The sequence below is a fragment of the Pseudoalteromonas sp. S1727 genome, from assembly GCF_005886375.1.
Taxonomy (GTDB): domain Bacteria; phylum Pseudomonadota; class Gammaproteobacteria; order Enterobacterales; family Alteromonadaceae; genus Pseudoalteromonas; species Pseudoalteromonas haloplanktis.
On sequence record NZ_PNDT01000009.1, the window covers coordinates 1 to 57,671 of the forward strand.

The 57,671-nt window shown below is 41.3% G+C and carries 47 protein-coding genes (1 of these 47 running past the window's edge); 14 read left to right on the forward strand and 33 right to left on the reverse strand.

Features of this window, described 5'->3' with window-relative positions; all coding sequences use genetic code 11:
• Positions 1 to 550 precede the first annotated feature (550 nt).
• Positions 551 to 1,408: a tetratricopeptide repeat protein gene (locus CWB85_RS02225; RefSeq protein WP_016708064.1), complete on the reverse strand. Its 858-nt coding sequence runs from the start codon at positions 1,406 to 1,408 to the stop codon at positions 551 to 553.
• A 99-nt stretch (positions 1,409 to 1,507) separates the two neighbouring features.
• Here CWB85_RS02225 and CWB85_RS02230 point away from each other — a divergent pair, with 99 nt between their 5' ends.
• On the forward strand, positions 1,508 to 2,818 hold the full coding sequence (locus tag CWB85_RS02230) for a M20 metallopeptidase family protein (protein WP_138554000.1): 1,311 nt from the start codon (positions 1,508 to 1,510) through the stop codon (positions 2,816 to 2,818).
• A 5-nt stretch (positions 2,819 to 2,823) separates the two neighbouring features.
• Here the strand turns inward: CWB85_RS02230 and CWB85_RS02235 are convergent, their stop codons facing one another.
• From CWB85_RS02235 to pomA, 4 genes are all read right to left on the reverse strand, one after another.
• A complete protein-coding gene (locus CWB85_RS02235) occupies positions 2,824 to 4,728 on the reverse strand; it encodes a DNA topoisomerase III (protein ID WP_138554001.1) in 1,905 nt (634 codons plus the stop codon).
• 50 nt (positions 4,729 to 4,778) lie between these two features.
• Positions 4,779 to 5,276 carry a hypothetical protein gene (locus tag CWB85_RS02240; protein ID WP_016708067.1) on the reverse strand — a complete coding sequence of 166 codons (498 nt, stop codon included), beginning with the start codon at positions 5,274 to 5,276 and terminating at the stop codon, positions 4,779 to 4,781.
• A gap of 145 nt (positions 5,277 to 5,421) precedes the next feature.
• Positions 5,422 to 6,345, reverse strand: coding sequence for a flagellar motor protein MotB (locus tag CWB85_RS02245; RefSeq protein ID WP_016708068.1), 924 nt, complete (start codon positions 6,343 to 6,345; stop codon positions 5,422 to 5,424).
• Between the two features lie 2 nt (positions 6,346 to 6,347).
• Positions 6,348 to 7,115, reverse strand: coding sequence for a flagellar motor protein PomA (pomA, locus tag CWB85_RS02250; protein ID WP_016708069.1), 768 nt, complete (start codon positions 7,113 to 7,115; stop codon positions 6,348 to 6,350).
• 303 nt (positions 7,116 to 7,418) lie between these two features.
• Here pomA and CWB85_RS02255 point away from each other — a divergent pair, with 303 nt between their 5' ends.
• From CWB85_RS02255 to CWB85_RS02270, 4 genes are all read left to right on the forward strand, one after another.
• Positions 7,419 to 7,661, forward strand: a complete 243-nt coding sequence (locus tag CWB85_RS02255; protein ID WP_016708070.1) for an exodeoxyribonuclease VII small subunit — start codon at positions 7,419 to 7,421, stop codon at positions 7,659 to 7,661.
• Positions 7,662 to 7,664: 3 nt separating this feature from the next.
• A complete protein-coding gene (gene ispA / locus CWB85_RS02260) occupies positions 7,665 to 8,552 on the forward strand; it encodes a (2E,6E)-farnesyl diphosphate synthase (RefSeq protein WP_138554002.1) in 888 nt (295 codons plus the stop codon).
• Between the two features lie 107 nt (positions 8,553 to 8,659).
• Positions 8,660 to 10,525, forward strand: coding sequence for a 1-deoxy-D-xylulose-5-phosphate synthase (dxs, locus tag CWB85_RS02265; protein ID WP_138554031.1), 1,866 nt, complete (start codon positions 8,660 to 8,662; stop codon positions 10,523 to 10,525).
• A 418-nt stretch (positions 10,526 to 10,943) separates the two neighbouring features.
• Complete coding sequence (locus CWB85_RS02270) at positions 10,944 to 13,106, forward strand: YncE family protein (RefSeq protein WP_016708073.1); 2,163 nt, start codon at positions 10,944 to 10,946, stop codon at positions 13,104 to 13,106.
• A gap of 91 nt (positions 13,107 to 13,197) precedes the next feature.
• On the opposite strand, the gene CWB85_RS02275 is transcribed toward CWB85_RS02270, so the two are convergent.
• From CWB85_RS02275 to glyA, 10 genes are all read right to left on the reverse strand, one after another.
• Complete coding sequence (locus CWB85_RS02275) at positions 13,198 to 16,284, reverse strand: ligand-binding sensor domain-containing diguanylate cyclase (RefSeq protein ID WP_016708075.1); 3,087 nt, start codon at positions 16,282 to 16,284, stop codon at positions 13,198 to 13,200.
• A 29-nt stretch (positions 16,285 to 16,313) separates the two neighbouring features.
• Positions 16,314 to 16,799 carry a phosphatidylglycerophosphatase A family protein gene (locus CWB85_RS02280; protein ID WP_016708076.1) on the reverse strand — a complete coding sequence of 162 codons (486 nt, stop codon included), beginning with the start codon at positions 16,797 to 16,799 and terminating at the stop codon, positions 16,314 to 16,316.
• Positions 16,796 to 17,770 carry a thiamine-phosphate kinase gene (gene thiL / locus CWB85_RS02285; protein ID WP_029216092.1) on the reverse strand — a complete coding sequence of 325 codons (975 nt, stop codon included), beginning with the start codon at positions 17,768 to 17,770 and terminating at the stop codon, positions 16,796 to 16,798. Before thiL ends, CWB85_RS02280 begins: the two co-directional genes overlap by 4 nt.
• Positions 17,771 to 17,815: 45 nt before the next feature.
• A complete protein-coding gene (gene nusB, locus CWB85_RS02290; RefSeq protein ID WP_016708078.1) occupies positions 17,816 to 18,226 on the reverse strand; it encodes a transcription antitermination factor NusB in 411 nt (136 codons plus the stop codon).
• A gap of 15 nt (positions 18,227 to 18,241) precedes the next feature.
• Positions 18,242 to 18,706 (reverse strand): 6,7-dimethyl-8-ribityllumazine synthase, encoded by a 465-nt coding sequence (gene ribH / locus CWB85_RS02295; RefSeq protein ID WP_016708079.1) that lies wholly within the window; start codon positions 18,704 to 18,706, stop codon positions 18,242 to 18,244.
• A gap of 101 nt (positions 18,707 to 18,807) precedes the next feature.
• On the reverse strand, positions 18,808 to 19,920 hold the full coding sequence (gene ribBA, locus CWB85_RS02300; protein ID WP_016708080.1) for a bifunctional 3,4-dihydroxy-2-butanone-4-phosphate synthase/GTP cyclohydrolase II: 1,113 nt from the start codon (positions 19,918 to 19,920) through the stop codon (positions 18,808 to 18,810).
• 28 nt (positions 19,921 to 19,948) lie between these two features.
• On the reverse strand, positions 19,949 to 20,605 hold the full coding sequence (locus CWB85_RS02305) for a riboflavin synthase (RefSeq protein WP_016708081.1): 657 nt from the start codon (positions 20,603 to 20,605) through the stop codon (positions 19,949 to 19,951).
• A gap of 40 nt (positions 20,606 to 20,645) precedes the next feature.
• Positions 20,646 to 21,767 carry a bifunctional diaminohydroxyphosphoribosylaminopyrimidine deaminase/5-amino-6-(5-phosphoribosylamino)uracil reductase RibD gene (ribD, locus tag CWB85_RS02310; RefSeq protein ID WP_016708082.1) on the reverse strand — a complete coding sequence of 374 codons (1,122 nt, stop codon included), beginning with the start codon at positions 21,765 to 21,767 and terminating at the stop codon, positions 20,646 to 20,648.
• Position 21,768: 1 nt separating this feature from the next.
• Positions 21,769 to 22,218, reverse strand: a complete 450-nt coding sequence (nrdR, locus tag CWB85_RS02315; protein WP_016708083.1) for a transcriptional regulator NrdR — start codon at positions 22,216 to 22,218, stop codon at positions 21,769 to 21,771.
• 103 nt (positions 22,219 to 22,321) lie between these two features.
• Positions 22,322 to 23,578: a serine hydroxymethyltransferase gene (gene glyA, locus CWB85_RS02320; protein ID WP_016708084.1), complete on the reverse strand. Its 1,257-nt coding sequence runs from the start codon at positions 23,576 to 23,578 to the stop codon at positions 22,322 to 22,324.
• A gap of 275 nt (positions 23,579 to 23,853) precedes the next feature.
• On the opposite strand from glyA, the gene CWB85_RS02325 reads away from it, so the two are divergent.
• Positions 23,854 to 24,219, forward strand: coding sequence for a hypothetical protein (locus CWB85_RS02325; RefSeq protein WP_016708085.1), 366 nt, complete (start codon positions 23,854 to 23,856; stop codon positions 24,217 to 24,219).
• A gap of 100 nt (positions 24,220 to 24,319) precedes the next feature.
• Here the strand turns inward: CWB85_RS02325 and thrC are convergent, their stop codons facing one another.
• The 4 genes from thrC to CWB85_RS02345 form a co-directional block, all read right to left on the reverse strand.
• Positions 24,320 to 25,603: a threonine synthase gene (thrC, locus tag CWB85_RS02330; protein ID WP_138554003.1), complete on the reverse strand. Its 1,284-nt coding sequence runs from the start codon at positions 25,601 to 25,603 to the stop codon at positions 24,320 to 24,322.
• Between the two features lie 18 nt (positions 25,604 to 25,621).
• Positions 25,622 to 26,548: a homoserine kinase gene (thrB, locus tag CWB85_RS02335; RefSeq protein ID WP_016708087.1), complete on the reverse strand. Its 927-nt coding sequence runs from the start codon at positions 26,546 to 26,548 to the stop codon at positions 25,622 to 25,624.
• Positions 26,549 to 26,557: 9 nt separating this feature from the next.
• Positions 26,558 to 28,975 carry a bifunctional aspartate kinase/homoserine dehydrogenase I gene (thrA, locus tag CWB85_RS02340; RefSeq protein WP_138554004.1) on the reverse strand — a complete coding sequence of 806 codons (2,418 nt, stop codon included), beginning with the start codon at positions 28,973 to 28,975 and terminating at the stop codon, positions 26,558 to 26,560.
• A 230-nt stretch (positions 28,976 to 29,205) separates the two neighbouring features.
• A complete protein-coding gene (locus CWB85_RS02345) occupies positions 29,206 to 29,571 on the reverse strand; it encodes a response regulator (protein ID WP_016708089.1) in 366 nt (121 codons plus the stop codon).
• 282 nt (positions 29,572 to 29,853) lie between these two features.
• Between CWB85_RS02345 and CWB85_RS02350 the strand changes: the two genes are divergently transcribed.
• Positions 29,854 to 31,617: a sensor histidine kinase gene (locus tag CWB85_RS02350; RefSeq protein WP_016708090.1), complete on the forward strand. Its 1,764-nt coding sequence runs from the start codon at positions 29,854 to 29,856 to the stop codon at positions 31,615 to 31,617.
• 131 nt (positions 31,618 to 31,748) lie between these two features.
• Positions 31,749 to 32,660 (forward strand): recombination-associated protein RdgC, encoded by a 912-nt coding sequence (rdgC, locus tag CWB85_RS02355; protein ID WP_016708091.1) that lies wholly within the window; start codon positions 31,749 to 31,751, stop codon positions 32,658 to 32,660.
• Between the two features lie 87 nt (positions 32,661 to 32,747).
• On the opposite strand, the gene CWB85_RS02360 is transcribed toward rdgC, so the two are convergent.
• Entirely contained in the window at positions 32,748 to 33,587 is an 840-nt protein-coding gene (locus CWB85_RS02360) for an HDOD domain-containing protein (protein ID WP_016708092.1), read from the reverse strand.
• A 275-nt stretch (positions 33,588 to 33,862) separates the two neighbouring features.
• On the opposite strand from CWB85_RS02360, the gene CWB85_RS02365 reads away from it, so the two are divergent.
• Positions 33,863 to 35,563 (forward strand): DUF8614 domain-containing protein, encoded by a 1,701-nt coding sequence (locus CWB85_RS02365; protein WP_016708093.1) that lies wholly within the window; start codon positions 33,863 to 33,865, stop codon positions 35,561 to 35,563.
• A 111-nt stretch (positions 35,564 to 35,674) separates the two neighbouring features.
• Here the strand turns inward: CWB85_RS02365 and CWB85_RS02370 are convergent, their stop codons facing one another.
• Positions 35,675 to 36,073 (reverse strand): HIT domain-containing protein, encoded by a 399-nt coding sequence (locus CWB85_RS02370; RefSeq protein ID WP_016708094.1) that lies wholly within the window; start codon positions 36,071 to 36,073, stop codon positions 35,675 to 35,677.
• Positions 36,074 to 36,184: 111 nt separating this feature from the next.
• Between CWB85_RS02370 and CWB85_RS02375 the strand changes: the two genes are divergently transcribed.
• Positions 36,185 to 38,410, forward strand: a complete 2,226-nt coding sequence (locus tag CWB85_RS02375; protein WP_016708095.1) for a S9 family peptidase — start codon at positions 36,185 to 36,187, stop codon at positions 38,408 to 38,410.
• 153 nt (positions 38,411 to 38,563) lie between these two features.
• Entirely contained in the window at positions 38,564 to 40,201 is a 1,638-nt protein-coding gene (locus CWB85_RS02380) for a methyl-accepting chemotaxis protein (RefSeq protein ID WP_016708096.1), read from the forward strand.
• 131 nt (positions 40,202 to 40,332) lie between these two features.
• On the opposite strand, the gene cyoE is transcribed toward CWB85_RS02380, so the two are convergent.
• From cyoE to CWB85_RS02415, 7 genes are all read right to left on the reverse strand, one after another.
• Entirely contained in the window at positions 40,333 to 41,217 is an 885-nt protein-coding gene (gene cyoE / locus CWB85_RS02385) for a heme o synthase (protein WP_016708097.1), read from the reverse strand.
• 44 nt (positions 41,218 to 41,261) lie between these two features.
• Positions 41,262 to 41,621, reverse strand: a complete 360-nt coding sequence (gene cyoD / locus CWB85_RS02390) for a cytochrome o ubiquinol oxidase subunit IV (RefSeq protein ID WP_016708098.1) — start codon at positions 41,619 to 41,621, stop codon at positions 41,262 to 41,264.
• On the reverse strand, positions 41,621 to 42,241 hold the full coding sequence (gene cyoC, locus CWB85_RS02395; protein WP_016708099.1) for a cytochrome o ubiquinol oxidase subunit III: 621 nt from the start codon (positions 42,239 to 42,241) through the stop codon (positions 41,621 to 41,623). The genes cyoD and cyoC overlap by 1 nt, the downstream gene beginning before the upstream one ends.
• On the reverse strand, positions 42,238 to 44,241 hold the full coding sequence (cyoB, locus tag CWB85_RS02400; RefSeq protein ID WP_016708100.1) for a cytochrome o ubiquinol oxidase subunit I: 2,004 nt from the start codon (positions 44,239 to 44,241) through the stop codon (positions 42,238 to 42,240). The genes cyoC and cyoB overlap by 4 nt, the downstream gene beginning before the upstream one ends.
• Before the next feature lie 2 nt (positions 44,242 to 44,243).
• Positions 44,244 to 45,167, reverse strand: coding sequence for a ubiquinol oxidase subunit II (gene cyoA / locus CWB85_RS02405; protein ID WP_016708101.1), 924 nt, complete (start codon positions 45,165 to 45,167; stop codon positions 44,244 to 44,246).
• Positions 45,168 to 45,402: 235 nt separating this feature from the next.
• Positions 45,403 to 45,813 carry a hypothetical protein gene (locus tag CWB85_RS02410; RefSeq protein ID WP_016708102.1) on the reverse strand — a complete coding sequence of 137 codons (411 nt, stop codon included), beginning with the start codon at positions 45,811 to 45,813 and terminating at the stop codon, positions 45,403 to 45,405.
• Positions 45,814 to 46,182: 369 nt separating this feature from the next.
• Entirely contained in the window at positions 46,183 to 47,184 is a 1,002-nt protein-coding gene (locus CWB85_RS02415) for a family 43 glycosylhydrolase (RefSeq protein ID WP_016708103.1), read from the reverse strand.
• 493 nt (positions 47,185 to 47,677) lie between these two features.
• Between CWB85_RS02415 and CWB85_RS22740 the strand changes: the two genes are divergently transcribed.
• Positions 47,678 to 50,278, forward strand: a complete 2,601-nt coding sequence (locus CWB85_RS22740; protein ID WP_016708104.1) for a cellulose-binding domain-containing protein — start codon at positions 47,678 to 47,680, stop codon at positions 50,276 to 50,278.
• 144 nt (positions 50,279 to 50,422) lie between these two features.
• On the opposite strand, the gene CWB85_RS02425 is transcribed toward CWB85_RS22740, so the two are convergent.
• Positions 50,423 to 51,655, reverse strand: a complete 1,233-nt coding sequence (locus tag CWB85_RS02425; RefSeq protein ID WP_016708105.1) for a Vgb family protein — start codon at positions 51,653 to 51,655, stop codon at positions 50,423 to 50,425.
• Positions 51,656 to 51,965: 310 nt separating this feature from the next.
• Between CWB85_RS02425 and CWB85_RS02430 the strand changes: the two genes are divergently transcribed.
• On the forward strand, positions 51,966 to 52,346 hold the full coding sequence (locus CWB85_RS02430; RefSeq protein ID WP_016708106.1) for a hypothetical protein: 381 nt from the start codon (positions 51,966 to 51,968) through the stop codon (positions 52,344 to 52,346).
• A gap of 178 nt (positions 52,347 to 52,524) precedes the next feature.
• Here CWB85_RS02430 and CWB85_RS02435 read toward each other — a convergent pair whose 3' ends face one another.
• The 4 genes from CWB85_RS02435 to CWB85_RS02450 form a co-directional block, all read right to left on the reverse strand.
• Positions 52,525 to 54,048, reverse strand: a complete 1,524-nt coding sequence (locus CWB85_RS02435) for a M17 family metallopeptidase (protein WP_016708107.1) — start codon at positions 54,046 to 54,048, stop codon at positions 52,525 to 52,527.
• Positions 54,049 to 54,174: 126 nt separating this feature from the next.
• Entirely contained in the window at positions 54,175 to 55,857 is a 1,683-nt protein-coding gene (locus CWB85_RS02440) for a carbon starvation CstA family protein (protein ID WP_138554005.1), read from the reverse strand.
• A 189-nt stretch (positions 55,858 to 56,046) separates the two neighbouring features.
• Positions 56,047 to 57,099 (reverse strand): DNA polymerase IV, encoded by a 1,053-nt coding sequence (dinB, locus tag CWB85_RS02445; protein ID WP_016708109.1) that lies wholly within the window; start codon positions 57,097 to 57,099, stop codon positions 56,047 to 56,049.
• Between the two features lie 67 nt (positions 57,100 to 57,166).
• Positions 57,167 to 57,370, reverse strand: a complete 204-nt coding sequence (locus CWB85_RS02450) for a hypothetical protein (protein WP_016708110.1) — start codon at positions 57,368 to 57,370, stop codon at positions 57,167 to 57,169.
• Between the two features lie 163 nt (positions 57,371 to 57,533).
• On the opposite strand from CWB85_RS02450, the gene CWB85_RS02455 reads away from it, so the two are divergent.
• Positions 57,534 to 57,671, forward strand: partial view of an acyl-CoA thioesterase gene (locus CWB85_RS02455; protein ID WP_016708111.1) — the start only. It continues 291 nt past the right edge of the window; the window shows 138 of its 429 coding nt (coding positions 1-138); it begins with the start codon at positions 57,534 to 57,536; the stop codon falls past the right edge of the window.

The window sequence follows — 57,671 nt, forward strand, 5'->3', positions numbered from 1 at the left end:
GCAATAAATAAATTTATTGCTGTTGGTCACTCAGTTTCAATTGAGACTCTAAATTTGTTTGCGTTACTACCTAAGTAGCTTCGCTGTTAGAACTCAATCTGTACGAGTGCCCACACAGATGATTGCTTTATATTGTTAAAGAACGTTTGAGTTGCCTTGGCGACTCAAGGGAAGCGAATTTTACGCTTTCCTATTTTTTTGTCAACACTTAATTTTAAACTTTATTAAAAATCTAAACTCAAGTTTTACTCGACTTACTAAGTGACTTACTTGGCTCGCTATGCGTTGCCTGCTCTGCCGTCTCAGTGGGGTCCCATTATAGGGCGCCGCGAATTTTACGCAAGCGTTTTTTAATAGAAACATAAAAAAAAGCGAACTTCGCACAAAAAACGCACTAAGACACATAAAACATGTAGTTCACTGAATAAAAAACAGACAAACTTTTCTCGAGAGGATCTTAAGTATTACTTAGGTTTTGTATTTAGCAAGTTTTTAGTATAAAAAAACACCACAGTGGCGTGGTGCTTTTATTGTCTGCTACAAAACTTCCTTAATATAGTATGCTGTAGAGCTTTCTACGATATTTTGCGGCTAAGCTATCGCCATCAGGTAAAGACGCTATTACATCTAAAAAAGTAGGCTTTGCTTGAGCAAAATTTAAATCTTTTTTCAAAATGTTAAAAAGTAGCTCTAACGCTTCTTCTTTGCGACCAGCCTGATTTAATGCGTCAGCAAGCTCGGCTTTAATTTCTAAATCATTCGGGTATTTTTCAACCTGAACTTGCAATGCTTTTATTTCTGGTGATTCTTGTGCTAAAAGAGCCTGCTCGCATTTTGCTTGAATATTTGTAAAGTAAGCATCACGCTCATTTTCTGCTACAGATGCCAGTAGTGCTTGCGCATCATCAAGCTTATGTATTTGTATACAGATATCTGCCAACACCAATTTAATTCGTGCATTGGTAGTGTCTAATTCGTAAGCTTGCTTTGCATAATTGAAGGCACTATTAAGATCTTGTGCTATTAAAGCCTGTTTAGCTTGCTCTAGCAGTAATTCGTGTTGTGCTGGTAAATGCTTAGCTAACACATCGCGTATTTGTTGCTCAGACTGTGCCCCCGCTAACATATCAACTGGCGCAGAATCTTTCAAAAACACAAGAGTTGGCAGTGTTTGCAAACCAATTTGTTGTGCTAATTGCGCAGCTAATTGCTGTTCAATATCACAATCTAACGTTGCAACGAGTAAATGCTCACCGTATTGGCCGACAATTTTTTCTAAAATGGCTGCTTGCGATTGACACTCAGGGCTCTGTGCAGAGTAAAAGCTAAGTAGTACCAGTTTTTGCTGTGAAGTTTCACCTAGTACTTGTTGCAGGTTTTGCGGATTAACATTGACCATATTATTCATTACGATTGATTGCCATATCAGACTATTTAGGGTTTTATATGGTGGCAGATATAATAATTACAAGCCCCGCTCACAAGCCATAAATCAAAAAGGTCTTTTATGAAATTTCACAAACTTTACGCCGCCCTACTTTTTATAAGTCCACTGGTCAGCGCCACGACGTTAGATCTCAAGCTAGATAAAACCATGCCTGCAATTGAAAAGTTTTACTTAGATTTACACCAGTCCCCCGAACTTTCTTACCGCGAGCAACAAACAGGACAGAAAATAGCAAAACAACTCAAACAACTTGATTTTAAAGTCACTGACAATGTTGGTGGGTTTGGCGTAGTCGGAATTTATAAAAATGGTGATGGTCCAACAATTATGATCCGCACTGATACCGATGGTTTACCTATTATTGAGCAAACTGGCAAACCATATGCGTCTAAGGTCACTGTTACTAATGAGCATGGTGCGACTGTTGGTGTAATGCATGGCTGTGGCCACGATATTCATATGAGTTCATTCATTGGTACTGCTCAGCAGTTAGTGAAGCATAAAAATGCATGGCAAGGTACTTTAATGATGGTAGCACAACCTGCAGAGGAAGTGGGGGGTGGCGCTAAAGCAATGCTCAAAGAGGGGTTATTCTCTAAATTCCCCACTCCTGATCATGTTATTGCTCTGCATGTCAGTGCCAGCGTACCCGCAGGAAAAGTCAGTATGAAAAACGAGTACACCATGGCAAGTGTCGATTCTGTTGATATTACAGTCAAAGGAAAAAGCGGTCATGGTGCTTATCCACACACTACGATTGATCCTGTGGTCATTGCATCACGCATCGTATTAGCACTACAAACCATCACTAGCCGTGAGCTTTCACCGTTAGAGCCATCAGTAATAACTGTTGGCTCTATCCATGGTGGCTCTAAACATAATGTCATTTCTGATGAAGTGAAATTACAACTTACTTTACGCAGTTATAACCCTGAAGTGCGTTTACAACAAATTGCAGCAATCAAACGTATTTCACAAGGGATTGCATTAAGCGCTGGCTTAGAAGAATCGCTTATGCCAGAAGTGTTTGTGCATGAAGATGAATCAATTCCCTCAACTTATAATAACCCTGCACAAACAAATATTGTTCGTAGTGCAATTAGTGCTGCAATTGGTGCTAGTAATGTACTAGAAACAGAAGCGGTAATGGCTGGGGAAGATTTTGGCTTGTATGGTCGAACTGACAAAAATATTCCCATCACCTTATTTTGGTTAGGTGGAGTTGAACAAGCTCAATACGCTGCGGCACAAAAATCAGGGACCACTTTACCATCATTGCATTCAAGTAAATTTGCACCTGATTATAAAGTAGCACTGCCAACAGGAATAAAAGCGATGAGTAATGCTGCCGTTGCGTTATTTAATCAGTAAATCCGCTAAGCCGATTTAGATTTAGGCTTTCTTTTAAAACGTCGCTTTGGCGGCGTTTTTGGTAAGTGCGCAAAGGCTTGGCTATTACATTGCCCTGCTTGATCGATAAAATGCGATAAATCACTCAGTAGTGGTGTTAAAAACTGCTGATAACTCAGTCGTTGCTCGGCAATATCACCTAATGATGCTTCCCATTTTGCAGTTAAGTCGGGGCTAGCTAACCCCTCTGGTAGAACTGCAATTAACGCTTTACCAGTTTGTGTTGCCAAAATTGATTTACCTTGACGCTGTAAAAACCGTCGCCTAAACAATAGCTCTAATATACCAGCTCGGGTAGCCTCCGTTCCAAGGCCATCTGTTTCTTTTAAAATTTTCTTGATATCTGGGTTTTTGACATAACGGCTTATCCCTGTCATCGCGCTTAGTAAGGTGGCATCAGTGAAATGTGCCGGTGGCGTGGTCATTTTATCGATAATCTCACCATGGCTACAATGAAGTACTTGCCCTTTAACCAATGGCGGTAATCTTTGCTGATCTTTAAGCTCAGATCGACCCATCAGCACTTTAAAACCAAGTTCAACATCTTGTTTAGCATTAGCCTTAAATAAACCACCCGCGATGGTAACCTCAACTTTCGTTTCATTAAAAACATAATCAGGATAAAACTGAATGAGATAATGACGACAAATCAAGCCATACACTTTTGCTTCATCAGCATTCAAACTTACTGACTTTAACTGCTTAGCCGTGGGTATGATTGCATGATGCGCAGCAACTTTAGCATCATTAAAACATTTACTGCGAATAGCGGTATCAGCGCCTTGGCAAACTGCGTTACTTTGCCCGCCATTAGTCGCAATTGCTTTTATAATGCTTGCAGCTTCCCGGTGGTGATCTTTTGGAAGATAACGGTTATCTGAACGAGGGTAGGTGATAAGTTTATGGCGTTCATATAACACTTGGCAAATATCTAGTACCTTTTGCGCAGGCATTGTAAATGCCTTAGCAGCGTCTATTTGCAAAGCTGACAAGTTATAAGGTAAAGGCGCTTGTTGTTTTTTTTGCTTTTGCTCAAGTGCCGTCACTTTGCCAGGTTGATCTGTGATACGTGATGCAACATTTTCAGCAAGACCGCGATGCAGCACTCGCCCCTCTTCATCTTGATAAGGTTCACACGCTTTGCTTGGTTGCCACTTTGCAGTAAATGGCTCTTTATTTTCGGTGCTTAAATGGGCTAATACTTCATAAAAAGGTTTAGCGACAAAATTAGCAATTTCGTTATCACGCTGAACCACCAACCCTAATATTGGTGTTTGTACTCGCCCAACAGAAAGCACGTTGCCAAACCCTGCTTTTTGCCCAGCTAAGGTATAAGCACGCGTTAGATTCATGCCAAACAACCAATCAGCACGAGAGCGTGCCAGTGCAGAAACACTTAGAGGAATAAAATCACGATTGGTACGCATACTCGCTAATGCTTTTTTTACCGCACTGACGTTTAAATCACTGATCAATAACCGTTGAATACTGTGTTTTTTGGCCTGTGATAATTTGACTTGTTCAATGACTTCATCTACAAGCAATTGGCCTTCTCTATCCGGATCGCCAGCGTGAACAAGCTGTTCGGCTTGTTTGATTAACTTTTTAAGTACTGTAAGCTGTTTACGAGTTTTTGACTTTGCTTTTAACTGCCATTGCTGTGGCACTATAGGTAAATCATCAAAGCGCCATTTTTTATATTGCTCATTATAATCGTCAGGTTCGGCTTGCTCTAGCAGATGGCCAATACACCAAGAAACGCAATCACCATTGGCTACTTCAATATAGCCATCATGCTTTTTATGCGGCTTTGGGAGGGCATCGGCAATCGCACGACCAAGGGATGGTTTTTCAGCAATGTATAATTTCATAGCAAGCCACAACAACTGTTTATATAAACAGTAGTCTAGCACACATAAATTTACTGGGAAATATTAACCTTGTTTGACGTTTCCGATTTACGGGATAATAAGTAAATCAATGGTAGATAACACACCACCACTGTTGCAGTATTAATGATAGGTAGCAGTGTTTTATACATCATCGTGCTGTAGGAGAGATCCCACAAGTGACGATCAACCAAACGAAATAATTGTAATAAGGGTGCAGCTATAACTACAAGTTGGCCAATGACACTTTGCCAAAGGTACACCTTATCTTTAATTCCTAAGTAGGCAATCAAAGCCATCCACGCTAGATCGTTAAATGCCCAAACTACGTAACGCCAAATATAAGGGTCATCAAATTCTCTTAGGCTTGAATAAATCACGGCCCCATACGAAAAGAAAAAAGCTGTAATCAAGACGAATCGAAATGCCAGCCAATCCTTACGTAAATAAAATACAAAAATAGCTGGTAGTAAAAATAACACCCAGCTATATTCAAGCATAAAAATTACATTGTTCACCCAATTAGGCATTGGCGTTACTTAACATTCTTCTCTTCTTCATCGCCACCAGAACCATTGCCCGGCATATAGCTATATATATCAACCTTTTTCATACGTCACTCCGTTACACTTGTTAAAAAGTCACTTTAAGCTAAATTAGGTACTTTGCCAAGCATCATTGACGAACATCTATTGGATCAGATTCTTTTGCCTTCCCTTGCATGATTGATATTTCTACGCGGCGATTACGACGTCTATCTGCGTCAGTTTCATTAGGAACTAATGGCCGTGTTTCTGCATGGCCAACTACAACCATACGAGTTTTATCAAAGCCTTGTGCTTTTTGCATTTCGCTTGCTACCGCAACAGCTCGTTTTGATGACAAGTCCCAATTATTGGTATACAGCTCATTAGATACTTGAAAGTCATCAGTATGGCCCGAGACCGTAATTTCACCTGGCACATCTTTTAACAGCGTGGCTATATCACGAATAATAGGTTTGAATTTAGGCTGTAAAAAGGCACTGCCAGAAGGAAATGAACCATTTTCGCGAATACGAATAATAATTTGCTGACCTAACGATTCCAGTTCAATCGCCCCATCCATTATTTGCTGTTCTAATTGCTGCGCTATTTTTTTCACCAGCTCATTAACTTGCTCTTGATCGGCTGCAGCAATTGATTGCTCAGAGGCTTGTTGTTGCGCAGTACTTTGCGACTCACCACCGCGCTTGTTACCACGTTGTTCTTGACGCCCACCCGCAGAGCTTTCATCACCCGCCTGAAATTCTAACATTTGCTGGGTCATTTCCACAGTTTGCTGTTGAATGGTTTCTATCGGAGTAGGTTCAGGTTTACCTGGGGTGAATTCCATGGCAATCACCGATGTCCCTTTGGGGATATCTTTTACTTCTATTTTATTTTGCACACCAAAAGCAAACTTCATCGAGCCCGCGATTTGTTTAAATTTCAGCACATCCATTTCTGAAAACGCGAGCAAAAGCACAAAAAAGCACATCAACAATGACATTAAATCCGCAAACGTCCCCATCCAAGCAGGAAGTCCTGGTGGTGGGCACTTGCACTCTTGCTCAGACATGCTTACTCCTCAGTATCGACTTTTCTTTTTGATTCAGCGAGGTAGTTTTTCAAAATGCCTTCGATAACTTTTGGATTCTGACCATCTTGAATACCTAACACAGCATCTAAAATCAAACGCTGGTTCATTGCTTCTTCGTCTTTACGTAGCTCTAATTTAACTTGAATTGGTATCGCCACTACGTTGGCTAAAAATGCACCATATAGGGTTGTTAAAAGTGCGACCGCCATTGCCGGGCCAATTGCTTTAGGGTCATCCATATTAGATAGCATTGCCACCAAACCTATAAGTGTACCAATCATGCCCATAGCAGGGGCAATATCGGCAAGCGCTTTAAATAAGCCCGCTCCCGATTCATGGCGAGTAGAAGTCAGTGCAATATCTTTTTGTAGTGTCGCTCTAACCACATCAGCATCATGACCATCGACAAGCATATCGACGCCCTTACGCATAAATGCATTTGGTATTTCAGCTTCTTCGAGTGCTAAAAACCCTCCTTTACGTGCTGAATCAGCAAGCTCAACGGCTTTTTCGATAAGCTCTTCGGGAGATTCGATTTTAAACATAAACGCTTTGGCAGCAACTTTACCAATGCCAAAAAACTGGCTCATTGTATAATTTGATAACACGATAAAAATCGAGCCACCAAATACAATCACTACAGACGGAGTATTGTAGAACATCGCCACTTCGCCGCTGCTACTCAAAAACATGGACATGACAATCAAGCCAATAGCGCCGAGAATACCTATAATGGTTGCTAAATCCACTTACCCCTCCAAAGGAACTCATGCTTTACTGCCCGCGACAGTAAATTTTTATTATTAACTGCTTATCGGCAATGTATTGAATTACTTAAACCATTTACTGAAAAAAATGAAATGAAAACGTTTAGCTCTATTTGGCATTTTAATCTACCACGCTTAACCTGCAAGGTTTAAATCTGAGTAAAAGCATTTAATCAGTGACAAGAATATAGTTTATTATTCAAAAAAAACGCATCAGCCTTTGACCTAGTTTAGCATTCCCCCTAAAATTGGCCTCACATTTCTATCATCTAAGTTGAATCCACTATGGCGACTAAAAAACCAGAGAACCTAAGCTTTGAGCAAGCGCTTGAAGAATTATCCTTAATCGTCACAGAAATGGAGCAAGGTGAGCTTTCGCTTGAACAATCATTAAAACAATTTGAACGCGGTATTGCTTTGGCTGGCGCATCATCTAGCAAGTTGCAACAAGCAGAACAAAAAGTCGCTATTTTGATGGGTAATGATAGTCAGTCACCGCTTACTAACTTTGATAATGATTTGGAATAACGAGTGTTAATAACAGAGCAAATAAAATGCGCTCAACGTGATGTTGAAGCCACTCTCAATCGGTATTTTGAGCAACCATTGGATACAGAGGATAGTATCAAACAGGCAACTCATTATAGTGTTTTAAATGGCGGTAAACGGCTACGACCATTTTTAGTATACGCCACAGGCAGAATGCTTGGCGCAAAGCATCAGGATTTAGATGTGTTAGCCGCCGCCATAGAATGCATTCATAGTTACTCGTTAGTCCATGATGACTTGCCTGCAATGGATGATGATGATTTACGCCGCGGTCGCCCTACTTGCCATATTGTGTATGGTGAAGCCCAGGCAATTTTAGCAGGAGATGCCCTGCAAACACTGGCATTTGATTTAATAGCCAATCATGTATTTGATGTTCCCGCTCAGCAGCAACTAAAAATGATTGCAACACTTGCCAAAGCATCGGGCATTGAAGGTATGGTTGGTGGTCAAGCATTGGATATTGTCGCAACAAACAAAGCGGTGAGTCTTGCTGAACTTGAGCGAATTCATCAACTAAAAACAGGGGCTTTGCTAAACTGCGCAATCACCTTAGGGGCACTGTGTGCAAAAGGGGTTGAGCAAAAAACATTAATACAATTAAAACAGTTTGGTGATGCAATTGGACTGGCTTTTCAGGTACAAGACGATATCCTAGACATCGAAGGCGACACCCAAGTACTAGGAAAACCACAAGGCTCCGATGTTGCGGCCAATAAAGCAACCTACCCTGCACTACTTGGGCTAGCTGGTGCAAAACAAAAAGCTCAACTTTTACTTGAGCAAGCACTGCGTGCTTTAGCTGACATTGACGCAGATACCACAGAGCTTGAGCATTTAGCAAAATATATTGTTGAGCGAGAGTATTAAGCTAGATTCAGCATTTATTAGCAAATAATGATGTACAAAATAACTAAAAAACCAGAGTAACATTGCGTTATAATGATGCCTGGTTAGCGAAGGATGTATTAAAAATCATGACACTTGATAGTAGCAAGTATCCATTATTAGGTTTGGTTGACGAACCAGCCCAACTGCGTGATTTAGCGCAACAAAAATTACCTGCATTTAGCAATGAGCTGCGTGATTATTTACTTAACTCAGTGTCGCAAAGCAGTGGTCACCTTGCATCAGGCCTAGGTACTGTGGAGCTAACGGTTGCATTACACTATGTGTACAATACTCCTGAAGACCGTTTGGTATGGGATGTAGGTCATCAAGCTTACCCGCATAAAATCTTAACGGGTCGTCGCGATCAAATGCATACTATTCGCCAAAAAGATGGCTTACACCCTTTTCCATTTCGTGAAGAAAGCCAATACGATACCTTTAGCGTGGGCCACTCAAGCACTTCAATTTCTGCGGCTTTAGGCATGTCTATTGCTGCGCAAAAAGAAGGCAAAGGTCGTAAAACAGTCGCCGTCATTGGCGATGGTGCAATCACCGCAGGCATGGCATTTGAAGCAATGAATCACTTAGGTGATGTAAAGTCGGATATGTTAATCATTTTAAATGATAACGAAATGTCGATTTCAGAAAATGTGGGAGCACTCACAAACCACTTTGCACGCATTTTATCAGGCAGTTTTTATACAAACATTCGTGAAGGCAGTAAAAAGCTACTCTCAGGTGTACCACCTGTAAAGCAATTAGCGAGTCGTATGGAAGAACATTTAAAAGGTATGGTTATTCCAGGCACTTTTTTTGAAGAGCTGGGCTTAAACTATATCGGTCCTATCGACGGTCACGATGTAAATATGTTGGTAGATACATTACGTAATATGCGTAATTTAAAAGGCCCACAGCTACTTCACATCAAAACGCAAAAAGGAAAAGGCTATAAACCTGCTGAAGCCGACCCAATTGGTTATCATGGTGTACCAAAGTTCGACCCTGCTATTTCAAGCTTACCAAAATCAACACCTGGCGCAGCCACCTTTTCTAAAGTATTTGGCGACTGGCTATGTGATATGGCAAACCAAGATAGCAAATTGATGGCCATCACCCCTGCAATGCGTGAAGGCTCTGGAATGGTGCGTTTTTCGAAAGAATATCCTAAGCAGTACTTTGATGTTGCTATTGCTGAGCAACATGCGGTTACCTTAGCGGCTGGTTTTGCGTGTGAAGGCTTAAAACCCGTTGTTGCTATTTATTCTAGCTTTTTGCAACGCGCCTATGATCAGCTTATACATGATGTAGCACTGCAAAACTTACCAGTACTATTTGCCATTGACCGTGCTGGTATTGTGGGTGCCGATGGCGAGACCCACCAAGGTGCATACGATTTAAGTTTTATGCGCTGTATTCCAAACATGATCATCATGGCGCCAAGTGATACCAATGAATGCCGGCAAATGCTTTACACCGGTTATCGTTGTAACAGCCCTGTCGCTGTGCGCTACCCTCGTGGTAGTGCTGGTACCACCGAAATAAGCGAGCAAATGACTGAGCTTGAGATCGGTAAAGGCCGTGTAATTAAACAAGGTGCTAAAATCGCGATTTTATCTTTTGGTACTTTACTTGAAAATGCTCAATTAGCAGCAAAAGAGCTCAACGCCAGTCTCGTCGATATGCGTTTTGTTAAGCCACTAGATAGCGCATTAATCGACAGTTTATTAGCTGATCATGAGGTGCTTGTAACACTTGAAGATAATGCCATAGTTGGCGGTGCAGGCTCTGCTGTGAATGAATATTTAGCCGCAATAAAAGCAAATGTCAGCATCCTAAATTTAGGGATTCCCGATGAATTCATCAAGCATGGCACACAAGAGCAAATGCACGATGAAATGGGCTTAGGTTCACAAGGCATACTCAACAGTATAACTAGTTTTATTACTGACTAAGCGATGTAACGAGTAAATCACTCGAGAAAGTCTGGTTAAATAATAAAAAGGAGCATGGCTCCTTTTTTATTATAAAAATCATAATATTAAAAAAACTTCAAGTTATTTCCATTTTTTTGCATCCAATTATTTCTCTGCCACGTTTATTCACTGAGGTTAACTCGTGAGCAAAGCGTTCACGCTTTTATATAATACCAATCGACTTAAATATTTAGCCTTTCTAGCGTGCTAAATAAAGCGCTAACGGCGTTATAAATTTTTCATGTGGAACAACTACACATTAAAATTTATGCCTTGTTATCACTCTATTTATCCGTCGCTATAAATGACTAATAACTTAACACGATTGATATAAGCTGTTCTAAGCAAAACTCTTTGTATGTTCACATTTGATGGAATATTTAAGAAGGTACAAACTATGAAAACGTTTAAATCAGAGGCAACAACTCAGTCTATCCACACTCAATCAATGGCAGGTAAACTCTGCTTATCGGCACTTACTTTAGCAATTGTGTTTAGTTTAACTGGCTGTGATGGTGACGACGGCAACGATGGTGTAGCAGGAGCTCAGGGTATAGCTGGAGTTGCAGGCACTAACGGAACAAATGGTACCGACGGCACAAATGGCAGTGACGGTACTGATGGGGCTGATGGCACCACAGGTTTTGCAGCGGCAACCTTTATCCTCGCTAATAATGGTACCGATAACGCAGGTACAGTAGACCTAATAGACCAAAATGCTGCGAAATTAAAAACATTTAATAGTGGTGCGAATGAAGGTGTTGCCTTTGATGGCTTAGGTAATTTAATACAAGCCAGTGACTCTGGTAATGGTGCTATTAGCACAGTTTGCCAAGTTTTGAGTCGTGCAGACGGCACAATGTTTGACAGCAACCGTGACCGCACTATTACGGGTAGTACTACTACCTTAGTCAACCCTAAAGGTATTCATGTATCGACTAAACGTGGACTTATTTTTGTCGCTGACTTTAATGCCATGCAGATCACTGTTTTTGGCGCTACCGCAGCGGGTGATGCAACACCTTTAGCAAGCACAGTCACAGACGCAAAACCGTGGGATGTTACTTATGATGATGTAAACGATCGTTTATATGTGGCGCTAACCAATGGTGATGTGGGTGTATACGACAATTATGTTGATGGTGGCTTTGTCGCAATGCCTACACGTACTATCACCCCAAGTAATGAAGCCGGTGAGAAAATATCAGTCAACATTCATGGTATTGCTTATGATGCTCACACCAATAAATTAGTGCTTTCTGATGTCGGTAGTGCCAGTGATGCAACCGATGGCGCTTTGTTTGTGATCAATAATGCCTCTCTTGCAGATGGTAATATCAGCGTTGCACGTAGCATTGCAGGCCCAGCAAGTATGCTTGGTAACCCTGTTGATATAAGCTTAACAGGCAGCGACCTGCGCGTCGCTGAGAAATCAAATGACGCGGTACTGGTATTTAGTAATATCTTTTCCGGCGCTAGCGGCGATATCAGTCCAGATAGCGTTACTGCGACTATTAAGCCAGAATCAATAACAGAAACAGTTATGCACAATGACATGGCGGACGTGTCGGATAGCTATATAGCTAATATGCCATTAATGGCTGTTGCCGTCAGCAGCAACCCTGGCACTGCCGGCCCTACAACTGGGCAAATATCACGTTTAAATGCGCCACTTACCAGTGAGTTAGGCAATTTTAATGCAAACCAAACAATTGAAAGCGTTACTTTTGATAAAGCAGGTAATAGTTATGCGACCTTTGATAACAGCACCACCTCTACCGGTGGAATTGTCATTGCAAATAAAGTCGCCATGCATCGTGATGGTGAGGTATTTACGCTCAGTCAAGATTCAATTATTAGTGGTTCAAATACAGGCCTAATCTCTCCTAAAGGTTTAGATGTAGCATCAGACAGTGGGTTAGTTTTTGTTGCTGAAAATAACGCCGCCACCCCCGGAATTTTAGTATTCTCTACTTGTACCACTGGTGATGCAAGCCCACTAATCACACTGACACCAAGTAACAGCGCACGCCCTTGGGATGTCGATTACGATGTTGTCACGGACCGAGCATTTGTTGCATTAACCAATGGTACTATTGCCGTATTCGATGAAGTAAAAAGAAAACTTATGGCAGGTATGAGTGTAATTACAGGGGAAGATCGCTTGATCACACCCGCAACCGCTGGCACAGCATTCCCTGCTCCAACGAATATTCATGGGATAGATTATGATCCACTCAGTGATTCGTTAATCGTATCGGATGTAGGCAGTGCAGCAGACGCCACTGATGGCAAGCTATTTGTATTAAATAATGCTGGTACTAGCTCTGGATTGAGCAATGTCAGTGTCAATATCGCAGGCCCGGCGACTATGCTTGGTAACCCTGTCGATATTATGTTTACAGGCAACCACCTTTATGTGGCCGAGAAATCAAATAGTTTAGTCATGCGCTTTGATAATATTTTAAATAGCCCAGGTGGTGATGTTGCTGCTAACTTAAGCTACTCATTCACAGCCCCTGAGTCAGTCGCTATTTTACCCGCTTGGTTAAACCACTAACCCATCAAGGGCAGCAACTTAACTGCCTTTAGTTGGCCTCCCAATGCCTTAACGTTATACGTTAGGGCATTTTTATTACTCTGTATTTTAACTAGCGCATCCATACTTTGATATCAGCTAACCCGTTGGCCTGCAAAACGCTCAACTGCTGCTCAATATTATTGGTTTGTTCAAATTCAAAGGCATCTAACTGCTCATCAAAAGTGATGTTTGCAACGCCATCGCCACCACGTTTTTTTACTTGATGCAGTGCAATATCCGCTAAGTTAACGGATGTTTCCCAACCAATTACTTGGCCACCAAGTAATGGCAATGGGTAAAATGAGAAGCCAATGGATGCTGTTAAGCTAATAGTGTCGCCACTAGGAAGCCTAAAGGAATGTTCTGCAATTACTTTACAAAGCTCTGCAACATAACTATCGATGGCGCTGCGTTTAAAGTCACGCAATAGCAGTAAAAACTCATCACCACTCCAACGCGCTACATAATCTGAACCCTGAGTTCGCGAGTTGAGTAAAGCAGCCATCTGCTGTAAGCAACTGTCGCCACCTAATGGGCCATGCGCGTCATTAATGCGGCTAAAATTATCAAAATTAATGATCAACAGCACTAAGGATTTTCCCTGCGCCTGCAGTGATTGCGAATTACGCTGGAAGTGCTCTATATCTTTTGGTAGCTGATCAAATAAGAATCGCCGACTTCTAAGCCCTGTTAACTCGTCAGAATGACTCATCAGCTTCAACTGTGAATTAACCTGATTAAGCTTATCATTTGCTTGGCGTAACTCACCGGTGCGTTCTGTGATCAGACTTTCAAGTGCCATTTGTTTACGGCGCTCTTGTCTTCTAAACGCCCAGAACACCAGGTAAAATAACAAAATAAAGCTACCAGTGATCAGCAACCTAAAATAAATTGTTTCATCAAACCGCCTTGGCACCACAAATGAATACTCTGTACGCTGTGCCTTTTGCCACCCTTCACCTTGGCGTTTAGCCTCAAGTTGAAATAAAAATGCCCCTGGTGGTAAGTTTGTATAAATCGCTTCACGACGGGTATTGGCATAACGCCAATCACTATCAAGGCCAGTTAAACGATAACGGAATTCAATACTGGTGGGAGCATAATAATCTATTGCCGTGTATTTTAAAGTGATATCACGCTCATCAGTTTCTAACTGAGGATTGCGCCCTAATGCCGCAGTGGCAAGCTTGCGTAACCCTGTATTTAAATTCTCAACTTTTGGTTGTAATGGTTTAATACCAAATAGTTCAATGTCCTTAGGAATTTCAACCACACCTTGCAAGCTTGGATACCAAATCGAATTACCCGACTCAGCCACCGCATCATGGCCAAGGCCGGTACAACATTGGCTTGCTTTACCATCAAGTTGACGATCGTATGATGAAATCACTTGCTCTACTTTTAGGCTTTCAATATCACCGCTAAATTGCTCAACAGGCATACGGTAAACGCCCTTCATGGTACTCACCCAAATGCGCTTAAGCTTCTCATCATAGCGTAAACTAAAAATAGAGCCATAAGGCAAGCCATTGGTTGCATCTAATTGACGCCAATGTCCTTGTCCACTGCGATAAAACAAACCATCATTTAATGAGCCGATCAAGATTCCGACCCCATCGATATTGAGAATACTGGTAACATAAGCGCTCTCAAGACTGGTTTGATCGCCAATTTTTTCAATCCCACGATCAGTAAAGTAATAAGCACCTTTACTGGTACCTATAAGGCCAAAATTAGCCTCATCAACAACATAGGTAATAAACTTACTGCCTAAAAAAGCGTTATATGCAAACGGTGTTAAACCACCGTAACTGAGTCGATACATTCCTCGCCCAGTACCAAGCCAAAAGCCGCCTTTACTAGAGCGGCTAATTGCAAACACCGGATTATCTCTTAAGGCACGTCCAGGGACTGCGAACAAGGTATTGTTTTCATAAAAATATACACCTCGACCAGTGGCGATATATAAGCGCGATCCATCAAACTGTAAATCATGCACAGCTGCACGACCATATTGATTACTGGGAATTTGATTAATGAAGTTTTTATCGAGGTCAAAATAACCTACTCCACTGCGATTTGCCACCCATAAACGCCCATCAGGGGCTTGGCTGATAGCCATTACCGCTTCGGTCATTTGCGATATTGCAGAGTGACGTTCAATACGCCCTTCATGGGCAAGCCATAAGCCTTCACTAAAACTGGCAAGCCAAATATTATTATCATTATCGCGAAATAAATCGGCAAACCAAATACTTTGGTCAAGTTGGCTGGGCTCAACCCATTGCCAATCACCTGAGTTATCACGAAATAATAATCGCCCATAGGTCGAAATCCATAAAGCGCCGTCAGAGTCGCTCATAAACTTATAAACCGCGGAGTTATTAGCATTCGGCAGTGGGAAAGGTCTTAATTCATCATCTAAATCTAAAAAGTAGGCACCGAGCTCTGAAGCCAAATATAAATTACCTTCAAGCCAAGCTAAATCATGGATTATGGTTTGCGCTAAGCGCTCTGGGAGCGATATTTTTGCAGTTAACTCTAAACGCAACTTAGCAAAATCAGAAGACGAGTTTGTCAAGCGTAGTAAGTAACGCTCGTTTACCAGCCAAATACCTTCTGGCGATAATGCCAACTGACTCACCGTACCAGCAATTTGTTTTACAGAACTGGCTGTTACTACAGGCGTGTAAGAGTCATATTTGCTATTGAGGTTGATTTGATTGCGAGACACAAAATATAAACCATTGGCTGCGATCCATAAGCTGCCTTTAGCGTCTTCTATAATATCGCGCACAGGGCCTTTTACAGCAAATTCTTGCGCCGCCATTGTGCTTGGATCAATAACGACAAGGCCATCTTTGGTCCCAATCCATAAATAGCCTTCACTATCGACCAGTAATTTATTGATACCATTACTGGGCAAAAAATGGCTATTTAAAGTGTTGTAGTTAGTGAATGTATTACCGTCAAAGCGACTGAGACCAAATTGAGTGCCTAACCACATATAGCCTTGCCCATCTTGCACCACACTTTTCAGTGATTGCGAAGGTAAGCCGTTTTGCATATTCCATTGCTTTACAACATAGTCAGTAATTGACGCCTTACTTGGCATACTGCATAACAGCACAATAATAACCAATAAAAACCGCATCATAACGTCAACACCTCGTTGCAAAACTAAGGTTAAAAGGGCAAATAACCCATTTTAAACAATGCCTGAACACAAATTAAAGAAAATATACCCGCTAAAACATCATCAGCCATAATACCTAAGCCGCCGTGTAAGCGTTTATCGAGTATTCTGATCGGCCCAGGTTTAACGATATCAAAAAAGCGAAACAGGACAAAACCAACTAATAAAGATTGCCAGCTGATCGCGGCACCTATCATGGTAATGTAAAAGCCGGCCACTTCGTCCCACACAATTGCAGGATGATCATGCACCCCAAGATCATCAGCGGTTTTTCCACACGCCCAAAGACCAAAAACACTGATCACCACTGCAAACACTATTTGTAACCACAGTGGAAAATACATAGTAGTAAAAATAAACGGCAGTGCTGCAAATGTACCAAATGTACCTGGTGCTTTAGGTGCCAGCCCTAAACCAAAGCCCAAACCAAAGAATTGGTGAGGGCGTTTTAAATTAAATAACGCGGGTTTATTCAAACCGACTCCTTGGTGAAGTGCTCAAAACCAGTATGTTCATATGCTAGCTTTTCGCCATCAAGCATTAGCTCAATTTGCCCTTCACCACTTTTTATTTGACCAATACAGGCGGCATCAACCCCATATTGCTGTAATTTCACTTCCAACATGCTTTTATTACTATCAGGCACAGTAAAAAGTAACTCATAGTCATCCCCATAATTGAGAATAAAAGGCAGTTGCTGATTTTTATCTAAAGTAGCACGCATTGCATCTGAGGTTGGTATTTTATTAACATCAATACACGCACTTACTTGAGACATTGCCAGTACATGCCCTAAGTCTGCAACCAGTCCATCAGAGATATCAATAGCCGCCGATGCTAAGCCACGTAATACTTGTCCTGCTGCAACACGCGGTGTTGGATAATCAAAGCGCTGATTCATATAACTTAAATACTCGGGAGCGACTTTGATCCCTTGTTTACGCGCCTCAATAGCAAGGCCAGCATCACCTAGTGGCCCTGTAACATAAACCCAATCACCTACTTTAGCGCCACTTCGACGCAGGGCTTTACCTTCAGGCACGGTACCTTTTGCGCAAATAGTGATTGTTAACGGTCCTTGTGTGGTATCACCACCGATAATTTGCACGTTAAAGTATTCAGCAATTTCGTGCATACCTTCGGTGAACTCTTCAAGCCACTCAACGTCAATGCTAGGTAAGGTTAATGCCACTGAAACCCATGTAGGTTCAGCCCCCATTGCGGCTAAATCACTTAAATTTACCGCTAATGCACGGTGTCCTAAAGCACGTGGTGCAATGTCATCGAAAAAGTGTACGCCTGCGACTAGTGTGTCCGTGGTGACGGCTAGTTGACAATTCTCAGGCACAGTAACCAAAGCACAGTCATCACCAATCCCTAAATTAACATCACGGCGACTAATACCGCGACCTTTAAAGTAGCGATTAATTAATTCAAATTCCTTCATACACAAAAAAGCCGGCCTATGCCGGCTCTCCTTTTACGGTGCACATTACTTACGTAACTGCTTTACCGCTTTATCAAGTACACCGTTAACAAATTTATGGCTATCTTCAGCGCCAAAAATCTTAGCAAGTTCAATACCTTCATTGATAGCCACTTTATATGGTACATCTTCACGGAATTTCAGCTCATAGCTGCTTAAACGTAAAATTGCTTTTTCAACCATATCTAACTCATCAAATGGACGCGTTAAATGTGGCGATACAGCTTCATCTAGTTGCTTATGATTTACCGCAACACCACGCGAAAGATCTTTAAAGTATTCAACATCAATTTTAGTCACATCGTTTTCGATCAACATTTGTTGTTCAATATCGGCAATTGCATTGCCGCTAAGTTGCCAAGAATAAACGGCTTGAAGTGCTAAGATACGTGCTTTACGTCTTGCTGCTGGTTTCACAAAAATTCCTTAAACTTAAATTTTATCTAACACATTAACCATTTCAAGTGCACCTAAAGCAGCTTCACCGCCTTTGTTGCCCATTTTAGTGCCCGCGCGTTCAATCGCTTGCTCAATGCTTTCTGTGGTTAATACGCCAAATGCAACTGGGATATCATACTCAAGCGACACTTGCGCTAAGCCTTTATTAGACTCGCCTGCGACAAGATCAAAGTGTGGTGTTCCACCTCGGATCACAACGCCTAGAGCAATAATTGCATCATACTCTTTTTTTGCTGCAACGCGTTTCGCTGCTAAAGGTAATTCAACGGCGCCCGGTACATAAACTACCGTTATATCATCATCTGATACACCACCAGTACGTTTCAATTCATCAACAGCACCAGCTAAAAGGCTGCTACCAATAAAGTCATTAAAGCGAGAAATTACGATAGCGAATTTCTTACCCGGAGCGTATTTATTACCTTCAATAATTTTCATTCGATAACCCTAAAAAATAAGTTCAAGCGGTTGCGATTGCGCAAAAATTGCTGCGTATCATACCATATAAATAAAATAATAGCCTAGTTTAAGCGTCGTGCTTATTGTGGTTCAACGTAGTCAACCACTTCCAGATGAAAGCCTGATAGTGCATGGTACTTTTTAGGTAGACTCATTAAGCGCATTTTTTCGATGCCCAAGTCAGCCAAAATTTGTGAACCTACACCAACAGTGCGTGATGTTCCTTGGAACTTACGATGCGCCACTGTTTCACCAGCATCTTCCGCAGCAAAGGCTTTAACTGTCGCTTCTAATTCATCTGTACACTCTTGTTTACCAAGGATCACTAACACCCCTTGGTGTTTTGCGATATAAGCCATCGCATCTGATAAACCCCAGCTTCTATCGGCGCTGCGATCAGATAATAAAATGTCATTAAAGGTGCTTTGTAAATGTACGCGAACTAAGGTTGGTTCATTGGCTTTCACTTCGCCATTGAGCAATGCGTAATGCAATTGACCATCAATAGTGTCTTTATAAGTCACTAAATCAAACTCACCGTGCACAGTTGGCAATTTACACTTTGCCACTTGTTCAATCGTCGTTTCATTCATATTGCGGTATTCAATAAGGTCGGCAATAGTACCAATTTTGATATTATGCTGCTCGGCGAATACTTCTAAATCTGGACGGCGTGCCATAGTGCCATCGGCATTTAGGATTTCAACAATCACCGATGAAGGCTCTAAACCTGCTAAACGCGCTAAATCACAACCGGCTTCAGTATGCCCCGCACGAGTTAACACGCCACCTGGCTGTGCCATAATAGGAAAAATATGCCCTGGCTGTACGATATCACTTGGCACTGCACCTTTCGCAATGGCCGCTTGTACTGTACGTGCACGATCAGCAGCTGAAATACCTGTGGTCACCCCTTTAGAGGCTTCAATCGACATAGTAAAGTTAGTGGAAAATGCCGCACCATTATTTTTCACCATTAGTGGTAAATCGAGTTGTTCACAACGCTCTTGCGTCATGGTTAAGCAGATCAAACCACGGCCGTGAGTTGCCATAAAATTGATTGCTTCAGCACTGATATGTTCAGCGGCAATAATTAAATCACCTTCATTCTCTCTGTCTTCATCGTCCATCAATATAACCATTTTACCGGCTTTAATGTCATCAATAATTTCTTGTGCGCTGTGTAAATTCATAATCTGCTCGTGTAAGTTGTGGAGTTTATCAGGACTTAATAAAACCGGCTTGGGCGAGTAAGCTCATTGAAATATCAGAACTTGCTGGTTGCTCCGCCCCTTTGATCAAGCGCTCTAAATAGCGGGCAATTTGATCAACTTCGAGGTTCACTTGCGTGCCTACTTTAAAATCAGCAATCGTTGTTTGTTCGCTAGTATGCGGCACGATAGTCAATTTAAATTTATTATCTTCTACTGCATTAACCGTAAGGCTTATACCATCAATACAAACCGAGCCTTTGTAAGGTATGTATTTCATTAGTTGGGGATCGGTATTTAACCAGTACTCAGTCGCACGTGCATTGGCCGTAATAGCTGTAATGGTGGCAATTCCATCAACGTGCCCAGACACTAGATGCCCCCCCAGTCGCGACACCGGTTGCATCGCTTTTTCAAGGTTTACTTTTTGCCCTTGTTTATAATGGGCAAAGCCAGTTAACCCTATCGTTTCATTCGATAAGTCAGCGCTAAAGCCGTCGCTGTGCTTTGCCACTACGGTCAAGCACACACCATTTGTTGCAATGCTGTCACCTAAATTGACATCCGACATATCAAGGTTATTACTTTGAATGCGAATAGCTAAGTCGCCTTGTTTTTGCTGTAATTCGCTGATCGTGCCAGTCGCTTCGATGATCCCAGTAAACATAGTCGTTACTCTTTAAATAATTTGGTTAAGGCAATGCAACTCAACGCGGTATTGCAGTTATACGAATATCATTACCAATCAATACACATTCATTAATTGTTAAATCGACCGCGTTTTGCATAGAGGTTAGTTCGGCAAAGTTTAGTAAGCTTTTAGCGTCATTTCCTAACAGTTTCGGTGCTAGATAGATAATATATTCATCAATTAAATGACATTCAGCCATTTTACCCGCTAAGGTTGCCCCTGCTTCTAACCAAATATGGTTAAATTGTTGCTCTTGCGCCAATTGTCGTAAAGCGATCTTTAAATCAACTTTACATTCTTTTTCAGGCACCACAATATGGCTTACGTAATGCGGCCATTGTACTGATTTATCAAGCTCAGTGGTGATAATTATTATCTCGCTTGCAATGCTAAATAAGGCTAAATCTGGCGTTAAACGATTTTGTGAATCGATAATGATACGCACAGGCTGACGAACCGGCAATTGAGTGGGTAATGGCTCAGGCAGCTCATCAACCCGCACATTAAGCTTTGCATCATCCATTAGGACGGTGTCTGCACCCGTTAAAATAGCGCAACTTTGGGCACGCTGTAATTGCACATCTTGGCGAGCAGGACTGCCCGTGATCCACTTGCTTTGGCCGTTTTTAAGGGCTGTTTTACCATCAAGACTTGCCGCCATTTTGCAGGTGATAAACGGCATCCCCTGTTCCATGCGTTTTAAAAAGCCACGGTTTAACAAGCGAGCTTCTGACTCTAACAAGCCAGATGCAACCTCAATGCCTGCATCAGCTAAAATGGCTAAACCTTTACCTGCCACTTGCGGATTAGGATCCACCATAGCGGCAATTACTTTTACCACACCTGCTGCTTTTAAACCTTCGGCACAAGGTGGTGTGCGGCCATAGTGGCTGCATGGCTCTAAGGTAACATAAGCAGTGGCACCTGTAGCTCGTGTACCTGCCATCAAAAGTGCATTTACTTCGGCGTGACCTTGGCCGGCAACTTGGTGAAAGCCTTCACCTACAATAGTTCCGTTTTTTACCAACACGCAACCTACATTAGGGTTGGGTGTTGTGGTAAAGCGCCCTTGCTTGGCAAGCGCGATCGCACGTGCCATATAAATATGATCTTGCTCAGTGAAATGTGATAGGGGCATTTTATTCTCCCAAGCGGGCGATCTCTTCACCAAATTCTCGGATATCTTCAAATGAGCGATATACGGAGGCAAACCTTACATAAGCAACTTTATCAAGCTTCTTCAGTGCTTCCATTATACATTCACCAATTAAGTGACTTGATATTTCTCGCTCGCCGGTGGCACGTAGTTGCGATTTTATAATGTTAACTACTTCATCTACTTGCTCTGTACTAACGGGGCGTTTTTCTAATGCGCGATGTAGACCATTAAGGAGTTTATCTTCATTAAACGGTTCACGGCTGCCATCTTGTTTGATCACTCTTGGCATTACCAACTCTGCCCCTTCAAAGGTAGTAAAGCGTTCATGGCATTCATTGCATTCACGACGACGTCTTACTTGGTGACCACCGCCAACAAGGCGCGAGTCAATCACTTTGGTATCTTTTGCGGTGCAAAATGGACAATGCATAAGTATTAGCTTCCGTTAAAAAACAAAAAAGGCCGCTTTTAAGCGGCCTTTATAATAGCAAAAAACAACGCTATTGTGATCTAAATTACTGCTAGCTTAACAATTAAGCGTAAACTGGTAATTTTTTACAGATTGCTTTAACTTTCTCTTTTACTTGTGCTTGCACAGACTCATCATTGATGTTGTCTAGTACATCACAGATCCAGCCAGCAAGCTCTTTTGATTCAGCTTCTTTAAAACCACGACGTGTGATTGCAGGAGAACCAATACGCAGACCTGACGTTACAAATGGTGAACGCGGATCATTAGGTACAGAGTTTTTATTTACTGTAATGTTTGCATTACCTAGTGCGGCGTCAGCGTCTTTACCAGTGATATCTTTATCGATTAAATCAAGTAAGAACAAGTGGTTTTCTGTTTTGTCAGAAACGATTTTGTAGCCGCGCTCTTGCATAACTGCAACCATAGCTTGCGCATTTTTAACAACTTGCGTTTGATATTCTTTAAACTCAGGTTGTAGTGCTTCTTTAAATGCTACTGCTTTTGCAGCAATGATGTGACATAAAGGACCACCTTGGCCACCTGGGAATACAGCGCTATTTAGCTTTTTGTAGATAGCTTCATCGCCACACGCAGAGATGATTAGACCGCCACGAGGACCCGCTAAAGTTTTGTGCGTAGTCGTGGTAACAACGTGCGCATGTGGTACTGGACTTGGGTAAACACCCGCAGCAATAAGACCTGCAACGTGAGCCATATCAACAAATAGGTAAGCACCTACTTTATCAGCGATTTCACGGAATTTAGCCCAATCAACAATACCTGAGTATGCAGAGAAACCACCGATAATCATTTTTGGCTTGTGCTCAAGCGCAAGCGCTTCAACTTGTGCGTAATCAATTTCGCCAGTCGCTTCATCTAATCCATATTGGATTGCATTGTAAAGCTTACCAGAGAAGCTTACATGTGAACCGTGCGTTAAGTGACCGCCATGCGCTAAGCTCATGCCAAGTACCGTATCACCTGCTTCTAATAATGCTAAGAATACAGCTGCATTAGCTTGTGAACCTGCATGAGGCTGTACGTTTGCATATTCAGAGCCAAATAGCTCATTAGCGCGGTCAATAGCAAGTTGCTCAACAACATCAACGTGCTCACAACCACCGTAGTAACGCTTGCCTGGGTAGCCTTCAGCATATTTGTTCGTTAACTGAGAACCCTGCGCTTCAAGTACGCGTGGGCTACAGTAGTTTTCAGATGCAATTAGCTCAATGTGTTCTTCTTGACGAGCAGTCTCTTTGTTGATTGCGTCAAATAACTCTGGATCAAAATCCGAAATATTCATGCTACGTTCTAACATGGGGGCTCCTAGGGCAACGTGTATGGTATTTTTTAAAGGCTGAATTATACGCTGAAAACGTCAATTTGCCTATGGTGTTAAGATGAACATATTTAAACAGGGATTGAATTTAATTCACAGTGTTTTTGTAATGATATTTTTTTATTAAAACATAAGTAAAACTAATAAATTAAAGTGTTCGACATTTATATTCTTAATGCTAAAGTTCTTTATATTTACCAGTTATTACACTAGGCTTGTATGAAATATAATCATGGATGATGAACTAATTTATTATGCTGGCTAAACCTATCTACGAATCAATTCCTTATTTTTATATCGCTTTTGGTAGCTTTTGCATGGTCGTTTCCAGCGCCTTACTGCCAACCGCATTAGGTGTGTTGCTATTTTTTAATGGTGCAAATATTTGGCGACTACGTTCTAATGCGCGACGAAAAGATCACCAAGTAAATCGTATCCGTGCTAATAAAAACTTTTACTATTATGAATTTAAGCCATTTCTACTACTTATAGTAGGCATACTAGTAATGCGCTGGATACCTTATAAATTTATATATCCTGCGGGTGTTGTGATCTGTTGTTGTGGGTTATTAATTTTATTTTTGCGTATTTTAAATCGCCGAACTCGTTCTCTAGTATAAATAAAAGAATGCTGTATCCAATACGTTCTAAAGATTAAAAAAAACGGTATGACAGATTGCCATACCGCTCATTTTTCAAACTTAGTTCTACAATCTAGTACTAGCCTAACTTGGCTAATAGAATGTCGCGTAAAACGTTATAGTCATCACTAATATCTTCAGCTAAACACGTTTTAGCTAGTGCATCTGCTAACGGTTTTGGCATTTCAAGTTCAATATCAAGTATTTCTTCAACACTTTCTTTGAATTTAGCAGGGTGTGCTGTAGCTAAGAAAATACCTGCAGAATCAGCAGCTAAGTTAGCTTTCAAGCCTTGATATGCAATCGCAGTATGAGGTTCAGCAATATAACCTGTTTGTTGAATTTTTTTCATCACTGCTTGTGTATCGTTTTCATCAACGCTAGTTGAATAAAAGTCATCATAACTAAACCAATTGTTATCAAGCATGGTTTGTACGCGAGGCCAATTATTAGGTTTGCTCACGTCCATTGCATTTGATAGCGATTCAATTGTTGCATTTGGTGCCCAGTTTTTATCAAGAATAAAACGCGGTACAGTATCATTCTGATTTGTTGTCGCACTAAGTTTACCAACTGGCATGCCGATAACAGCACCAATCATTGCGGCACATACATTACCAAAATTACCACTTGGCACTGAGATATGCGCGTTAGCGCGCTGATCTTTTGGTAATTGTGCGATTGCTTCAAAGTAATAACACACTTGAGCAACTAGGCGACTGATATTTATTGAGTTAGCTGAATTTAACCCTAAGCGCGATTTAACTTCATCATCTAAAAAGGCATTCTTAACCATCGCTTGGCAATCATCAAAGCTGCCTTCAACTGCATAGCAGTGGATGTTATTACCCAGTGTTGTAAACAGTTTTTGTTGCGCTAATGAAATTTTTCCTTTTGGATATAGGATAACAACATCGATATTTGGTTTATTATAAAATGCGTGCGCGACCGCTGCGCCAGTGTCGCCTGAGGTGGCCGTTAGTATAGTGGTTTTTTCACCTTGGCTAAATTGCGCTAAGCACTCAGCCATAAAGCGGCCACCAAAGTCTTTAAACGCAAGGGTTGGTCCGTGGAACAGCTCTAAACAATAAATGTTGTCTTCTACTTCAACCAATTTAACTGGGAAGTTAAAGGCATTTTGCACCATCTGTGCAACGGTATCCGCTGGTAATTCATCACCAATTAGATGCGATAAAATCTTACTGCTACGCGATACAAAGTCCATGTCCAGCAACGCATCAATATCACCTATTGGTGCTAATGATTCAGGAAAGAATACCCCTTGATTGCGCCCTAAACCTGTTTTAACCGCTTCAACGAACGACACTTTTTGTGAATCATCTTTCAAATTATGTAATTGCATTATTAATTCCTTAAATTCTTATAACTGACGCGTGCCGGCGTTATCGAGCTTACAAATATGGCAAAAGCCTTGTTCATTGATATAGTTTTGTTCAAGCCACTGTGCACATTGCTGAGCCGCTGCAAGTGTTTTACACACGGTAAATAATGTCGGCCCTGCGCCTGAGATACTGACTATTTCCGCGCCTAAATCGGGTAATGCGAGTTTCGCTTCATTAAACCCAGCGATAAGCGGTGCGCGATAAGGTTCAGCTATTTCATCGCTCATTATTGATAATGCCTCATCAAAACGACTGGTTAGCAATAGTGTACTAAACGCAGATAAGCGCTGCGCAAATTCAACGCTGGCATGCATACTTAATTCTTTTGGCAACACTGAACGTGCTTTGGCAGTATTAAGTGAAAAGCCAGGGAAAGCGGCCACATAATACCAGCTTTCATCAACCGGCAAGGCGATTGATTTGTTTGGAATTAGATCACCCGTTAGCTGCAAACCACCTAAGTAACATGGTGTGATGTTATCGTAATGACGACCACCACTGACGATTGCTTCAAAGTCTGCCATTAACTCAATAAGTTGCACTTGGCTAAGTTTAGTGTCGGCAAATTTATCCAATGCAGCAAACGTTGCCACAACAGAGCAGGCACTTGAGCCTAAACCAGAACCTATTGGTAAATTCTTTTTCAACTCCAATTTTACGCTTGGCATGGTTGGCGCAACATGTTCACGAAAATGCACCAAACACTGATACGCTAAGTTTTCGCTGGCATCACTTGGCAGCTTGTGGGCGTATTCACCAGAGCAAATAAATTCATCGTTTTGTGCAGGACTTACCGCAACCACATCACCTAATAAAGTGCCATCAATAGGTGCAAGTGCTGCACCTAAGGCATCAAAACCGACTGCAAAGTTGCCTATTGAGGCCGGAGCATATACTTCAATCATACGATTCTCCTAGCGTGATAACGTTTTTAAGATATCAGCAAATACACCGGCTGCGGTAACCGCAGAGCCCGCTCCATAACCACGAATAACAAATGGACGTGGTTGATAGTACGCACTTAAAATTGCCAGCGCATTTTCACCATCACGAATAACTGAAAGTGCATGTTTGCTATCTACCGCTTCAATACCCACTTTACAGTGACCTTCTTTAATTGTGCCTACATAGCGCAGCACTTTCCCTTCACTGGCTGCACTTTCGATGCGATCGTTAAATGCGGCATCTAAACTCGGTAGTTTAGCCATAAACTCCTCAACACTGTCACCTTGTGCAAACCCACCAGGCAGTACTGATTCCACTTCAATATCGCTAAGCTCTAGTTTCATACCGGCTTCACGGGCAATGATTAATAGCTTACGAGCAACATCGGTGCCCGATAGGTCATCACGCGGATCAGGCTCTGTAAAACCGCTTTCTTTGGCTTTAATCGTTGCTTCAGATAATGATAAACCATCTTGTAGCGCACCAAACATATACGACAATGAACCAGATAAAATACCGCTAAACTCAAGTAACTCATCACCTGCACCGAAGAGTGATTGTAAATTATCAATAACAGGAAGACCGGCACCTACGTTAGTTTCGTATAAAAACTTACGATTGTTCTTACGTGTTGCTGCAATTAAGTCTTGATAATACACATACGAACTAGTGTTAGCCTTTTTATTTGCCGCTACCACATGGAAGCCTGCGTTTAAAAAGTCCACATATTGAGCGGCTAACGCATCCGACGACGTGCAATCAACCAGTACGGGGTTGATCAAATGGTTTTGCTTTACAAATTGTTCAACTAGTTTTAAGTCAAACGCTTGCTCAGATACAGCAAGCTTTTGCTGCCAGTCATCAAAAGCAATACCTTCGCTATCAAGGTGTAACTGACGAGAGTTTGCTACGCCATATAAGTTAAGCTTAATGTTACGCTTTTCAAGCCATGCTTGCTGACGCTCTAGTTGTTGAATCAGTTCTTGACCAACTAGACCACAACCTAATAAAAATACATCGATAGATGGAATATGAGTGAAGAAGTTTTCATGACATACTTTTACTGCATCGTTACACAACTCGCCGTCGATCACGGCGGAAATAGCACTTTCTGTTGAATCTTGCGCTATAGCAACTATATTCACTTGAGCTTGGGCAAGGGAAGCAAAAAACTTAGCCGCTAACCCTTTGTGAGCGCGCATATTGTCACCTACTAAAGTAACAATCGCTAAGTTTCGTTGTACATGTACAGGTTCAATCAGTCCCGCTTGCGACTCAAGTTCAAAAGCACTTTGTAATGCCTCTAGCGCCAGTGGCAAATCAGATTCATGAACACAAAAACTGATACTAAATTCACATGAAGACTGAGTGATCAACACTATTGATACATTATCATGAGCAAGGGCATTAAATACTTTTGACGCCATGCCCACTTTACCTTTCATACCAGGGCCTGACACCGTTAACATGGCAAGATTTTGTAAACTAGATAACGCTTTAACTGGCTCTGATGAGACATTATCGTTACTGATCAATGATCCCTGTGCATCTGGGTTGTGAGTATTCTTAATTTCACACGGTACGCCCGCTTTAGCACACGGTAGAATTGTTTTAGGGTGAAGAACTTTTGCACCAAAGTAGGATAACTCCATCGCTTCTTTATATGATAAAAAATCAACTTTAGTGGCTTTCTTAATATAACGAGGATCCGCGCTATACACACCATCAACATCAGTCCAGATCTGGCAGACCTCTGCATCTAAACAGGCTGCTGCAATCGCTGCGGAATAATCAGAGCCATTACGTCCTAACGTTGTTAACTGACCTTGCTCATTGCTCGCGGTAAAACCGGGCATGATATAAATAGTGGCAGGCGCCGCTTTTAGGGCAGCTTGAAAGCGCACTTTACTCGCAGCTAGATCCGCTTCAGCATCAATGAAGCCACCCGTTGAGGCGATACAATCTGTTGCTTCAAGGTAACGAGCATTATGTGAGCTAAGGAGGCTTTGCATTAATGACACGCTGATCCGCTCGCCAAAGCTGATCACATACGCACGTACCTGATCAGGACAGCATTTTATTAATTTAACACCAGCCAGTTTATTCTCTAATTCATTTAAATCAGGCCAGTTTTGTACTTCTCCAAAGTCAGCTGTAACAGCGGCTTTTAAACTATCGCAGCGCGTTACGAGTGCAGACCATTGTTCGCTATAATCAAGCCCCTGCTCTGCGGCACTGGCTAAAGCAACCAATGAATCGGTCATGCCACCAGGTGCTGATAACACCAATAAAATTTCATCTTTTAATTGCGCTTTAACTAACTGAGCTACCTGTTGTAAACATGCAAAGTCGGCAAGCGACGACCCGCCAAATTTTAATACTCGCATTTTTTATGTTTCCTCATCCCATAAAACGAAAAAAGGCCTGTGTTCTTAGTGAACACAGGCCTTTAAATTTGTTGCACCGACCTATGCCACTATCCAGTTAGAATGGTGGTTGTAATAATAATGGTCAATACGTGATTATTTGTTTTCATAGCCTTTAGACTGCCTTAAATATGACTATAATGTCAACCCTTAATAAAAAGATAAATTATGCTTTTTGGTTATAAACAAATCTAATGAATGCCAAATTTATGCAGGATTTTATGTAATCTGGTTTTATCTATTGGTTTATCAATAAAGTCAATAGCTCCTAATTTTGCAACACGTTGCTTCATCGCATCTTGAATATCGGCAGAAATAACCAGCACAAAACATTCAATTTTCTGCGCCTTGATACTCTCAAGCACCTGCACCCCATCAATTTCAGGCATTGTTAAATCAAGACACAATAAGTCAAAATTATGCATTTGCAGTAATTCTAGGGCTTCTCGGCCATTTTTTGCTTGCATGATGTCTGCTGTAATACATTCATTTAAACAGCGCACAACTTGTTTGCGTGCTACTGTAGAATCATCACATACCAATACGGAAAAATTCATACTATTGACAACTAAAATACCGATAATAGATCATTAAGTGCAGCAAAACGTCACTCAAAAATCATAATGTTATAAAGTGAGTGTGATTTTATAGCACAAAAATTTAACAGCGATAAGCTTAACTTTTTGCTAAAAAAAGAAAAGTTGGTAATGTTTGTGTGGTTAAATAAGATTATTTTATTTATTTTTAAACATTTATTAGCTAACTTTAGTATAGGATGTACTCGTTGCTAGGGTATGAATTAAGCTTTGTGTATAAAATAAAGGAGCTATGGGACACCCATGCTACAAAAAAGCCTGTCAAAGAAGCTACTTACCAGTGTGTTGTCCGTCTACTTTTTATTAACTTTTGTAGTGACGTGCGGGCAAGTAATTGCTGAATATATCAACACGAAAGACTATATCCGTGACGAATTAACAACCCTGCAAAAAACATTCAGCCGTAGTTTAACTCGTGCAATTTGGGAGCTTAACACCAAACAAACCATCACTACCGCTGAAGGTTTATTAGCGATCCCAATGATTGAAGGCATTATTGTCCGTGATGATAGCGGCGAGATTATTTCTCAACTTGGCCGCTCTTTGGATATTCGCGAGCTATACAGTCAGCAGTTAGTACAAGAAGAAGCCATCATCGAAGACACCCCCTCGGGGCTATTTGGCTATACCTTTCCATTGATTTTTGAATTTTCAGGACGTGCCACTCAAGTGGGTGACGTAACGCTGTTTTCAAGCCGCGAGGTGGTATTTAGCCGGATAATGATCTCTATTTATTTTTTAATTGGAAATGCCATGATCAAGACAACTTTCTTGATTATTTTATTTCTAATGGCATTTAGGAAATTACTCACCGAACCATTAGCACAACTGACCGAGCAAATTGAAGACCTTGAATTAAATGATCTTGAAGGCCAACATATCGAAATTGAAACCAGTGAGCACAACGAATTAAAAGTAATGGAGGAGTCATTCAATAAACTAATCGATAAGGTCGTACAATACCGCAAAGAACTTGAACAGACACAAAAAAAATTGATAATCAGTAACGAAAAGCTGGATCAACAAAACCTGCAATTAGAGCAAGAAGTAGCACGAAAAACCTCAAACCTTAGTCAAGCAATGATGGATTTACAACAACAAAAATATGAACTAGAAAAACAAAAACTAACACTTACTGAAGAGATTGATTTACGCCGTCATACTGAACAAGAATTACTGACTAAACAAACCGAAATGCAGCGCTATGTCGATGAACTTAATATGGCGCAAGAGCGCCTAGTTGGCTCCGAAAAAATGGCAGCTTTAGGTGGGCTTGTAGCGGGCATCACTCACGATATTAATACCCCCGTTGGCATTGGTGTTACTGCGACCTCATTTTTACAAGAACGATTGCTACAAATAGAAGCTGCGTACCAAGATAAAACGCTTTCCCCAAAAGCATTGGAAGAATTTATTAATGATGCCAAACAAAGCACGAGCTTGCTTACCACCAATTTAGACAGAGCCTCAGAGCTGGTTGCCAGCTTTAAGCAAATAGCCGTCGACCAAGCCAGCGAAGCGGTGCGCACAATCAATTTTAAAGAATATTTGGGTGAGGTTATTCGTTCGCTGCATCCTAAAATTAAAAATACCAGTCATCACATTAATTTAGATTGCCCAACAGATTTAACTCTAAACTTGCCCGCTGGTGCCATTAGCCAAATATTCACAAACTTGATCATGAATTCATTGATCCACGGGTTTGATGGTATCAAAAATGGCATGATTGATATTACAATTAAAGATGAAGACGACCAGGTAATTATCGACTTTAAAGATAATGGCAATGGCGTTACTGAACAACAACTTGAAAAGCTGTTTGACCCGTTCTTCACCACTAAGCGCGATCAAGGCGGCAGTGGGCTCGGTACTCACATCACCTTTAATCTGGTCAAACAAACTCTCAGTGGTGAGATCGAGGTAACCAGTTCACCTGGTGAAGGCCTGCATTACCATATTAGTTTCCCTAAAGACATGCCCAAGCCTTTGTCGATATTTAATAACTAGCTGCACTGAATGTGCTTAAACTGTTTGCCTAACTCTTGGCTTAATTGCTAATCGTTTGGGCAATCAGTCATTTGCGCATCAGCTTTTTATTGTTATGATTGGGCAAATTTACCGAATGGATCAATCTCCCTATGTGGTTTAGTAACCTTATTTGTTACCGCTTTAAACAAGACGTTTCATATACCCAAGAAGACTTTGAAAAAGCATTAGAACAAGATTTGTTTCGTCCTTGTGGCAGCCAAGACTTAAATACTTTTGGCTGGACTAAAGCCTTTGGTAAACACGGTGACACCTTGTCACACTTCTCACAAAAAAGCATTTTAGTCTGTGCTAAGCGTGAAGAGAAAGTATTGCCAGCAGCTGTGGTCAACGACATGCTTGCTGAAAAAATAGAGCTTATCGAAGCTGAAGAAAACCGCCCAGTTAAGAAAAAAGAAAAAGATGAACTGAAAGAAAACATCTTACATACTTTATTACCGCAAGCTTTTAAAAAATCGAGCTTACAGTTTGCTTTTATCGATCAGGAAAATGGCTGGGTTGTTGTCAATAGCGGCAGCTTTAATAAAGCAGAAGAGCTATTAGCACTCTTACGTAAATCATTGGGGACATTACCTGTTGTTCCTGCGTTTGCGAACTATGATCTAGACGTATTTTTAACTGATTGGCTAACTAACTTTAGTACCCCTGAAGGCTTTGCTATTGGCTCTGACGCTGAGCTTGAAGAAGCTGATGACAGTGGTGCACAAGTAAAACTTAAAGGCCATGACCTTGCCTGTGATGAAGTAAAGTCGCACCTTGAAAGTGGTAAACGTGTCACTAAACTAGCTCTTGATTGGCAAGAAAGATTGAAGTTTATGTTGCAAAACGACGGTTCAATTAAGCGCCTTAGTTACTCTGAAACATTAAAAGAAGAAAATGCTGACATCCCTAAAGAAGATATGCTGGTTAAACTGGATGCTGACTTTATTCTCGCTTCAGAAGAAATAAAGCTTATGTTAGAAGAATTAACAGCGGGCTTAGGCGACGTTGAAGACTTAGCCTAATATTAGTCTGAGGATTACCCCCAGTAATTGGATAGCCCAACTATTGGGGGTCACTTCATTTGGCGCTTTTTTATTTATTCGTAATTGTTAACTAAATACTGATTTAACATCATCAAGCACATCGTTATATTCATCCGTAGAGAAAATATCTAACGAAGAAATCACCCCTTTATCGATATAGGTTTGTAGCGCGGCTGATTTATCTGAAACCTGTAAGATACCTTCCATAATTGCTCCAATCCGAATGAAGTCCACATAACTAATATGCTCAGGTCGATAATTAGGATTAGCCCAGCTCTCTGCTACCTCAATAAACTCATCAGTAAACTCCCACGCTCGCATAATTGCACCACCGACTTTACCACTGAGCTTTTGAATTGCGTGCGCTAAAAAGCTTGGATTCGCAAATACTTCAGGGTGGCGTTCTGCTTCAGTTAAAATAGGTAATACACCGATGTTATACACGAGTGAAGCTAGTGTGATGGTATCGCGATTGAGTGATGTTTTTTTATTTTCTTTTAAAAAGAACTCCATCAAGGTAATAGAATGACACGCTACTTTGAGTGTTTTTTGCCATGCTTTATCCATATACCCTTTGATCAATTCATTGTTTGAAACAAATAGTTGCTCCATCGCCATTGCTGTCGCAATATTCTTAATTTGACGCAAACCAATTCGGGTGACTGCTTGATTAAGGTTCGTAACTTTAACTGAGCGCCCCATAAAGGCACTGTTTGCAACTTTTATCATGCGTGCAGCTAATGCCGGATCATGGGAAATAACATCAGCCATTTGCGCTAAATTTACATCTGGATTATCGGCAGCTTGGCGTACACGCACCGCAACCTCAGGAAGGGTTGGTAAAACTAATGTGTCATTATTAATACGATCAACCAAAATGGTCAGTAGTGCGTTTTCTGTTGACATAGATGTGCCATCCTTTTGTATTGATTTGTTGAAATGCTCAAATCATGGATTCTTATAGATACAGTATTGTCTAAGTTACCGCTAAAGTTAAGAAAATTACAGAAATTAGTTTAGTTTATTTTGCTAATAAATTTTATATCTCAAACCTTAGCGCAACACAACCTAGGAAGCTTGCTATTTACGCACAAGATTTGTTTTAATGCTGGGATAACAAGGAAGCAGTAGTCCTTTGTACCTAGGGCATATATTCAACTCACTTTTTAACAGGCAACATAATGACTCTTAATAAAATAAGCCAAGCACTCTTTCTCAGCGGTGTCGTGTTTCTTAGCGCATGCTCTGAACCTGCTAACACTTCGAAAACATCGACTGACGTTACTGCTGCACCAGTAAAACAGCAACAAGATAGCGGCCCACAACTTATTAACACTGACGCTAGTCGCCTAGATATCTATACTGACTTTAGCTTAACCACCGATTTATCACATTTAAGCGACAATCAAAAAGCTCTAATAGCAAAACTTATCGATGCTTCAAAAATTATGGATGAGCTATTTTGGCGTCAAGCTTTTGGTGAAGATAAATCCGCTTTTTTAGCCAAAATTAACGATCCTAAAGTACAGAAATTCGCAGATATCAACTACGGCCCATGGGATAGACTCAACGGCGATCACGTGTTTTTATCTGGTTATGAAGAAAAAACAGCCGGTGCACAATTTTACCCAGCAGACATCAGCAAAGAAGAGTTAAACAACGCCGATGTAACTGATAAAAGCGGCCTTTATTCAGTTATCAAACGTGATGAAAATGGCAAACTTTATAGCGTAGCCTACTCGATTGAATACGCGCAAGCTCTTGAAAAAGCGGCAAACCTACTGCGTGAAGCAAGTAAACTGGCCGATGATAAAGAATTTGCTAACTACTTAAACCTTCGTGCCGACGCGCTACAAAGTGATGACTATCAAGCATCTGATTTTGCATGGATGGACATGAAAAACAACCCCATTGACGTGGTGATTGGTCCAATCGAAACCTATGAAGATCAATTGTTTGGTTATCGTGCAGCGTTTGAATCTTATGTACTAGTAAAAGATTTAGCCTGGAGTGAACGCCTAGCAAAGTTTGCTGCTTTTTTACCTGAGCTACAAAAAGGCTTACCAGTAGATGCGAAATACAAACAAGAAGTCCCAGGTTCAGACGCTGACCTAAATGCATATGACGTTGTTTATTATGCTGGTCACTCAAATGCGGGTAGCAAAACCATTGCTATTAACCTACCAAATGATGAGCAGGTACAACTTGAAAAAGGCACTCGCCGTTTACAACTTAAAAATGCGATGCGCGCCAAGTTCGATAAAATTTTAGTACCAATTGCCGAACAACTCATTGTGCCAGAGCAACGCAAGCATATTACCTTTGATGCATTTTTTGCCAATACGATGTTCCACGAAGTAGCGCACGGTTTAGGCATAAAAAACACTATTACAGATAAAGGCACAGTGCGCCAATCATTACAAGAGCACGCCAGTGCCCTTGAAGAAGGCAAAGCCGATATCTTAGGTTTGTATATGGTTGAACAGTTACTTAAAAAAGGTGAAATCACTGAAGGTACACTAGAAGATTACTATATTACCTTTATGGCTGGCATCTTCCGTTCGGTACGTTTTGGCGCATCAAGTGCTCATGGGAAAGCGAATATGATCCGTTTTAACTTTTTTGCACAAGAGGGCGCATTCTCTAAAAATGAGCAAGGTCTTTACAGCGTAAACATGGGAAAAATGGGTCAAGCAATGGAAAAATTATCACGCTTGATTTTAACCTTACAAGGAGATGGTGATTACCAAAAAGTGGATCAACTGATTGCCACTCATGGTGATATAAAAGCCGAGCTTGCTCAAGATTTAGAAAAACTGAGCCAAGCGAATATTCCCGTCGATGTAACCTTTAAACAAGGCAAAGACGTGTTAGGCCTATAACGGCAACTTTAAAGTGTTACAGCCTAAGCTGTAACACTTTGCAATTTATGATTATTACAAAATCGCGATGAAGATCTCAAGCGACTCTACAATGAGAAGTAACTGCCATGCTTACACAAAGTTTTTCTTTAACAGCTCTATTTGATCTTGTGTATATGGCTTTGCCGTAAATTTACCCCACACAGGTGCAGGCCATGCAGCATCGCTTTTAAAGCGGGCAATATGATGAATATGTAACTGTGGCACCATATTACCAAGCGCAGCTACATTGAGTTTATCAGGGTTAAAAACATCTTTTAGTAATAGGCTTAGCTTGGCTGATTCTTGCATCAGGACCAATTGGTCTTGTTCGCTTAAATCGATACTTTCTTTTAGCCCAGCTTGGCGGGGAACTAAAATGAACCACGGGTATTGGCTATCGTTCATAAGTAACACTTTGCATAAAGGCCAATCCGCTACTTCTATGCAATCACGTGCCAGCTCTGGGGCTAAAGAAAATTCAGTCGTCATTTTTTATTCCTCACTCATTAGTGCTTTTTAGCTACTTTATAGCATTTAGTTGCAGTTGCCCACGCTTGCCTTTACCATCGTGGCAGTTTTTATTCGAGCGAAGGTAAACACGTGTTAAAAAAAATTAAACACCTCTCATGCTTACTTCCTTTGGTGGTAACAGCCATCACAGTGCAAGCACAACCACTTACGTTAGAACGTATTTTTGATGATCCTAGTTTAGCGGGTAAAGCGCCTGTGCAACTTAAGTTTTCACCTGATGGTAGTCGTGTTACCTATTTGCAAGGTAAAAGCGATGATTACAACCGCTATGATTTATGGGAATACAATTTAAAAGACAATAAGAATCGTATTTTAGTGGATTCTGCACAGTTATTTTCTGGCCCAGAAAACCTTTCTGATGAAGAAAAAGCACGTCGCGAACGCCAACGTATTTTTGGTAAAGGTATTTTAGAGTACAAATGGTCAAAGGATGGTAAAGCGCTATTATTCCCGCTTAATGGTGACCTGTATTATTACGATCTATCATCAGCAAAAAGTCGCAAGTTAACGGACACAGCAGCATTTGAAACAGATGCCCGTTTTTCACCAAAAGGTAATTTTGTTTCATTTGTTCGTGAACAAAATTTATATGCGCTAAATCTCAAATCAGGAAAAGAAATCCAACTGAGTAAAGATGGCGGTGGCGTGATCAAAAACGGGATGGCTGAATTTGTAGCACAAGAAGAAATGGGCCGCATGACAGGTTACTGGTGGTCAGGTGATGAATCAAAAATTGCTTTCACCCGTATTGATGAAAGCCCAGTTAAAGAAGCTATACGCAACGAAATTTATGCTGAAGAAGTTAAATTATTCAACCAGCGTTACCCATTTACTGGTACTAACAATGTAAAAATTCAACTTGGCGTTGTGGCTATTAATGATCAAAGCGTTGATTGGGTCGATTTAGGTAAAGATGACGATATCTACATCGCTCGTGCAAAATGGTTAGAAGATAACAACACGCTATCATACCAATGGCAAGACCGCTCTCAGCACACACTAGAATTACGCTTTTATAACAGCGACACAAAAGAGCAAAAAGTTGCGTTAACTGAAACCAGTGATACCTGGATCAACCTCCATTTTGACTTACAATTTTTAAAAGACAAAAAACACTTTGTTTGGGCCTCAGAGCGTAATGGCTTTAAACACTTATACCTTTACCGCACTAATGGTAAATTAATCCGCCAAATCACTGACGGTGATTGGGTCGTTGATAGCTTAAAGGGAATTGATGAGAAAAAAGGCATTGTCTATTTTGCTGGACGTAAAGATACTCCTCTTGAAAGCCACTTATACAGTGTCCCGCTATTTAAAAAGGGTGATATTAAGCGTATTACTGAGCAAGGCCAATACCACAATGTAGTGATTGCCAAAGACAGTAAAACATTTATTGATAACAGCTCGTCAGTAAATAAACCAGGCTCTGCTGCACTGCGTAAAATAAATGGCGAGTTTATTACTTGGCTTGAGGAAAATAAACTAGATAAAACTCACCCTTTAACACCTTACCTCACTGATTTGGCTGAGCCAGAATATGGCACAATCAAAGCTGATGATGGTCAAGTAATGCATTACCGCTTATTTAAACCTGCTACTATTGCTGATGGTAAAAAGCACCCTGTACTTGTCAATGTATATGGCGGCCCACACGCACAACGTGTGACTAACAGCTGGCGCAGCAAAAACTTATACTTTCAATACATGGCGCAACAAGGTTATGTGGTATTCCAACTTGACAATCGCGGCTCGTACAATCGCGGTAAAAAGTTTGAAGATGCCATTTACAAGCACTTAGGTGTAGTTGAAGTAGCCGATCAAATCAAAGGCGTAGAGTTTTTACGCACTCTTGATTACGTTGACCCACAACGCATTGGTATTTATGGCCACAGCTACGGCGGCTATATGGCTCTGATGACCATGTTTAAAGCGGGTGATTACTTTCAAGCAGGGGTATCTGGCGCACCAGTAACCGATTGGGCACTCTACGACACTCATTATACTGAACGCTATTTAGGTCATCCTGAGACTAACGGCAAAGGTTATACCGACAGTGCGGTGTTCCCATACGCTGAAGGCTTAAAGGGCCCATTAATGATTTATCACGGCATGGCGGACGATAATGTACTGTTCACACATGCCACTAAATTATTTAAGCAATTACAGGATAACGAGCAACAGTTCGAAATGATGACCTACCCAGGCTCAAAACATAGTTTACGTGGTAAAAATGTTCAAACACATTTACATCAAACCATTACCAGTTTCTTCAACCGCCATTTTGACGTTGAATAACACTGTAAACTTATTTTAATTAACTCATAAAAGGCTAATTATATAATTAGCTTTTTTTTGCACTTATAACCGCTTATTACCTAGATTTTTATACCTTTTTAGCTACGCTTAATGTTATTCGCGAACAATGCGAGCACACACAAAGGATCTTCTATGTCGTATCTCCGCCGTTTTACAATTTTTCAGCGTTTAGCAATGCTGGTCAGTGTAGTGGTAATTGGCTTACTTTTTTTAAGTATCACGAGTCTTACACAACAATACAGTTCTTTAAAAACTGAGCAATACACTAAAACAAAGAACTTGGTAGAAGCCGCTCATAGTATTATTAGCCACGCTTACTCATTAGAGCAAAATGGCACTCTCAACAAACAGCAAGCCCAACAACATGCCTTAGATACCATTGCTGCCATGCGTTATGACGAAAACAACTATTATTGGATCAATGATTATCAACCAAACATGGTGATGCACCCAATTAAACCTGCACTGAATGGTAAATCTTTAGCTAACAACAAAGATCCCGATGGCACGCTATTGTTTGTTGAAATGGTAAACATAGTAAAACAGCAAGGTAGCGGTTTTGTACCTTACAAATGGCCAAAGCCTGGCAAAGAGCAGCCTGTAGATAAAATTGCATTTGTGAAAGGCTTTACGCCGTGGCAGTGGATCATTGGTTCAGGAGTCTATTTAGATACGATTGATGAAGCTTTTTCGGATCTACAAACCCTAGTGATCATCAATGCTTGTATTATTCTATTACTATTCATTGTTTTAAGTTATCTGATTGCACGTAGCATCTTATTACCTACACAACTTGCAGCCGATATGATGAAAGATATTTCTCAAGGTGAAGGTGATCTAACACAAGTGTTAGATGAAAGCGGTAATGATGAAGTATCGCGTTTATCGCGCTACTTTAATTTATACACCACAAAAATTCGTGAATCACTTAAGCAAGTGGCAACAAATGCTTATGATGTAAACCATCATGCGCAAACTGTGGATGATGCGAGTAAAACCAATCATTCTTTTATTGAACTGCAAAACGACAGCTCAACCCAAGTAGCAGCAGCAATGGAGCAAATGACCCATCAAATTCATGATGTAAGTCGTAATGCTGAAGCCGCCGAGCATGCAGCCGTTGATGCTGCAAGTAATGCCTCACAAGGTAAGGAAATCGTAGCAAAAACAATTAAAGCTATTGAAACTCTATCACAGAATATTGAAACCGTAAGCCAAGTAACAGCAGACTTAGCCCAAGAAAGTAACAATATTGGCTCAGTGCTTGATGTGATCAGAGGAATTGCGGAACAAACCAATTTACTCGCGCTCAATGCCGCAATTGAGGCGGCGCGCGCAGGTGAACAAGGCCGTGGTTTTGCCGTAGTTGCCGATGAAGTGCGTACACTGGCAAGTCGTACAGGTAAAAGTACTGATGAAATTCAAGCCATGATAGCTAAACTGCAAAAGGGTGCTCAAGCAGCTGTTGAAGCTGTTACTGCAAGCCAACAACTTTCCAGTAGCACCGTAGAGCAAGCTGGCACTGCCAACACCTCATTAACTGAGATTGAGCGACTCGTGTCGGTGATCACCGATATGAATGGTCAAATTGCCCGTGCGACTGAACAACAATCCAGTGCTGCCGATGAAGTTAATTTACGTATTAATGAATTGTCACAATCAACTGAGCATTCATTAGCAAATACAGCACAACTCTCTGGCGCCAGCGATAACTTAAAACACAGCAGCCAAGAATTAAGTGATGTCGTTAGTCGCTTTAAATTAGATTAATTAAAGTGACGGCACATGGATTTGATGTGCGGCACTCACCTATACAAAGAGTAAAGTTTGCCGTACCGTAGACATAAAAAAGGCTCCTCGATATAACTCAGAGCCTTTGGTCAACTTTGGAATTAACTCGGTTAACTTATAGCAAGTAAATGTGGTGTGAGATTTTGGTAATCAACTGCCATAGCAATGCTTAGCGCAGTAATATTAAGGATTGAAAACGCAAACACTTGGCGCGCCCAACCACTAATATCAATGTTACGGCGGTAGCCTCTAAGCGCCATTAACAACCACCAAAAACTAGTGGTACAAGCAACGGCTAAAAACGCCATTCCGGTATAACCACCAATGGTTAATAACATCACCACTAACGCATAGACTGCGATATACAACACAATATGATGCTTAGCTTTATCAATACCGTGCGCTACTGGCAGCACTGGAATGCGCGCAGCTTGGTAGTCTTTATAGCGAAAAATAGCAATCGCATAAGAGTGTGGCATTTGCCATAAACTAAACATTACCAATAAAATCAATGCACCTGTATCAAACTGTGCCGTCACGGCGCAATAACCAACGACTGGTGGTACAGCACCAGATAAGCTGCCTACAAATGTGCCATATACTGAGCGACGCTTCATATATAAGCTATAAACACCCACGTAAATAACATAACCAAACACAGCAAAAAACACTGCAATCCAGTTAGTAAAAATCACTAGTAGAGCAAAGCCAACTACGCCAAGTGCTGTACCATGCAGCAAAGCGGTCTTCGCAGACATCTCCCCCGTTACAGTTACCCGTGTTCGCGTGCGCGCCATGCGAATATCAATATCACGGTCAATCACGTTATTGATTACGCAACCAGAGGCTACTACCAGCGATAAACCAACTAATGTAGCAAGCATTAGCCAGCCATCAATATCACCACGCGAAGCAAGTAAAAAACCACCCGCAACCGAAATCACATTGCCCATAATAATACCGGGTTTAGTGACCTTTAAATAACGACGAAACATCTGCTGTCCCCTATTCTTTGCTTTTAACAATGTACTAGCTGGGGCTAGTACATCATCATGGCGTTCGATTCGTAAATGATCCATACCGACAGCCCTACTACCATCACGATGATCAGCGCACTGAAGATGAACGATAACGAACTGGCTTTACCGTCTTCGGTAGTAAAGTTAAGGTGCAAGAAGTATTTTAAGTGCACCCAAATTTGCACTATGGCCATTACCACGATACACGCAAAAGTCGTTGGTTTTGACAAAGTACCACTCATCACAGCCCAAAATGGTATAGCTGTCAGTACAATTGATAAAACAAAACCTATTAAATAATCTTTAACACTGCCGTGTGCGGCATCGCTATGGCTTTGCGTTTGTAACTCGTTTAATACATGTGATTCACTGTGGCTCATTACATCACCCCCATTAAGTAAACAACGGTAAATACGCAGATCCACACCACGTCTAAAAAGTGCCAGAACAAGCTTAAGCAGCTTAAGCGAGTAACCGTGGCAGGGTTTAAACCACGACGTGACACTTCAATCATCATCGTCGCCATCCATATTAGGCCTGCGGTTACGTGCAGACCATGTAACCCTACTAATGAGAAGAACGAGGTCAAAAATGCACTACGCTGCGGGCCATTACCATGAGCAATTAAATGATGAAATTCATAGACTTCCATGGAGATAAACACAACACCAAAAGCAAAAGTAATGGCCAGCCAAATTAAAGTTGTGGCTTTCTTTTGCGCATGAGCAGAGATCATCGCAAAACCAAAAGTGATACTACTCAGTAGTAGTGCTGCGGTCTCAACCGCAACAAAGTCCAGTTCAAAAATATCTTTACCCGACACACCACCGGCGGTGTTCATATAAAGCACAGCGTAGGTTGCAAAAAATGAAGCAAACAATAAGCAGTCGGTCATTAAATAAAGCCAAAAACCAAATACCGTATCGCCGCCTGTATCATGATGCTCGTGAGCATGAGCATCATGATTGATGATATTTATATCAGCAGGGATCGAACTCATGCGCTGAACTCCTTACCTTGGTTAAATGTTGTTGCACTGGCATTATGTGCACTTTCAATTTCAAGAATTTCTTCTGGTTGCACGTAGTAATCAACGTCACTGGTATAACAACGTTTAAAGAATACTGCGGCTCCAGCAATTACACCGACAATGGCCAGCCACCAAATATGCCAGATCATGGCAAAACAGAATGTGGTAAAACAGGCACTCATCATCACCCCTGCCGCGGTATTTTTTGGCATATGGATAGGCGCATAACTCGATTTTTGCTGATATGCTTGGCCTTTTTCTTTCATGTCAGTCCAAGTATCGATATCGTGCACATGCGGTATTGTCGCGAAGTTATAGTATTGCGGCGGTGACGATGTTGACCACTCAAGCGTATGGCCATTCCACGGATCGCCGGTTGTATCTTTAAGTGCTTGACGGTTTTTAAAGCTCACCAACAGCTGCACAACTTGGAATAAGATACCGAACATAATGATCACTGCACCAACAAAAGCAATGTACAACCAAATATTCCAATCTGGATTATTTGTGTGGTTTAAGCGACGCGTCATACCTAAGAAGCCAAGTACGTATAACGGCATAAATGCAACAAAGAAACCGACTAACCAGCACCAGAATGATGCTCTTCCCCATCCTTCGTGAAGTTTAAAGCCCATTGCTTTGGGGAACCAAAATGCAAAGCCAGCTAAGTAACCAAATACCGCTCCACCAATAATAGTGTTATGAAAGTGAGCAATCAGGAATAAACTGTTGTGCAGAACATAATCAGCCCCGGGAATAGCTAGTAATACCCCTGTCATCCCGCCCACTGTAAAGGTCACCATAAAGCCTAACGTCCAAAGTACTGGCACCGTAAAACGTAAGCGGCCACGATAAATAGTGAATAGCCAATTAAACAATTTCACACCGGTGGGCACCGCAATGACCATAGTCATTACGCCAAAAAAAGCGTTTACATTGGCACTGGATCCCATAGTGAAAAAGTGATGTAGCCATACTACAAAGCCTAATATTGAAATTGCACCGCTGGCATAAACCATTGATTTATAACCAAACAAACGTTTTCCAGTAAAGGTAGAGATAACTTCAGAAAAAATACCAAACGCAGGTAAAATCAAAATATAAACCTCAGGATGACCCCAAGCCCAAAATAGATTGATATACATCATGGCGTTACCGCCTGCGGCATTAGTAAAAAAGTGAAAATCTAAATAACGGTCGAGGGTTAACATAGTCAACACTGCGGTTAAGATTGGGAATGATGCAGCAATTAAGATATTTGCCCATGTACAAGTCCAAGTAAAAATAGGCATTTGCATTAATCGCATACCAGGGGCACGCATTTTAAATACGGTCACTAAAAAGTTTACCGCCGTTAATAACGTACCAATACCGGATATTTGCAGCGCCCAAATATAATAATCGACCCCGACTCCGGGGCTAAAAGACATCTCCGATAGCGGCGGATACGCCACCCAACCCGTTTTTGCAAACTCGCCACAAAACAATGAAATATTAATTAATATTGCACCACCAGCAGTTAACCAAAAACTTAAGTTATTTAAAAACGGAAATGCCACATCACGCGCACCAATTTGCAATGGTAATACAATGTTCATTAAACCAATCATAAATGGCATTGCCATAAAAATGATCATGATCACCCCATGCGCGGTGAAGATTTGATCATAATGCTCTGGCGGTAAATAGCCTGATGCGCCACCTGTGGCTAACGCCAATTGCGCACGCATCATGATGGCATCGGAAAAGCCCCGAAACAGCATGATCAATGCAAGAATAATATACATCACGCCTAGGCGTTTATGATCAATAGAAGTGATCCAATCGTGCCATAGCACGCCCCATTTTTTATACTTTGTGATTAAGGCCGCAATCAATGCACCAACAATCACAACCACCGCTAATGTCACCATCAAAATAGGTTCATGAAACGGAATGGCATCGAACGATAATTTACCTAATAACGACATAATTATTCCTCACCCTCACTGTGCATTGTGTGATTTGCATGACCACTGTGCTGCGGCATGGCTTTGTGCATCTTGTTCATATCACCGTGAGCTTGCATGTACTTCATAACGATGGTGTGGAACAAGCCCTCTTCAACATCACCAAAATAAGTTACTGGGTTATTTTCACTCGGTAATGCCAATGCATCGTAATCAGCTTTTGCAAGCGTATTGGCTTGGCCCTTTACTTTGTTTACCCACTTGTCAAAATCAGCCTCAGTGGGTGTAGCGATGGCATTAAACTTCATACCGGTAAATCCTGCACCACTGTAATTAGCCGAAAAACCTTTAAACGTACCCGGCTCATTGGCAATTAAGTGCAATTTGGTTTCCATGCCCGCCATTGAGTAAATTTGACTACCAAGCTGAGGAATGAAAAACGAGTTCATAGTACTTTCTGAGGTGATTTTATATTCCACAGGTACATTGGCTGGGAAAACCAATTCATTTACCGTAGCAATACCTTGCTCAGGATAAATAAATAACCATTTCCAATTCAGCGACACCACTTCAACAGTTAGGTGCTTACCTTTGCCTTCAAGAGGTTTATAAGGATCAAGCTGTTGTGTTGATTGCCAAGTGATAACACCTAGAATAATCACTATTACAATAGGAATAGCCCAGACGGCAGCTTCAATTTTTCCTGAGTGTGCCCATTTGGGCGCATAAATTTGCTGATCTTGTCCATCACGATATTTCCACGCGAAGTACAAGGTCATGACAATGACGGGAATAACCACAATTAGCATTAGCACTGTGGCGATAATAATCAGATTTTTTTCATCTATCCCAATTTGCCCCTTTGGATCAAGCACGCCACCTTTACAGCCGGTTAGTGCGAGCACAACGGTGCCCAGAGCAATATTACAGAGGTTTCGAATTAACAAAGGACTATCCTACAACCTAAAATTTGACGTGTGCTGCCTTACCCAAGAATACCAAGGTCAAAACAACGGTTTAAACTATTCCTGATGCGGTTAAAACCTATAACAACAGCTTTAAACACTAAGGAAATTTAATAGGGGTGGCCGAATCGCAGACACACTGCGGCTAAGCATTATTAGTGAAGAAACGAAATTAGTAAGCGACTAACTCAGTCAAGCCATCAATAACGAGTAGCGTTCAACCAAGTACAAGAGGTGGAGCACGGCAGCCGTGAGCGCTGTGTACAACAAGTGATGCTTTAGGAGCACGAAAAGCAAAGGCTGCTTTACGTAAAATAACCCCAGCACGACGTGCTGGAAAAAAGTGAAAAATCAACCAACATAAACCAATTAACAACTGGCATGAAACAACCGGATACGCTAAAAAACTCAATACATTAATTAAAGACGACTCTGCAGCCCCTTCAGTTAACAAACTCTTTAACTCTGTTGCCTCTTCAACACTGCCATTTATCAACATAGCTGAATTAATTAATAAAATAACTAATGCAGAGAACAGTTCACGTCCGGCAAAAACTGTACGCGCACGCAGCTGCCAACGTGTAAACGTTGTTTGCAGTAGTGCTTTTGGACAATTTTTTGAGTTCAAACGTACTGGCCTTATAGATTTAGTATGCAGTAAGAAACAGCGCCTACGCTATTTCTTACTTTGTTAGTATGATCTACATCAATAAAGTTTCAGTAATTACTGAAATTTCGGGAGGATTATAGCAAAGTCAACACAAGCTACAAGTGAAAAACAGCGAAGTTGACTATTTTTTTAGCTAAGCGTTTGCTTTTAGCAAACCCCCGCTGATATTTCAGGAAAAAACTGATGCAATCTAGTCTGAATCCTATAAACAGCCTATTGACGGCTTTAGAGGGCAAGCACACTGTTTAGGCTCTACCTAGCTAACAAGCAAATACTGGCTTGGTTATATAAGGTGCTCAAAAATCAAACTACAAAGATAATCAGACCTTAGTAAAGCGCAAACAATGGTCGGCCATTCTCATCATATTTTACTTCCAAAGCACGTGCGTGACGGTTTGGATCATAAAGTGGATCTTTAACAATTTCAGCTAGTGGCCGCGTGTCAGTTTTTGGTACTACACTTGGTTCACCAATAGCACTTTCGTAATCACGTGCATGATAGATACATAACGGTGTTACATCATCTTCTGCCACTGTAAAACAGTTATGACCTGGGCCATAAATTTGCTTCTCAACGTCAGTTTCAAGCACCGGCATACGCGTTTTAGTCCAAGAGTTACGATCAAGTAGGTCAGCATTTTCGTCGGCTTCCATATAACCCATACAATAACATGCACCTGTGGCACTGGCTGAAAAAGCAATAAAGATTTTGCCATTATGTTTTAATACGGCTGGCCCCTCGTTCACCCAAAAGTCAACGCGCTCCCAATCATAATCAGGAGTTGTTAGCATAAACTGCACGGTTTTTAGCTTAATAGGCGATTCCATTTCAGCTAAATACAAGTTAGATGCAGCAAATTGCCCTCCCGTTTTTTCAGCCCAACAAAAGTAACGTTTACCGTTATTTTCAAAAATAGTCGCATCCAATGAAAAATCAGTGAAGGACTTATCATCGCCCTTAGCAGCTTGCATCATACCTAATTCAATCCACTCATCATTAAGTGGATCTTGGCCTTTACATTCAAGTACATAAGGGCGCAGCGCCCAAATATCTGTTTCTTCACTGGCAGCAAAATAGATATACCATTTACCATCTAAGTAATGTATTTCTGGAGCCCAAATATGGCGACTCATTGGGCCGTTGTCATGCTTAAACCAAATATCAAAGGTTTCAGCGCTTTTAAGACCAGTTAATGTTTTTGATTTTCTGAGCTCAATCCGATCATATGTTGGTACTGAACCTGTAAAATAATAAAAACCATCGCTGTGCTTATACACAAATGGGTCGGCCCGCTGCTCTACTAACGGACTATTTGTTTGTACTGTCATCATTCAACCTGATTATTAATTTCAATTTGTATTATTTTATTACTTTTTATATAAAACACAAATATAACATTATTTTTAATAATGTGAGAGTAATTATAAATCACAATAATGGGTGGTTAACCAACATAAAACCCCAGTAATTATGATAAAAACATGGACTAAATCCCCAACTTTTTGCACACATTACAACACGCCTAGGCCCTGAAATAATACTGCAAATATCGATTAACAATTCTTTATAAAATATTTTTTAGCTCAATCTATAGTTTTTGTCCCGTATATAGATAAATTAACTATTAAATATCAAGCAATTAAAAATTACCCACCCATAAAACCTAGTATATGACTGTTTATTTTCTTGCCTAATGCATTTGACAGCGCTGTCAGGCGCGTGCTAATTTATTTTTATGTTAAAAAAATGATAACCAAAAGTTACACCAAATGTAATTAACCACTAATTGTCGCACTAAAATTATAAAGTAAGGAAAGTAAAATGAAGAGTCCCCTGATTGGGCGTAAACCCAGTAAAACTTTTATTGCTGTATCACTTGCCACCAGCGCTGTAGTATCAGGCAACGTTTTTGCCGCCAGCTGTGATGCTATCAATACCTATCCTAACTTCCCCCAAGTAGACTGGCAGGGTAATCCAAGCCATGCAAATGGTGGTGACTTAATGCAACATGAAGGGAGTGCTTACAAGGCAAAGTGGTACACCAACTCTGTACCTGGTAGTGATGGTAGTTGGGCTTTTGAGCATCAGTGCGGTAATACAACGGATCCAACTGACCCAACAGATCCGACTGACCCTACCGACCCACCTGTGACAACTGATCCTAAGCTAGGTGAGATATGTAAAGACTATACGATTTGGAACCAAGGAACTGTCGCTAAAGCAGGCGATATACTGGTTAACGATGAGTATATTGCTTACACCGCGAAATGGGAAACATCTTCTCGTCCAGGTAGCGACGATACCTGGAATTGGAAAGTGAACTGTGACGGTACTGAGCAAGGTACTGCGCCCTTGCTTTCGCTACCGAATACAAGTGATCCGGTTAATCTAGAAATGCCTGGTTGGCCGAGCCACTTTGTGGTTGCAAGCCCATCATCACCAGCTCCTTTAACCACCACTGCAACGGTTTTAAATAGCACAGACTTAACTGATATCACTAAATTAACTGATGGCTTTGTAGCTCTGATCCAGCTTGCTACGCAAGCGGGGACTTCATCTGTCATTCTACAAAGCAACGTACTGGATAATATCACTCAAGATAAAGGGCTCTCTTTAGGTTCAATTAGTGTTAAACAAGCATTAACTGATGCACTAGCTACAACAAATACTCACAGCATCAATGTCGCAGATATTGATGCTTTAAGTGATGATGCTGCAGGGTGGGCTCAGGCGCAAAACTTAATTATGAGTGAGCTGGCACCCAATGCAACCTTTGGATGGTCATTAAGTATTGGTGATTTTGCTTACGACAACCACTCAGGTAAACGTTCCGTTTGGAATGCTGCGGCAAAAGCCACTGCCGACCTCCTCGATACGCTCACGCTTTATAAAGGCGCTGCAAAAGCTGACTTTATTGCTTTTACTAAATCAAGTAACTCTGCAAGTTTAACTGCTGATCAATGGCATAATGCTTTGGAATACGTTAAACAAGTCACTGATTTCGTGCAATCCCCTGCACTACTGTCTTCTGTACCAACAACACAGGCAACGACTTACTTTATGGGTAATACCCTAGGTGAAAGTCATATTCGTAAAGCCGCACATAACAATATTTTTGCGATTATTTTTGATACAGATAGCGCTGACTTAAGTAGTAAAATAAATCGTTATCAGAGTAATACCGTTCCACTTTACTATGTTGGCGCCCCAGCTAATGTTACTGCACTGACAAGTATTACATCACTAAACAATGACTTAACAAATGCTGAAACAGTCATGGATAGTGAAGTTTTCTTGTATGAAACACCTAATTCAACGTGGGTTCCATCAACTATCTATAAATGGGCAGACTTTTTAACAGGCCTAAACTCTATGCATAACGTAGGTGTAGCTGGCGAGAAATTCTGGTTAATTGATAGCAATGCCGACGACGCTACAAATGCTATTTACGCGAAAGTCGCTATTGCCGCGTTCTTATCACAAAGTATGCAAGAAACCATACGCTTTGATGCATGCGATGAAAACAATTGGTCTGAGGTAAAATACGGCGCGGCTGTCGATTATCCAATGACAGCCAGTTGTGGTCAGTTAGGTCAAAAATATGCTGATTATGGTGTGCATCCGGTATCAGGAAAAGATCACCCTTATTCATGCCCTCGTGATGAAAAAATGGAACAAACAGCGACGACTCACGCTAAATGGTATGGCGCACCGGCCCCTATCTTTGTTGCCCCTGATGCCGTACTTGCTGAGCAAGGATTACTCGTTAACGGCAAAGTTGGTCGCTGGACCAACGCAGGGCACTGTAATACGGTTCCCACAGCCATTGATACTTCTAAACAAGTGTATGAGCGTGACGAATGTAAGCAATATGTAGGTCAAAAAGCTGGTAGTTTTATTTGGGATGGTAGTGACGAAAGTGTCCAAGGCTGTGGTTGGTGGGGCCGTGGTGTAATTCAAACTACAGGACGCCAAAATTTCGGTACTCTAAATCACTTCGTTGGCCGCTCACATGTTGACCCTGATACCATAGGCACAACGGTTGATGGTACAACAGTTGCTCCAGCACCTGAAAGCCCGTTATACGCTGACCTCGATTTATGCTCAAACCCTGGACTTGTTTGTAGCTCAGAGGAACATAAAGAAATAAAATGGATTGCCGGTTTATTCTTTTGGGTAAATTCAGTGCAGGCTTACAGTAATGAAGGTGGCCCATACGCAGATTGGAACTATCACGCTGAGCTGAAAAAATATGTTGATGGTGGCTTGCAAGGCACAGCCTTTGTGGATGCGGTATCTGGTATAGTAAATCGTGGTTGCCCTGATGACCACTGCCCTGTTAGTGGTGAAGTACACGCGATTGCCGAGCGCCGCGCTAACTTTAAACTGGTACTACAAAAGCTAGGTTTAAACCCTCAGTAAAAACAAAAATTAGCATAATTAAATTATCAGCGAATCCGATAAATGCCTACTGGTTTTAACCTGTAGGCATTTTTATATCAAAAAACTATAAAATTAGATCGCTGATTTACACTAAGAACGCTGTATTCAGTCGAAATATTCAAGTCACTTTGACCAAGTGATCTCTGCTAATTGATTAGTCGCTGTTTGGTGAATAATTAGCCCTTTATTACCCATTCGCATATGCCTGATCAACCCGGAGTAAACCCCTTCTTTACTGGGTATTTGCCAGCTTTGCATCGTTTCGCTTTCAAGGTCAAATCTAACTAAGGTTTCAGGTCGTTTTGCTGACTCATTAAACCAAATTGCATTATCTGCATATTCAATTGCGTACGGGTGACTATCTTCACCACTTGGGTTATCCCACTCGGTGATTTTCCCCGTTTTTGGATTAAAACGACCTAGTTTACCCATTCCTGAATTAACATAAAAAATCATATCATTAGGTGTTATAGCAAGTCGTCGAGTGTGTGTTTTAGCACCTGGTAACTTAATTTCGCTAAGCTTCATTGTGCCTTTATCTACCTTAACTAAACAATTACTACCATTACATGAAACCCAGGGGGTACCGGTTGAGTCAAGCTTTATACCGTAAGGACGAGAACCCTTAGTTGGTAAAGTAGCAAGCTGTATGTCACCACTTTTAGGATCAAGTTTACCGATCATATTACTGTGTTGCAGGGTAAACCAAAATATTCCCGCCTCATCAAATACACCGGTGTGTGGGTCACGGGCATTTTCATCAGGCATTTTATAAACTTTAAACTGCTCTGTGACTAAATCTAAATACCCTACAGTGCCATTTTTATTACCTAGGAACCAAGGGGTTTGATTTTTATCAAGCGACACACTGTGCGCATACGTGCCACGGGGTAAAGGGTATTCTTGCATAGCGCCAGTACTAGGATCTAATCGTCCTAAAATATTCCCCCATTGGCCAACCCACCAAATAATACCGTTTTTACCTTGTACAGGATCGCGTGCACGCTGCCCAAGTGTTGGTACTTGCCAATATTTAAACTGTAGCTTGATATCACCCTCTACAACGGTTGATCCGCGATGAGTATTTACAGGATAATGAGTTGCTAAATATTCACCTATATCTTCTTTTAAGTTGCTATTTTCCCCAGTATCAACCATGTAGCTAATAAGCGTTTGCCAGTCTTCCTTACTATAACCTGCGCTGCGCTTTAGATTGCTTAAACTATGACATGTAGAGCAAAGCTGCTCAACTAATTGACTTGATTGTTTATTTTCGGCTGATACAGCTGCTGCAAATACACCTAACACAGCCGTTGTGGCAATATACTTATTAAATAAAAACTTATAGTTACTCATAACGCCCCCCCCCCTTGTTTTAATTATTAAAGCACAGAGAAAATGCCTTTGCTATGCTTTAATAATGCGCTTGTGAGAGAGCAAATATTTTTAATTATAGAAAAGTAAGCTGTAGGTTAAATAACCGACCCAATTACAATTGTGTTTGCTTAATTCAGTAAAGAGTCAGTCCCACTTTGCTATCACTATTACTGCATTTTTTGGTGTTGTATGAGTCGTAAAACGCTTTGCTTAACCTTAACCAAAGTTGGGGTCAACTATTGAATGCTAAATTTGATTGTAACTAGTTTATAGAGGCCAGCAGCACATTATGACAAGCACTTTTTTAAGTAAGCCACAACAAGTCGCACTACAACAAGCACTGAGCCGCACCAAGCTACTTAATAACGACAAACTAACTCATGAACACATCGTCAGTGCTGAACAAAAAGCCTATAGCTTAGTTGCAGTCATGTTATACCGTTTTAATTTACAAAAAATAAAATGGTCATCTTTTTTAAGTACAGCAATAAAGACGACAACCAATGTATGTCAATGGTTAGCCAACGAACTAACTCGCTGCCAACATGACTATAAGGCACAGCCTAATGAGGGAGTGATCAGTGAGCAAAGCGCATTTATGAATGGTATTTTTAGCGAGGAGCTCGCCTACATTGATGCCTTACTCGGCACAGAAACACAAGCAAACTAAAGATATCGGGCTTGTGCTTGTAGAAGTACTGGGGATATTAAAGAGGGTAACTTCCTCCACGCGCTTATCAATTGCCATTAAATTAGCGATCTAACGATAAAACACTAATCACAAAGCAAAAGCTATCACAACCCCACCATACTAAATGGCGGGGTTACGTATAGCTAAACTCTAAATACTATAAACAGTAACGTGCAAATAAACTGCTTAAGCCTGCAGCAGTAGGTTTACCATGCTGCCAATCGCCACCTTCAACACCGCTTCCAGCAATATCCATATGCACATATGGAATTGGCTGAGCAGAGTCGGTGCCATGTTTATCAAGGCCGCCGACAATCGCTAAGAACGCCATTGGAAATTGATGTCCGCGAGCAGTTACCGCAGATGCCGCATTGTTACTTGATAGCACATCATCGGCGAGTGTACGTGGTTTGATAAAATCATAGTCTTCACGGCGACTACGAGATACTTCAGCACCATCTGCCCATAAATCGCCACAATCAGCTAATTTACGAGAGATATGAGCGGCACGTGCAGGGCCATTTTCCACATATGCACTGTATGGTCCCATGGCGCGAGCAGCATGACCGGTTAATGTAGCAACCGTAAAAATCTCTGGATTAACTGCAGTTTTAGCAAGCTCTTTCATTTCACTGAGTAAATCGCCCATTGCTAAGCGACCTTCTGCATCGGTATTACCGATTCGCACACGTACACCTTCACGACTAGTGATAATTTCATCTGGTACAAAGCAATCAGAACCAATCGAGTTACGTACAACGGCTAAAAAGGCAATCACTTTGACGCCTTTAGGAGCAAAGTCCGCCACTGATTTCATAAACCCAGCAACTGAAGCTGCGCCGCCTTTATCACGGCTCATACCCGCCATAAAGCCACCGACTTTTAAGTCTGCGCCGCCGGTATCGTACACTAAGCCTTTTCCAACAAACATCAAGGTGCGCGTTACTTCACCCTCTGGCACATATTCAAGCTTTACAACGCGTGGATGATGACGCTCTACGGCATATGAAGCGCGAGCAACTGTACTCATCATTGGGTACTCTTTATCAATCGTCGCAATATCTGCAATCACTTCAACACTGACTTTAGAACCTTTAAATAAATCGACGCAGTAATCAGCAAAGCGCGGGGGAGCCATACGCTCAGGTTCAGTACCACATAAGTCACGCGCCGCGTATTGCCCAGCAGCAATCGCATTTACAGCTTTAATTGTTTGCTCATTGGCACCAAATAGCGCAATTTGGGTTATAGGCTCAATGCTTTCACCATGATGTTCACGCGCTTCAAGCGGCTGCCACAGCGCTTGGCATGCTCCTAAATAAGCCACTTCTAAGGCATACTGATAACGGCTGTCTTGGCTAGCTTGCGGTAAATAAATAGCAGGTTTAGTACTGCCTGATGCTTTCGCTTCGTTAATAGCAAGTTTAGCGGCATCAAAATAACGACGAACATCATCATAATCACGGTTTAACGGACCTGTTGGCGCTAAAATCACGCGCTTTGAGTCAACCACAAGGAATGTAACTTGTTTCCCGATACGTGCATCTACGGCCATTTGCGATTTAATCGCTTGGCTTAGATTTGGATCGTCTAATTCAGAAAAATTATCGGCAATAATAATAAGCGCATCATGTTTTGCGTTATCTAATTGCGGAGCTGCAACTGCGTGAGGATATGCCATAAAAAAGGTCCTGTTGTCGAAAAAACTAAGGACCTTATTATCATTGATTTAAATAGCTATTGCCAGCAAACCACGACAAGCTAATATGCCGCTGGCAACTTGCAGTTACAGTGTGAAATAAATCGGCTATTCCTTACCCTGCGATTTATTTTCAGCGCGATGCTTTGCAATGACAGACCACGCTTCTAGCATCACCAATACACTAATGATTAAAACAATAATATCCAATGTCACTAATAACCAGTTACCTTGTTGGTAGTACTCGCCTAGTTTGATCACACCAGCAAAAAATGTCATCACTAACACAAAACTCATTGGAATAAGCGTGTACTTAGCTGGGCGGTTTGCTTTGATCAACATCACTGAAATAACTAATAAGGTAAGACTCGCTAAAATTTGATTTGTTGAACCAAACAACGGCCAAATGATCATGCCACCACTGCCATCTGCGCCACCAGCACCAAAGGCTAATAATAAACAACTTAGCACTGCAATAAGTGTGGCTATTACACCATTTTTAATCACTTTAATATTATAAATATCACCCCACTCTTGAATGATGTAACGCTGTAAACGCACGCCTGAGTCCATCGTCGTACCAGCAAACAGCACCACCATAACAGCCAATAAGGTTGACGCTATTTCGTTGGAAATGCCCCAACCAGTTTCGATGAGATTCGCGCCACCATTGACAAAAGCTGCGACACTACCGGCACCTAAATGGCTGTATATTTCATGCCATTCTTCGGGAGATACAGCAAGTGCAACCCCACTTACAGCAACCAAAGTGATCAGTGCTAACATGCCTTCGCCCACAGCACCTAAATACCCAACAAAACGGCCATCAGTTTCTTTATTGAGCTGCTTAGAGCTAGTACCCGATGATACAATGCCGTGAAACCCAGACACCGCGCCACAGGCAATCGTCACAAATAATAATGGAATAATACTCGGAGTATCTATCGCCGTTTGAGTGTTAAACGCAGGGGCGGTGATATCAGGCATAGAAACAAACACTGCACCATATAACAGTACTAAACCCACCAATAACTGCATGCCATTGATGAAATCTCGCGGTTGTAACAACATCCATACAGGTAACAAAGAGGCGATTGCTGCATAAACAAATAAGATCACAATCCAGTTAGCATTCGCGCTTAAACCAAATAACTCGTCAGGCAAAGTGATCGGCATGCTACTACCTAAATAGATGGTGTAATATAAAATCCCCACACCAATGAAACACAGCGGTATGAGAGAGACTTTTTTACGCAGCAATTGGCCAATCACTAACGCCACCACAATTGCAGCCCAAGCGGGGAAAACCGCATTCGGGCTACTAATAAATGATTTTGCAATCACCACCCCAAACACCGCATTAACCATTAGTAACACCAAAAAAACCACAATCATAAATAACGCACGAGTACGTTTACCAATCACGGTTTCGGAAAGTGCGCCCATTGATTTACCTTTATTTCGCGCACTGGCCCATAGTGCGCCCATATCGTGCACACCGGCAAAAAAGATAGTGCCCAGTACAACCCATAACACGGCAGGCACCCAGCCCCAATAAACAGCAATCGCAGGACCAACAATCGGCGCAGCCCCCGCGACAGAGGTAAAATGATGCCCCCAAAGCACCACTTTATTGGTAGGCACAAAATCCTTACCATCTTCAAGTTCATGTGCTGGGGTGACAAAACTGTCATCCATTTTGAAAATCTTTTCGGCGATAAATTTAGAATAAACAAACCAACCAAAAAGCATTCCGACCATACCCAGCAGTACAATTACAACTGATTGCATAGCTCTCTCTCTTATTGTTAACCTAAGCTCTGGATAATAAATTTATTTCCAGCTGGAGACTGTGACTAATATTTATGAATTTAAATCAATATATTAGTAAACCTCTATCCAGAGTCCAGGTTGATTATATAAATGTGTGTTGTTCATTTTCTACACTAGCAAGGTTTGAGCAAAAAACACTCTAAACCTTTAGTCTAATATACTTAACTGAAGGTGCTGTTGCGGCTCGTTTTTTACACCAATCCCAATACCCAGTAATCGTACCGGTTGCTGCTGACCACGTTGATACGCTTTGCTTAACAGTTCAGTAAATATAGCCGTGTCAATTTGATGATAGGACTGATCTGCCGATGTCACCACAAAATTAGCAAATTTAACTTTCACACTGAGTTTATTGATACGCTGTTGTAATTGCTGTTTTGTTAACCGCCGAGTCAGTTCCTCTAGCAAAATAGGTAGCTGATCTAGGCACTCTTGTAAGCTGGTTTTATTGTATTCGTAGGTATGTTCAACACTTAAAGATTTACGCACTCGCTCCGTCGATACGGAGCCTATATATAAGCCCGCACATTTTTGATACAAGGAAACGCCAAAGTTACCAACATGCTGTTGCATCCAATTAACGCCTTTTTCGCACACATCTGCACCTGTATATAAGCCCTTTAAATTGAGTTTCTCTAAAGTGACTTTACCAACCCCTGGTATTTTACCTAAAGGTAATTGTGCTAAAAACTGATCAACTTGCTCAGGTAACACCACAAATTGACCATTTGGTTTATTTTCATCACTGGCAATTTTGGCAATAAACTTTATCGGCGCCACACCCGCCGATGCGGTTAAACCCGTTGCCGCAAAAATATCGGCACGTATTTGCTCAGCCATTAACGTGGCACTGCCTTTACATGCTGTGCTGTCGGTGACATCAAGGTAGGCTTCATCTAAGGAAAGGGGCTCAATTAAATCGGTATAACGCTGAAAAATGGCACGAATTTGTTGGGAGATTGCTTTATATACTTGCATGCGACCAGGCACAATCACTAAATCAGGACAGCGTTGTTTAGCATGATAGTTTGACATCGCCGAGCGCACACCGTATTCACGAGCAATATAATTGGCCGTCGACAATACGCCTCTTCGGCTATTACCACCTATAGCCAACGGTACATTAGCTAACGCTGGATTGTCGCGCATTTCTACCGCGGCATAAAAGCAATCCATGTCGATATGAATAAACTTTTTCATTTCCAAAACCAAACAACTGTATATATAAACAGTTATTATTAATTAACTTTACCCTATTAGCAAGTTATCAGCTGGGGGATTGTTCTTCTATACTTTTTTTGCGTGAAAATAATTTATGACCAAATAACCAAAATACTCCTTCAAAGACAAAACCAAGGATAACTAAAGCTATTGCTCCCGAGGCATTTCCCATTGCGTAGCAAGTAATTGCTAAACACAACAGTGCAAGCAGGGCCAACCATTTTGTAATTTTTGCTGCAACCACGTTCATAATTTGCTCCTTTAAATCATCAAAAATATAGCCAAACTATATCTATCGTTTACGTAAGCGTGAACTACTAAAGTTAGCATGTTTTGGTGATTTTTCTAATTTTCTTGAGCTAAAAGCAGCATATTGCTAACCTGAGCGTTCATTACAGTAATCGAGTTTGTTTATGCAATCGTTTATAGAACAACACCCTATTCACACCAAAATTAATGTTGCTTGGGGTGAAATGGATGCCTTACAACACGTTAATAATGTCGTTTATTTCCGTTATTTTGAAACCGCCCGAATTGATTTTTTTAATCAA

Excerpts from the sequence above, each read along its gene's own strand:
- ribD (WP_016708082.1), bottom strand. The coding sequence starts at position 21,767 with ATGCCCCTATCACATTTCACTGAGCAAGATCATATTTATATGGCACGT.
- nrdR (WP_016708083.1), bottom strand. The coding sequence starts at position 22,218 with ATGCATTGTCCATTTTGCACCGCAAAAGATACCAAAGTGATTGACTCG.
- CWB85_RS02435 (WP_016708107.1), bottom strand. The coding sequence starts at position 54,048 with ATGGCATATCCTCACGCAGTTGCAGCTCCGCAATTAGATAACGCAAAA.
- CWB85_RS02230 (WP_138554000.1), top strand. The coding sequence starts at position 1,508 with ATGAAATTTCACAAACTTTACGCCGCCCTACTTTTTATAAGTCCACTG.
- CWB85_RS02245 (WP_016708068.1), bottom strand. The coding sequence starts at position 6,345 with ATGTCTGAGCAAGAGTGCAAGTGCCCACCACCAGGACTTCCTGCTTGG.
- CWB85_RS02255 (WP_016708070.1), top strand. The coding sequence starts at position 7,419 with ATGGCGACTAAAAAACCAGAGAACCTAAGCTTTGAGCAAGCGCTTGAA.
- ribH (WP_016708079.1), bottom strand. The coding sequence starts at position 18,706 with ATGAAAATTATTGAAGGTAATAAATACGCTCCGGGTAAGAAATTCGCT.
- glyA (WP_016708084.1), bottom strand. The coding sequence starts at position 23,578 with ATGTTAGAACGTAGCATGAATATTTCGGATTTTGATCCAGAGTTATTT.
- CWB85_RS02305 (WP_016708081.1), bottom strand. The coding sequence starts at position 20,605 with ATGTTTACTGGGATCATCGAAGCGACTGGCACGATCAGCGAATTACAG.
- CWB85_RS02360 (WP_016708092.1), bottom strand. The coding sequence starts at position 33,587 with ATGTCAACAGAAAACGCACTACTGACCATTTTGGTTGATCGTATTAAT.
- CWB85_RS02425 (WP_016708105.1), bottom strand. The coding sequence starts at position 51,655 with ATGAGTAACTATAAGTTTTTATTTAATAAGTATATTGCCACAACGGCT.
- dxs (WP_138554031.1), top strand. The coding sequence starts at position 8,660 with ATGACACTTGATAGTAGCAAGTATCCATTATTAGGTTTGGTTGACGAA.
- CWB85_RS02275 (WP_016708075.1), bottom strand. The coding sequence starts at position 16,284 with ATGATGCGGTTTTTATTGGTTATTATTGTGCTGTTATGCAGTATGCCA.
- cyoE (WP_016708097.1), bottom strand. The coding sequence starts at position 41,217 with ATGTTTCGTCGTTATTTAAAGGTCACTAAACCCGGTATTATTATGGGC.
- CWB85_RS02350 (WP_016708090.1), top strand. The coding sequence starts at position 29,854 with ATGCTACAAAAAAGCCTGTCAAAGAAGCTACTTACCAGTGTGTTGTCC.
- cyoC (WP_016708099.1), bottom strand. The coding sequence starts at position 42,241 with ATGAGTTCGATCCCTGCTGATATAAATATCATCAATCATGATGCTCAT.
- CWB85_RS02240 (WP_016708067.1), bottom strand. The coding sequence starts at position 5,276 with ATGCCTAATTGGGTGAACAATGTAATTTTTATGCTTGAATATAGCTGG.
- CWB85_RS02450 (WP_016708110.1), bottom strand. The coding sequence starts at position 57,370 with ATGAACGTGGTTGCAGCAAAAATTACAAAATGGTTGGCCCTGCTTGCA.
- CWB85_RS02370 (WP_016708094.1), bottom strand. The coding sequence starts at position 36,073 with ATGACGACTGAATTTTCTTTAGCCCCAGAGCTGGCACGTGATTGCATA.
- CWB85_RS22740 (WP_016708104.1), top strand. The coding sequence starts at position 47,678 with ATGAAGAGTCCCCTGATTGGGCGTAAACCCAGTAAAACTTTTATTGCT.
- cyoD (WP_016708098.1), bottom strand. The coding sequence starts at position 41,621 with ATGAGCCACAGTGAATCACATGTATTAAACGAGTTACAAACGCAAAGC.
- CWB85_RS02345 (WP_016708089.1), bottom strand. The coding sequence starts at position 29,571 with ATGAATTTTTCCGTATTGGTATGTGATGATTCTACAGTAGCACGCAAA.
- thrB (WP_016708087.1), bottom strand. The coding sequence starts at position 26,548 with ATGATTGAAGTATATGCTCCGGCCTCAATAGGCAACTTTGCAGTCGGT.
- CWB85_RS02440 (WP_138554005.1), bottom strand. The coding sequence starts at position 55,857 with ATGCAATCAGTTGTAATTGTACTGCTGGGTATGGTCGGAATGCTTTTT.
- CWB85_RS02235 (WP_138554001.1), bottom strand. The coding sequence starts at position 4,728 with ATGAAATTATACATTGCTGAAAAACCATCCCTTGGTCGTGCGATTGCC.
- CWB85_RS02430 (WP_016708106.1), top strand. The coding sequence starts at position 51,966 with ATGACAAGCACTTTTTTAAGTAAGCCACAACAAGTCGCACTACAACAA.
- thrA (WP_138554004.1), bottom strand. The coding sequence starts at position 28,975 with ATGCGAGTATTAAAATTTGGCGGGTCGTCGCTTGCCGACTTTGCATGT.
- cyoB (WP_016708100.1), bottom strand. The coding sequence starts at position 44,241 with ATGTCGTTATTAGGTAAATTATCGTTCGATGCCATTCCGTTTCATGAA.
- ribBA (WP_016708080.1), bottom strand. The coding sequence starts at position 19,920 with ATGAATTTACACAGCGCACAAGAAATTATTGATGACATTAAAGCCGGT.
- CWB85_RS02365 (WP_016708093.1), top strand. The coding sequence starts at position 33,863 with ATGACTCTTAATAAAATAAGCCAAGCACTCTTTCTCAGCGGTGTCGTG.
- CWB85_RS02325 (WP_016708085.1), top strand. The coding sequence starts at position 23,854 with ATGCTGGCTAAACCTATCTACGAATCAATTCCTTATTTTTATATCGCT.
- thrC (WP_138554003.1), bottom strand. The coding sequence starts at position 25,603 with ATGCAATTACATAATTTGAAAGATGATTCACAAAAAGTGTCGTTCGTT.
- CWB85_RS02225 (WP_016708064.1), bottom strand. The coding sequence starts at position 1,408 with ATGAATAATATGGTCAATGTTAATCCGCAAAACCTGCAACAAGTACTA.
- CWB85_RS02415 (WP_016708103.1), bottom strand. The coding sequence starts at position 47,184 with ATGACAGTACAAACAAATAGTCCGTTAGTAGAGCAGCGGGCCGACCCA.
- dinB (WP_016708109.1), bottom strand. The coding sequence starts at position 57,099 with ATGAAAAAGTTTATTCATATCGACATGGATTGCTTTTATGCCGCGGTA.
- CWB85_RS02380 (WP_016708096.1), top strand. The coding sequence starts at position 38,564 with ATGTCGTATCTCCGCCGTTTTACAATTTTTCAGCGTTTAGCAATGCTG.
- CWB85_RS02270 (WP_016708073.1), top strand. The coding sequence starts at position 10,944 with ATGAAAACGTTTAAATCAGAGGCAACAACTCAGTCTATCCACACTCAA.
- rdgC (WP_016708091.1), top strand. The coding sequence starts at position 31,749 with ATGTGGTTTAGTAACCTTATTTGTTACCGCTTTAAACAAGACGTTTCA.
- thiL (WP_029216092.1), bottom strand. The coding sequence starts at position 17,770 with ATGAAGGAATTTGAATTAATTAATCGCTACTTTAAAGGTCGCGGTATT.